We start from the raw sequence: 54,199 nt of genomic DNA, 5'->3' as shown, positions 1-54,199 counted from the left end.
GAGGTGTCCGGCGTGCGCCCGCTGACCGGTGGCGCGCTGATGTCGGCCTGGTACATGAACGAGCTGCTGCTGCGCCTGTTGCCGCGCGAGGATGCCCATCCCGTGCTGTTCGATGCCTATGACACGGCGCTGGCGCAACTGGCCGGCGGTTCGCGCGCGTCGGCGGCGCTGCGCCGTTTCGAATGGGTGCTGCTGCGCGAGACGGGCTATGGCCTGGACGAGGCCGAGCCCGACTTCAGCGATTCCGCCACCGAACCCGAGCTGCGCCGTGCCCTGCGCGAGCGGCTGGAGGCCAACCTGACGGGCAGGCCGCTGGCGACGCGGCGGGTGCTGATGGATCTGCAGCGCTTCTGATCTTTCCGCGCAACCCGGCCGGACGCACCCGGCAAAAGGCCCGCCAGTGAGGCGGGCCCTTTCGTTCTGGCCGGCGCGCCGCATGCCGCGGCGCGCTGCCTGGTCGGCTTACTCGCGGTCGCCGCCGAAGATGCCCAGCAGGGCCAGCAGGTTGGCGAAGACGTTGTAGACGTCCAGGTAGATGGCCAGGGTGGCCGAGACGTAGTTGGTCTCGCCGCCGTTGACCACGCGCTGCAGGTCGACCAGCATGAAGGCCGAGAAAATGACGACGGCCAGCGTGGACACCATCAGCATGATGCCGGTCATCTGCAGGAAGATGTTGGCGACGGCGGCGACCAGGATCACCATGGCGCCGGCGAACAGCCACTTCGACAGACCGGACAGGTCGCGCTTGATGGTGGTGGCCAGCGTGGCCATCGTGCCGAACACCACGGCGGTGCCGCCGAAGGCCGTCATGACCAGTTGCGAGCCGTTCGAGAAGTTCATCACGAAGCCCAGGATGCGGGACAGCATGATGCCCATGAAGAACGTGAAGGCCAGCAGCAGGACCACGCCCAGCGAGCTGTCCTTGTTCTTCTCGATGAGGAACATCATGCCGAACGCGCCGACCAGGAACAGGATGGACGAGACCATGGGGCTGGTGCCCATGACCTGGTTCAGGCCGCTGTACAGGCCGACGGCCGCGCCCAGCACGGTGGGAATCAGGGAGAGAGCGAGCAGCCAGTACGTGTTACGCAGTACACGATTCCGGACGACCTCGCCCGACGCGCCGTAGCCGGAGCGTTCGTAGGGAGTGGGACGGTATTCGTTCATGGCATTTCCTCTATCGATACCGGGTAAGACACCCGACTAACATTGGAGGCGAAGAATACCTGACAGTTCCCTTAATTTCTAGAAAATCCTGACGGTCGCCGTGATTTGCTTTTCGAAGGCAGGCGCTGCCCGCGCAGCGCGAGCCACGGTGGGGCCCGCCCCGGGGGAAGCGCCAGGGAGGCGTCAGCCCGGCCGCACCCGGCCGAGGGTGCGCGCCACGATGGCGGGAAGCTCGGCTTCCAGGCGGGTTCGCAGCAGCACCGAGGCATCCTGGACGGCGGCGTGCACCGCCTGTTCGATCTCGGCCTGCAGGGCGGCGCGCAGCACGGCCTCGGGAATGCTGGCGGAGGGCGATGCCGGGGCCGCGGCCGGCGGGGCGGCCGGCGCCGGAGACAAGTCGGGCTCCAGGCCGGGATGCACGGGCGGCACGTAGCGCGGCGGCGCCTGGGGCGGTGCCGTGCCAACCCGGTCTCGCAATGGGGTGTAGGGCGCGGACGGCCCGAGTTCAAGGTAGGAGTGCGGCGGCAGCGATGCCGCCGTGCCCGGCGCGGGCTCGGGCAGCCCGTCGGCCGGCTGGCTCAGCACGGGCACGTCGTCGTCGGCGCCATGGTCCGGGCCGAGGTAGACGTCGCCCAGCACGGGCGCGCCGTCGTCCTGGGGCAGGGGGGCGTCGGGGGACAGCGTGGGTTCCGCGCGCTGGGTCAGCGTGGGGATGCTGGCGTCGCGGTGGGGCGAGAAGGGGCTAGGCATGGCGTGTGTCTCGGTAAGCGCATACCCGGTCCGGCTCGTGGCGGCCGGCTGGGGGCGCTCAGGCGCCCGCTGCCCGGGTCAGGTCGTGGCTTTGCAGGGGGTGTCCCGCAGCCTGATAGGTGCGCCAGCGCTGCCGCGCAGCCTGGCGGTCGGCAGGATCGTCGGAGACGAATTCCAGCAGCCTGACGAACCCATCATAGTTCGGGGGGCAGGCATCATCCAAATTCAGCAGCCAGATGTCCGGCGCGTCCGGCGCGGCGTTCTGCCGCAGCACCGCGCCGGGATCGGCCGCCGTGAGCACGACGGGGGTGTCGGCCGCCAGCGGATCGTTGGCCAGCACGTGCGGCACGAAGGAGATGTCGTCGAAGGCCCACAGCATGCGGTCGAAGGCCGACAGGCGCCGGCCATCGCTGCAGTAGACCACCACGCGCTGGCCCGCCAGATAGCGCTTGCGCGCGGTCTGGCAGGCGGCGCGCAGGCGGTCTCCGGCGCCGAAGGCGAAGTCGATGCGCGTCATGCGTCGGCTTGCCGCGGGATCAGCCGCGGTCCAGCAGGTACTGCGTCAGCAGCGGCACCGGGCGGCCCGTGGCGCCCTTGTCCTTGCCGCCCTTCCAGGCGGTGCCGGCGATGTCCAGGTGCGCCCACGGATAGGCCTTGGCAAAACGCGACAGGAAGCACGCCGCCGTGACGGCGCCAGCCTGCGGGCCGCCGATGTTGGCGATGTCGGCGAAGTTGGATTTCAGCTGTTCCTGGTAGGCGTCGTCCATCGGCATGCGCCAGGCCGTATCCAGCGACTGGCGGCCGGCGGCCAGCAGCGCGTCGGCCAGGGCGTCGTCCTTGGAGAACAGGCCGGTGTTGACGCCGCCCAGCGCCACGACGCAGGCGCCGGTGAGCGTGGCGATGTCGATCACCGCCGAGGGCTTGAAGCGTTCGGCGTAGGTGAGGGCGTCGCATAGCACCAGGCGGCCCTCGGCGTCGGTGTTCAGGATCTCGATGGTCTGGCCAGACAGGCTGGTCACCACGTCGCCCGGCTTGTTGGCGCGGCCGCTGGGCATGTTCTCGCATGCGGCGATCAGGCCGACCACTTCGAACGGCAGCTCGAGTTCGGCCAGGGCGCGGAAGGTGCCCAGCACGCTGGCGGCGCCGCACATGTCGTACTTCATCTCGTCCATGGTGGCGGCAGGCTTGATCGAGATGCCGCCCGAATCGAAGGTGATGCCCTTGCCGACCAGGACCACGGGGCCGGTGGCGGCCTTGGCCTTCTTGGCCGCCGTGGCGGGGGCGCCGCCATGGCGCAGCACGATGAAGCGCGGCGGCTCGTCGGAACCACGGGCCACCGACAGGAACGAGCCCATGCCCAGGGCCTCGATCTGCTTGCGCTCGAGCACCTCGACCTTCAGGCTCTTGAATTCGCGCGCCAGCTTCCTGGCGGTTTCGCCAAGGTAGGTGGGCGTGCAGATGTTGCCGGGCAGGTTGCCCAGCGTGCGGGTGAGTTCCATGCCGTTGGCGATGGCGGCGCCTTCGCGCAGGCCTTGCTGGGCCTGGGAGGCATCGGCGCGCGCGACGACCTGCGTGATCTTGCGCAGCTTGGGCCGCGCGTCGCGGTCGGGTTTGCCGAACGTGGCGTCGTAGTGATAGGCCGCGCTGCCGGCCGCGATGGCGGCGGTGCGGGCGCGGGCGCGCAGCGGCGTGCCGGGGATGTCCAGCGCGGCCAGGGTGGAGACGCCTTCGGTCAGCAGGGCCGAGACGCATACGGATGCGAACGCCTGCTCGGCGCTGGCGTGGGTGCGGGCGCAGTATTCCTCGCGCTTGCCCAGGCCCACCAGCACGACGCGCTGGGCCGTGACGCCGGGCAGGTTGCGCAGCACCAGCGTGGCGCCGGGGCGGGCCCGGAACTCGGCCTTGACGACGGCGCGCAGGGCGCCGTTGGCGGCGCGATCGATCAATTCGGCGGCGGCGCTGAGTTGGCCGTCCGCGTAGACGCCCACCGCCAGCGCGGCGGTCTTGATCTGATGCGCAGAAGCGGTGGTCTGTGTGCTAAATTCCATGAGGAAGGTTCCCGAGTGGCTCATCGATTCCGCTCGATTATCCCGCATTTTTCTCATGTCCCTCTTCAAACGGTCTGTCGTCAGCGAGATTACCAGTCACGCCGGCGTGGTGTTCTCTACCCTGGTGGTGGTGTGGCTCAGCGTTTTGCTGGTTCGCCTGCTGGGCGAGGCGGCAGGCGGCTCCATCGGCGCCGATGTCGTGGTCGGCCTGGCTGCGTTTTCCACCGTCACCGCGTTGCCCACCATCATGGCGGTGGCGCTGTTCATCGCGGTGCTGACCACCGTCACGCGCAATTACCGCGAATCCGAGATGGTCGTGTGGTTCGCCAGCGGACTGTCGCTGGCCGACTGGCTGAGGCCGGTGCTGCGCGTGGCCGTGCCCACCGCCATCATGGTGGCCGTGCTCACCCTGGTGGCCTCGCCGTGGGCCTACCGCCAGATCGGCGAGTACCGCGAACGCTTCGAACAGCGTTCCGACCTTTCCAAGGTCACGGCCGGCCAGTTCGCCGAATCCGATCGCGGCAAGCGCGTGTTCTTCGCCGATGATCCGGCCAAGCCCTCCGACGAGCTGGGCAATGTGTTCGCGCGCGCCATCGATCCCGAATGGCACAGCCTGTTGACCGCCAGCAGCGCGCATACCGAGACGATGCCCAACGGCGACCGTTTCCTGGTGCTGGGAGAGGGCCATCGCTACGACCTGAAGCCGGGCACCCCCGAGGTGCGGCTGGTCGACTTCGAGCGCTACGGCATTCGCCTGGAGAGCAAGGCGGGGATCGATCCCGCCGCGGACGCGCGGGCCGCCGCCGAACGCTCCAGCAAGGCGCGCACCACCATGCAGCTGGTGGCCGACAACACCGACAACTCGTGGTCGCAAGTGATGTGGCGGATCGCCATGCCGCTGGCCACGCTCAATCTGGCGCTGCTGGCCATTCCGCTGGGCGCCGTCAATCCGCGCCTGGGCCGGTCGGGCGATCTGCTGATGGCGGGCCTCATCGCGCTGCTCTACATGAACCTGATCAACCTGTCGCGGGCCTGGATCAACGACGGCAAGATCAGCTTCGGCATCGGCGTGTGGGTCATCCACGCCATCGTGGCCGGCTTCTTCGCCTGGCTGCTGATGCGTCGCCTGCGCCTGAGGGCGCCGCGCGAAGCCAAGGCTTGATGGGCGGATGCCTCCGTCCGGGCGCGCCTTGTCAGGCGTGGCTTGAGGGCGCTTGGCCTACGGGGCCGGTTCGTCCTCTCTTGCCCGGCCCTCCGGCAGATACTGCATCCGCCCGTGCGTACCCGCCAATAGCGGCGCATTGCGCGACACCGAGCGGCGCAGGAAATCCCACAGCACCGCCACGCGCTTCAGGCGCCGCAGGTCTTCGTGGCAGTACATCCAGAAGCTGCGCGCGATGGCGATCTCCTCGGGCAGCACGGGTTGCAGCCGCGGATCCTGCGCGGCGATGAAGCACGGCAGGATCGCCAGTGAGCGGCCCTGCAGGACCGCGTGGTACTGGGCGATGACGCTGGTGCTGCGCAACACGACGCGGCTGTCGGGCAGCAGGTCTTCCAGGTAGCGCAGCCGCTGGCTGAACACCAGTTCCTCGACATAGCCGATGAAGCTGTGACCCGCCAGGTCGGCGCGTTCGCGGATGGGCGCGTGCCGCGCCAGATATCCTGGCGTGCCGTACAGCATCAGCGTGTAGTCGCACAGCTTGCTGCACACGTAGGGGCCGCGCTGCGGGCGTTCGATGGTGATGGCCAGGTCCGCCTCGCGCTTGGACAGGCTGACGAAGCGCGGCACCGGCAGGATGTCCAGCGTGATGTGCGGATAGCGGCGCTGGAAATCCGCCGCCAGCGGCGTCAGCACATAGCTGCCGAAGCCCTCGGTGGCGCCGATGCGCAGGTGTCCGGACAGGGCCTGGCCGATGCCGGACAGGTTCTCGCGCGCGGCCGCCACCGCGTTCTCCATCTGTTCGGCGTGCACGAACAGCCGCTGTCCTTCGCCCGTCAGGATGAAGCCCGTGCTGCGCGACTTTTCGAACAGCAGGCTGTCCAGTTCCGCTTCCAGCAGGCGGATGCGGCGCGATACCGTGGTGTGTTCCACGCCCAGTTGGCGCGCCGCCGCGCTGACGCGCTGCGTGCGGGCCACCGCCAGGAAGTAGCGCAGGCTGTCCCAATCGAGCATGGCGGGTGTCTCCGTATCGTTGTGCATCGATGCACAACGAATGTGCATCTTTAGTGTTGTTAGGGGATTTTCACACACCTACACTGCACCAGGGGCCGTCCGCGGACCCCATACAACAATACCGAGGAGACACGAATGAAGATGCACGCACGCGGCCTGGCCGCAGGCTTGTTCCTGGGCGCGCTGGCCACGGCCCCGGCGGGCGCGGCGGATCGTCCGCCCGTGAAGATCGGCGTCCTGACTGACATGTCCGGCACCTATGCCGCGATGGGCGGCCCCGGATCGGTGGCCGCGGCGCAATTGGCCATCGACGATTGCCTGGCCGCCGAATGCAAGGGCATGCGTATCGAGCTGGTGTCCGCGGACAACCAGAACAAGGCGGACGTGGGCGCGGCGCGGGCACGCGAGTGGTTCGACCGGGACGGCGTCACCGCCATCGCCGACCTGACCAACTCCGCCGTCGCGCTGGCCGTGCAGGGCATCGCACGGGAGAAGAACAAGGTCGTGATGTTTTCGGGGCCCGCCACCACGGCGTTGACCAACAAGGATTGCTCGCCGGTCGGCTTTCATTGGATGTTCGACACCTATTCGCAGTCGGCGGGCGGCGCCAAGGCCACCGTGCGGGCGGGCGGCAAGTCCTGGTACTTCGTCACGGTGGACTATGCCTTCGGGCATTCGCTGGAGGCCGACACGACCAAGGCGGTGAAGGCGTTGGGCGGATCGGTGACGGGCAGCGTGCGGCATCCCCTGAACGCGCCCGATTTCGCCTCGTATCTGCTGCAGGCGCAGAGTTCCCGGGCGCAGGTGGTGGCGCTGGCCAACGGGGGCCAGGACACGGTGAACGCCGTGAAGCAGGCGCGTGAGTTCGGCATCGTGGCGGGCGGACAGCGGCTGGTGGCGCTGCTGATCTTCCTGTCCGACCTGCGCGCGCTGGGACTGGAGAACGCGCAGGGGCTGTCCTATGTCGACGGTTTCTATTGGGACTACGACGACGCCTCGCGGCAGTGGTCGGCGCGTTTCGAAAAGGCATTCCGCGGCACCAAGCCGACCATGACGCAGGCGGGCGTGTATTCCAGCGTGCTGCATTACCTGAGGGCCGTGGCCGCCTCGGGCAGCACGGACGGCAAGGTGGTGGCGGACCGGATGCGCGAGCTACCGATCCGCGATCCCATCATGCGCAATGCCGCCATCCGGCCCGATGGCCGCGTGATCCACGACATGTATCTGTACGAGGTGAAGACGCCGGGCCAGTCGAAGGGCGGCTGGGACTATTCCAAGCTGGTGGCCACCATTCCCGCCGCCGAGGCCTTCCAGCCGCTGTCCGAGTCGACCTGCCCCCTGGTCACGGCGGGCAAATAGGCCGCGCCGCGCAGGGCGGCTTCACGCATCGAATCCCGCGCGGCGCGTGCCGCGCATGACAAACCAAGCAGTGCAAGGAGCAACGATATGGCCGAAGTCCCGAACCTGCCGCTGTTGATCGGCGGTGAACTGGTGCAGTCCGAGACCACGCAGTGGCGCGACGTGATCAACCCCGCCACGCAGGAAGTGGTGGCGCGGGTGCCCATGGCGACCCGCGAAGAACTGGACCGCGCCGTGGCCAATGCCAAGGAGGCCTACCAGGGCTGGCGCAACAGCGGCCAGGGCACGCGCATGCGCGTGATGCTGAAGCTGCAGCAACTGCTGCGCGAGAACACCGGCAAGCTGGCCGAGATGATCACCCGCGAGCACGGCAAGACCCTGCCCGACGCCGAGGGCGAAGTCGGACGCGGCCTGGAGGTGGTGGAGCATGCGTGCTCGATCGCCAGCCTGCAGTTGGGCGAGTACGCCGAGAACGCGGCCTCGGGCATCGACGTGTACACGCTGATCCAGCCGCTGGGCGTGTGCGCGGGCATCACCGCGTTCAACTTCCCGGTGATGCTGCCATGCTTCATGTTTCCGCTGGCCGTGGCGTGCGGCAACACCTTCGTGCTGAAGCCGTCCGAGCAGGATCCGAGCGCCACGCTCTTCCTGGCCCAACTGGCGCTGGAGGCCGGCTTGCCGGCGGGCGTGCTGAACGTGGTGCATGGCGGTCCGGACATCGCCAACGGCCTGTGCGAACACCCTGACATCAAGGCGGTTTCGTTCATCGGCTCGACCCGCGTGGGCACCGAGATCTACAACCGCGCCTCGGCGGCCGGCAAGCGCTGCCAGTCGATGATGGGCGCCAAGAACCACTGCGTGGTGCTGCCCGACGCCGATCCCGAAGTGGCGCTGAACCAGTTGCTGGGCGCCGCCTTTGGCGCGGCGGGCCAGCGTTGCATGGCGGCGTCGGTGGCGGTGCTGGTGGGCGAGGCGCGCAACTGGCTGCCCGAGTTCGTCGAGCGCGCGAAGAAGCTGAAGGTGAACGCCGGCACGGACCGCCAGGCGGACCTGGGACCGCTGGTGTCGGCCAATGCGCGCAAGCGCGTCGAAGGGCTGATCCAGCAGGGCGTGGACGAAGGCGCGAAGCTGCTGCTGGACGGCCGCGGCGTGAAGGTGCCCGGCTTCGAGGCGGGTAATTTCGTCGGCCCGACGGTGTTCGGCGACGTGACCGAGCGCATGCAGGTCTACACCGAGGAGATCTTCGGCCCCGTGCTGTGCGTGGTGGGGGTGGAGACCCTGGAAGAGGCGGTGGCCTTCATCAACCGCAATCCGAACGGCAACGGCGTGGCGCTGTTCACGCAGGACGGCGGCGCGGCGCGCTACTTCCAGAACCACATCGACGTGGGGCAGGTGGGCATCAACATTCCCATCCCGGTGCCGGTGGCCTGGTTCAGCTTCACCGGGTCGCGGGGATCGAAGCTGGGCGACCTGGGCCCCAACGGCAAGCAGGCCGTGCAGTTCTGGACGCAGACCAAGACCGTGACCGCGCGCTGGTCGGCGCATGGGCGGACGGTGAACACCACCATCTCGATGCGCTGAGCGGCTCGGGGCCTGCCGGGATGCATGTAAGTTTATACAAATAAGTTATTTAGATATCGTTCTATATTACTTATAATCGGTTCCTTCCCAAGAGGGGCCGATTTCATGAACTTGCAGCAATTCCGCTTCGTGCGAGAGACCATCCGGCGCGACTTCAACCTGACCGAAGCCGCCCGGATGCTCTACACCTCTCAGCCAGGGGTGTCCAAGGCCATCATCGAGTTCGAGGACGAACTGGGCGTGAAGATCTTCGAGCGCCACGGCAAGCGCATCAAGGGGCTGACCAAGCCCGGCCTGGCGGTCTCGCAGGTCATCGACCGCATCATGCGCGAGGTCGACAACCTGAAGAAGGTCAGCGACGAGTTCGCCCGCCGCGACGAAGGCGGGCTGGTCATCGCGTGTACCCACACCCAGGCGCGCTACCTGCTGCCGCGCGTCATCCCGGCCTTCCGCAAGCAATTCCCCAAGGTGCACCTGTCGCTGGCCGAAGGCAGCCCGGCGCAACTGGCCGAGATGGTGCTGCACGAGCAAGCCGACCTGGCGCTGGCCACCGAATCGCTGGCGCTGACGCCCGGCCTGGCCACCTTGCCCGTGTACGCCTGGGAACACACGGTGGTGGTGCGGCCCGATCACCCCCTGGCCGAGCTGACCTCCAGCGAGGCGCGCCGGCTGACGCTGGCCCAGCTGGCCGAGTTTCCCATCGTCACCTACGACCGGGCGTTCACCGGCCGTTCGACCATCGACGAGGTGTTCGCCGGCCAGGGCGTCCATCCCGACATCGTGCTGGAAGCCATCGACGCCGACGTGATCAAGACCTACGTGGACGTGGGCCTGGGCATCGGCATCATCGCCGGCGTGGCCTATGACCCGCGCCGGGACGGCAACCTGGTGGGGTTGCCGGTGGGGCATCTGTTCGGCACGCATACCACGCGCGTCGGCCTGAAGTCCGGCGTGTTCCTGCGCGACTACGTCTACACCTTCCTGGAGATGCTGGCGCCCGCGCTGTCGCGCCAGGCGGTGACCGAGGCGGTGCAGGGCGTGCGCGCCGAATAGCAGGCACGCCTGCGCCCAACTGCCTCCCGAGCGAGGCGGATACGACCCCCGCGCCGCGCTTCAAGCGGCTTTTTTTTGTTTGACGATGACTCCAGCCCGGCACTTCGCTGGACTGCGCCTAAGCCCGCTACAGCAGGTTTATCAATAACTTAGGCGCGTCCATCATATGCCGGTGCTTTCCGAAACTTGACCCGGCTTCCGGTCGCGTGGCTCCCATGTGGCTCTTGGAAACCGAGGTTTCCGAGGAGTCATCATGGCAAAAATCAAACTCACCAAGTCCGCCATCGATGCGGCAAAGCCCCAGGCGCAGGCCGTCGAACTCCGGGACACCGTGGTGCCCGGCTTCCTGTGCAAGATCACCCCAGCGGGTCGTAAGGTGTTCATGCTCCAGTACCGCACGAACGCCGGCGAGCGCCGCAAGCCCGCCCTGGGCCAGTACGGGGAACTGACCGTCGAGCAAGCCCGTGTTATGGCGCAGGAGTGGCTGGCCGAGGTGCGCCGGGGCGGCGACCCCAGCGCGGCCAAGAATGCCGCCCGCAAGGCGCCGACCATGAAGGAGTTTTGCCACACCTTCATGGAGGACTACTCCAAGCAGCGCAACAAGCCCAGCACGCAGCGCGGCTATCAGGGGGTCATCGACCGCAACATCATTCCCATCATGGGCCGGATGAAGGTGCAGGACGTGAAGCGCCCGGACGTGGCCGCGCTGATGAAGAAGCTGGCCCACAAGCCGGCCGAGGCGAACCGCACCTTCGGCGTGCTGCGCAAGATGTTCAACCTAGCCGAAGTGTGGGGCCTTCGCCCGGACGGCACCAATCCGTGCCGCCACGTTCCCATGTACCCGCCCGGCAAGGAAACCCGGCTCATCGTGGACGATGAACTGGTGCGGATCTTCCGCCAGTTGGAGACGCTGGAGGCAGAGGGACTGGAGAACTACGTCATTCCGCTGGCGATCCGCCTGCAATTCGAGTTTGCCGCCCGCCGCTCCGAAATCTGCCCGCTCGAATGGGACTGGGTTGATCTGGAGAAGCGCCGGGTGGTCTGGCCCGACAGCAAGACCGGCGGCATCTCCAAGCCCATGAGCGAGGAAGCCTATCGGCTGCTTTCGACGGCGCCGCGCCTGGAAGGTTGCCCCTATGTCCTGCCGTCGCCCAACGACGCGACCAAACACTTGACCCACGGCGAGCACTATGGCGGTTGGAAGCGCGTGCTCAAGGCCGCCGGCGTGCCACATGTTGGCACGCACGGTATCCGCCACCGGGCCACCACCGACATTGCCAATTCGGGCGTGCCAACCAAGGTGGGCATGAAGCTGACGGGCCACAAGACCGTAGCGATGTTCATGCACTACGTCCACACCGAGGACAAGCCGGTGCGGGAAGCGGCCGAACTGGTGGCGAGCCGGCGGCAGGCCATCACGGGCGTGCGGCGCCTTGCGGAGGCGACGGCATGAGCAAGAAGACGCTTTCGGTGGCGGGGGACACCCCCGCCGCCCCGCCAGCCGGTTATGCCGGCATCCACGGCGGTATCGTGGAAGTGCTCGATGCCGCCCGCCATGCGGCGGCACGCAGCGTCAATGCGCTGATGACCGCCAGCTATTGGGAGATTGGCCGCCGGATCGTGGAGGCCGAGCAACGGGGCAAGCGGCGTGCCGGGTACGGCGAACAGTTGATCGAACGGCTGTCGGCTGACTTGACCGCGCAGTTCGGGCGCGGGTTCAGCCGCCCGAACTTGCAGCAAATGCGGTCGTTCTTCCTGACCTGGCCAATTCGCCAGACAGTGTCTAGCGAATCTTCCCCGGCGCCAGTGGCGCGGGCGCGTCCCTGGCGCCTCGATGAACTGGCCCAGGTCTTCACGCTGCCGTGGTCGGCCTACGTCCGGCTGCTGTCGGTCAAGGACGAACACGCCCGCCGCTTCTACGAGGCCGAAGCCCTGCGCGGCGGATGGAGCGTGCGCCAGCTCGACCGGCAGATCAACAGCCAGTTCTACGAGCGCACGGCGCTGTCGAAGAACAAGGCGGCGATGCTGGTCAAGGGCGCCGTGCCCAACCCCGGGGATGCCGTCACTCCCGACGACGCGATCAAAGACCCGTATGTGCTGGAGTTCCTTGACCTCAAGGATGAGTATTCGGAATCCGATCTTGAGCAAGCCCTGATCCGGCGGCTGGAGGATTTCCTGCTCGAACTGGGCGACGGTTTCGCCTTCGTCGGGCGGCAGCGCCGATTGCGCATCGACCAGACCTGGTATCGGGTCGATCTGCTGTTCTTCCATCGTCGCTTGCGTTGCCTGGTCATCATCGACTTGAAGCTCGGCGCGCTGACCCATGCCGACGTGGGCCAGATGCACCTCTATTGCAACTATGCGAAGGAGCACTGGACGTTTGCCGACGAGAACCCGCCCGTGGGTCTGATCCTCTGCGCCGACAAGGGCCATGCCTTGGCGCGGTATGCGCTGGAGGGCTTGCCGTCCAAGGTGATGGCGGCGAACTACAAGATGGTGCTGCCGGATGCCGAAGTGCTGCAAGAGGAACTGGAGAACACGCGGCGGCTGATCGAATCGCGCGGAACGATCGTCCCCAAGAAGCGCAAGCGATAACCGGGCGTCCCGGCGTGCCGCCGTCGGGTTCGCGGGCTGCGCCCCGCGCTTCGTGCCGAATCGCGGCCATCCAGCTTTGACCCCTGACGCCTTCGGCCCTCGCGGGCCTGCGCGCTGCGCTTGCTCAAAGGCGGGTGTGTGCAGTGGGCGGGGTTTAGGCGGTCTTGCTGTTCCCTTCACCGTACCACGGCGTTCTCGCCGTCAAAGGCGGCGCGCGCCATGCGCGCTGGCGTCCTGGCGGCCGTCTTCGACCTTGTGACTGCTTGCGCTGCGCCGTGCTGAACACGGTTCCGGGCAATTCCGCCCGAGCAACCGGAGCACGATCATGTCGCAACTGTCCTTTTCCTCGTTCGATGACGCTTTGCTGGTGCGTGACTCTCACGGGCACTATGCGCTGGCATCGGCCGATCAGATTCTGGAGGCCGCGCGCCTGGTCATCGACCAGAAGATGCAGCGGGGTACGTCTTTCACTTCACCGGCGGCGGTCAAGGAATACCTGCTTGCCAAGCTGGCCGGCTTCGAGCATGAGGTGTTCTCGGTGTTGTTCCTCGACACGCAGCATCGGCTGATCGAATACAGGGAAATGTTCCACGGCACAATCGACTCGGCCGAAGTGCATCCGCGCGAAGTGGTCAAGGAGGCGCTTCGGCTCAACGCGGCGGCTCTGGTCATCTCGCACAACCACCCAAGTGGCAACCCGGAGCCGAGCGCGGCAGACCGGGCGCTGACCCGGCGGCTCAAGGATGCGCTGGGGCTGGTGGACGTGCGCGTGCTCGATCACGTCATCGTCGCTGGCAGCACCACGGCGTCGTTCGCAGAACGCGGCCTGATCTGACCAAGGGGCTTCGGCCCCTTTTTGCTGCGCCCGATTGCGGCTATGCCAAGGCCCGCAGCCATGCCAGCAAATCGGCCTGCGGGCTATCGGGCTGCAAGGGCCGCGGCGACAACAGGCAATAGCGCGAGCCGTCCTCCACGAAACCCAGCGGCGCGGCCAGCACGCCGCTGTCCAGATCGTCGCGTGCCAGATGCCACGGGCCGACCGCCACACCCAGGCCGGCCACGGCCGCCTGCAAGCTGAAATAGAAATGATCGAAGGTTTGTCCCGGCGCATCAGGTGCGGGCTGGTCTGCGGCCGCCGCCCATTCCGGCCACGCGCCCGGCCGCGTGCGCGTGTGCAGGCGCGGTGCGCCGGCCTTGAGCGCGGCGCCGGCCTTCTTCGTGGTGAACCAGGCCGCCACCTTGTCGGGACGGCAGACCGGGCCGACCTTTTCCGCGAACAAGGGTTCGGCGTGGTAGCCCTCGGGCCAGGGGAAGTCGTCGCGGCGGATCGCCAGGTCGATGCCGTTGGCGAAGGAGAACGGCCCGCCCCCGGCGACCAGGTGTACGTCGATCCCCGGATGCCGGGCCTGGAAGTCCGGCCAGCGCGGGATCAGCCAGCGCATCAGCAGCGTCGGCTCGCACGACAGCACCCAGCGCCGCCCCTGGCGGGCGCTGGCGCGCAACTCGCCGACGGCCTGCCGCATCAGATCCAGCCCATTGCCCACGGCCCGCGCCAGCGTGCGGCCGGCATCGGTCAGGAACACGCGCCGGCTGCGGCGCTCGAATAGCGCCACGCCCAGTTCGTCTTCGAGCAGGCGCACGGCGCGGCTGACCGCGCCGTGGGTCAGGTGCAACTCGGCCGCCGCCCGGCTGAAATTCTCCAGCCGGGCCGCCGTCTCGAAGCAGCGCAGGGCCAGCAGCGAAGGCAGGCGCGAATCGCTCGATGGTGATTCCAGCTCACCATTCTTGTCAGAAAACATCGTTATCCACCGGGAGATGTTGTCGGTAGCATCTCGCTAATTCGTTGTTCTTCGACAGGATACGCCATGACCGAATTGATAGCTGTCATCACAATCACCTTGCTGGCCGTCATCAGCCCTGGGCCGGACTTTGCGATGGTCACGCGCAACAGTCTGATGCTGTCGCGCCGTGCCGGCATGCTGACGGCCCTGGGCATCGGCTTGGGCGTGCTCGTCCACGTCACCTATACGCTCGTCGGCGTGGGCCTGTTGATCCAGCAGTCGCTCTGGCTGTTCAACGCCATCAAGTTGGTCGGTGCCGTCTATCTGATCTATCTCGGCGTGAAGATGCTGCGCGCCAAGCCCAGCGGCGCGCTGGCCGACAGTACCGTGGCGCCGCTGTCGGATATGGCGGCTTTGCGTACCGGCTTCCTGACCAATGCGCTGAACCCGAAGACCACGGTGTTCATCGTCAGCCTGTTCATGCAGGTGGTGCGGCCCGACACGCCGCTGGCGGTGCAGATCGGCTACGGCGCATTCATCTCGGTTGCGCACATGGCCTGGTTCGGCCTCGTGGCGCTTTGCTTCTCGGCCGGGGCCGTGCGCGACCGGCTGCTGGCCGTGCGCCACTGGATCGACCGCGCCTTCGGCGGGCTGCTGGTCGGATTCGGTGTCCTGCTGGCGGTGGCGCGCGGGGCGCGCTGACTGCGCGGGGCATCGCGCCGCCCTGCGGCGTCTCGACCCTGGGGGGGAAACGCTGCCTCGGAAATCCGAGACAGCGTTTCGGAAATCCATTCCCTATCGTGTGCTTCTCAACGTGCCAGGAGGACGAGGACAGCCACCGCCAGCAGGATCAGCATGGCACCGGAGATGCGTTCCAGCCACGGCAGCGCCCGCGCGAAGCGGCGCAGCACGGCCTGGTTGCCGATGAGGACTGCGACCAGCACGTCCCACAGCAGCACGATGCTGAACATCCAGACGCCATAGATCGTCTTCCAGCCCGCGCTGGCATGCGCGCCGGTCAGCATCGCGGCCAGGCTCGCGTAGAACAGCGCGTTCTTCGGATTCAGGATGCCGGACAGGAAGCCCATGCCGGTTGCGCGTCGCCACGCGATGAAAGGATGCGCGGGTGCCGTGGAACGCCCGCCATTCGAGACATCCAGGTCGCTGCGGCCCGCGTGGCGGATGAACAGCACGCCAAGATAGAGCAGGTAAGCGCAGCCGGCCAGTTGCAATACGACGAACGGGAGGCTGTCCGGGCGCAGTGCCGCCATGCCGGCGAAGGCGGCAACGATGAAAACGCCATTGGCGACGGCGATCCCCAGGCAGGCGCCGCTGGCGACCCGCCAGCCGGCGGACAGCGAGGTTCGGGCGATCAGGAAAAAGTCGGGGCCGGGAGAAAGCAGCGCCAGGAAATGCGCTGCGGCAATCATCAGGAACGGCTGCATTCAGGACGCACTCGTAGTTTTTCTACGCAGTGTGCCGGCCGCAGCGCCTTCCGTATTGAAGGAAATTGCAGCCGCGCCGCTTGCGGCGTCAGGCCCGGAAACGGCCGGGCGTCACACCGGCATGCGCCTTGAACACCCGCTGGAAATGGGCCTGATCGGCGAAGCCGAGATGCTGGGCCACGTCTGCAAGGCTGTCACCGCTGCGAATCCACTCCCTGGCGAGGTTGACGCGCTGGTTGAGTTGCCAGGCGTGCGGCGTCATGCCGGTGACGGCGCGGAATGCCCGGATCACCTGATAGCGGCTCATGCCTGCCAGGTCTGCCAACTTCTCCAGGGTGGTAGTGGCGGTGGGCGAAGCACACAGACAGTCCAGGGCGGGCCGAATCCGCTCCGCCAGGTTCGACGGCACGGTCGGCCCTTTGATGGAGAGCCCCTGTTCGGTGTCGTAGTCCCCGACGAACTCGATCAGCGCGGCCTCCTTCTCGATCGGGTCGCCTTCCTTGAACAGCAGCACGTTGAGTCGGCAGAAGTGCGCATAGACCGCCGGATCGGTCACGATGCGCACCGGCTCGTCGTCCATCGCGTCGGTTCGGGCGTACTCCCGCCGAACAGCCTGGAGCCACGCGGCGTCCAGGTGCAGCATCTGGTAGCTCCAGGCGGTGTCCGGAGCCGGGTTGCACGCATGGACACGTGATGCGGGCACGAAGACGAGCGTGCCAGGGGACAGGAGAACCGGGCCATCGGCGGCACCGGTGAAAACGCTGGTGCCGCCATCGACGGCACCAATGGAAAAGGTCGGGTGATGGTGGGGCTTGTAGCAGGCCCGGCTCTGGCAGGCGCGGCGGCTCTCGACGAAGGGCAAGGCCGGATCGCGCCAGAATGCCTGGGTATCGCTGCATTGGCCTGCACAGTCCGGACGGCTAGTCATCGTTTCGAGATCGGCGTCCATGCAGTCTTCGCACATTGTTGTTCTGAAAGGTGCGGTGTCTCGGAAACAGACACCCCTGGGTCGCTGGCAATTTTAGCTTCCGGGCCTGGAACAGGCATCCATTCATTAGCGTCCCCGGCCAAGAAGCATGGCCGGGTCGCGCTGTCGTGCGTTGCATCGAGCCTCGCTGCACGAGTCTCGCCCCTGACGGGCTTCCATCCCTGACGCCTACGGCCCGGCTTCCAGCTCCGGGCCTGCGCGCTTCGCTTGCGTGCGGTCTGCACATCAAGGCGGCCGTTGCCTTGTCCAGCCGTCTCCCCTGACTTCATCACCTTGTCCGCGACTGTAGCCCGCGGCCGTGTGCCGTCAAGGCGCGCAGGGCCGTGTCCTCGGCTGCGCCTGCGGGCCGCACCAACCCTGCGCTTGTTTCCTTGACGGCCCCCGTCCGCGCGCTCCTGACCGTCGCGGGCGATGAACTCAGGAAAGACGGTGGCAACAGGGCCAACCGGGTTCCTCGTGCCGACCGCACCGAACAGCCGAAAGGCTGGGCTCCGAATCTAGGAATCCGGTGTGCGGTTTGAACAGCAAACCCTTTTCGTCAGGAGAAATGCCATGCAACTCGCATCCCGATTCGCTTCCCGTTCCCCCTCGCTGCGCAGCGATTACCCGCTGTCCGACGATCAAATCCGCAGGGTCGCGCCGTCCATCTTCGCGGACGCGCCGCACGAAAGCCGTTCCGAGCGGTACGCCTATATCCCGACCGCCGCCGTGCTGGCGGAGCTTCGCAAAGAAGGGTTCCAGCCCTTCATGGCGTGCCAGACCCGCGTGCGCGACGAAGGCAAGCGCGAACACACCAAACACATGCTGCGCCTGCGCCATGCAAGCCAAATCAACGGCGCGGAAGCCAATGAAATCGTGCTGCTCAATTCCCACGACGGCACGAGTTCTTACCAAATGCTCGCGGGCATGTTTCGGTTCGTGTGCAGCAACGGTCTTGTCTGCGGCGACACCGTGGCCGATGTGCGCGTACCCCACAAAGGCGACGTGGCCGGACTGGTCATCGAAGGCGCTTACGAAGTCTTGAGCGGCTTCGACCGCGTGGAGGAATCCCGCGATTCCATGCGCGCCATCACCTTGAACGATGGCGAATCCGAAGTGTTTGCCCGCGCTGCGCTGGCCCTCAAGTACGACGACCCCGACAAGCCCGCGCCCATCACGGAATCGCAAATCCTGATGCCGCGCCGCCACGACGACCGCCGCCCGGACTTGTGGAGTGTGTTCAACCGCACGCAAGAGAACTTGACCCAAGGCGGCCTGCGCGGGCGCAGCGCCAACGGACGCCGCCAGCAAACCCGCCCGGTGCAGGGCATCGACCAAAACATCCGCCTCAACCGTGCGCTCTGGCTGCTGGCCGATGGCATGCGCCAGTTGAAAGCCTGACCCCACGCGGCAGGGGCAGGCAGCAGCCCTTGCCGCTTCTCTCGCTGCTCTCGCTGCTGCATCCCAATCGCTAGGAGTTATCACCATGAAAGCCGTTACTCAAACCGAAACCCGCGCCATCGAAACTGCCGCCGCGCCGCTGGAAGTGGCCGACCCGACCAAGAACCTGATTTTGGTTCCGCTCTCGCAGTTGCTGCCGCGCCGCTCCAAGCGCAACGCACGCAAGACCCCGCGCCTGTCCATTCCCGAACTGGCCGCGAGCATCGCCCGCATTGGCCTGCTGCAAAATCTCGTCGTCATTCTTACCGCCGATGGCGAGCAATACGAAGTGGTGGCCGGCGACCGCCGACTGACCGCGTTGAAGCTGCTGGCGAAAAAGAAGCGCATCGCCGCCGACTTTGAGGTGCCTTGCCTGCTGGTGCCCGACGCTTCGGCCCGTACCGTCAGCCTCGCGGAAAACCTGCTGCGCGAGCAGATGCACCCGGCCGATCAGTTCGAGGCTTTCGCCGCGCTGGTCAAGGAAGGCCGGCCCATCGAGGACATTGCCGCCGACTTCGGCGTGTCCCCGCTGGTGGTGCAGCGCCGCTTGAAGCTGGCCAACGTCTCGCCGCGCCTGCTGACCGACTACCGGGCCGCAGCCGTCACGCTGGAACAGTTGATGGCCCTGAGCATCACCGACGACCACGCCGCGCAGGAAGCCGCGTTCTACGGTGCGCCCGAATGGCAGCGTGGCGCGTCCGCGCTGCGCGAACGCCTGACCGAGCGCGAAATCGACGCCACGCATCCGCTGGTGCGCTTCGCCGGGCTGGACGCCTACACGGCGGCGGGCGGCGGCATCCGCCGCGACCTGTTCGCGGAAGGCGATGCCGGAACCTACCTGACCGACCCCGCGCTGCTGGAAACGCTGGTGCGCGGCAAGCTGGATGCGCTGGCCGGGAACGTGCGCGCCGAGGGTTGGGCGTGGGTGGAAGCCGTGCCGCACATGAGCTACGCCGAGCGGCAGGCATTCCAGAACGCGCCGCGCCAGCGCCGCGAACCGACCGCCCGCGAAGCCCGCCGCATTGCCTCGCTGCAAAGCCGCCTCGACAAGATCGACGCCGAACTGGAAGAAGCCTACGACGCCGAGGACGAGGACAAGACCGAGGCGTTGGAACCGCGCCGCGAACAGGTCGCCGGGGAACTGCAAGCCGTGGAGGAAGCCTTGCAGGGCTACGCCCCGGACGTGCGCGCCGTGGCCGGTGCCATCGTCACGCTCGACCGTGAGGGAGAAGCCGTGATTCATCGCGGGCTGCTGCGCGAAGCCGAAGCCAAGGCGCTGCGCACGCTGGAACGCTTGCGGCAGGGTTTCGGCAGCGCGGAAGGCGAAGCCGGGAACGACGACGAAGGCGAGGACGCCGAGCCGCCCAAGGCCGCGAGCCTGTCCGACCGGCTGGCGCAGCGGTTGAGCGCGCACCGCACCGCCGCGCTGCAAATCGAAGTCGCCCGGCATCCGCAAGTCGCGCTGGCCGCGCTGGTGCATGGCATGGTGCAGACCGTCTTGCAGGACAGCCACTACGGCCACGACCTGCCGCTAGGCGTGAGCATGAAAGTGCAAGACCGGCTGGAAGGCATGGCCCCGGACTGGCCGGAATCGCCCGCCGCCGTGGCGCTGCGTGAACTGCAACAGGTGGCGGGTGAAGCCTTGCCGGAGGACAGCGCCGAACTGTTCGCCGCGCTGCTGGCGAAGCCGCAGGATGAACTGGTGCGCCTGTTGGCCGTGTGCGTGGCGTCCACGGTGGACGTGGTGACGCCCCGCGCTATAGCACAGCAGCCGGGCGCGGAACTGGCGCAGGCCGTGAGGCTGGACATGGCGGCATGGTGGAAGCCGACCGCAGACGGCTACTTCCAGCATGTACCGAAGGCCGCGATTCTGGAAGCCGTTGAGCAGTACGCCCCGGCACACATCACCCGGCTGGCGAAGTTGAAGAAAGGCGACATTGCCAGCGAAGCCGAACGGCTGGCGAACGGTACGAGCTGGATGCCTGCTATCTTCAAGGCTGAAACGTCGGAAACCATGCAGGAGCAAGACAACGCCCCGGCGGATGCCGAAGCAATGGCGGATGAACTCACGCAGGCGCTGGCCGCTTGAACTTTGCGGAAGGTAAGCGCCTCGGCCACAACCGGGGCGCTTCGCTTTGTGCGATTCATCAAGGCGCAGGAATAACGCGGTCAGCAAGCACAGCGCCCAGGCCGTTCCGTCCTGGGCGCTGTGAAAAGCAAATCCGGGCGCGTCGGTGTCCGCGCCCGGATTTAAAACGAGTTATTGCTGAGAATTCGGAGTGTCAGATTGCGCATTCTTTGAAGAATGAGCCTCTTGTTCTCTTTGCCACTGACGACGCATCCGATTCGCTTCTCGACGCTCATGCAGCCTATCAAAACCGCTAAACACATCTACCTTTGTGCGTTTTTTCCCTTTGGCAACCGGACTCCAGTTTTCCTCAATTTTCTTGATGTGTTTGGCGATCTCAACCAATGGCTCATCTCCGAGACGACTGACTCCCTCATGGTCGAGCATACTTAAGGTATATGAATTTTTCTGACGCTGTTGGCTGGACGCATCACGCTTCCAGCTAATGTCAACTTCGTAGGTCTTGCCCTTCAGTTTTCCGAATTCAGACAAATAACTCACCATGCCTTGACCGGGTTTGAGGACACTTATTTTCTGGAATGGGATTTCGACCCGGTCTCCGCGTGCCTCCCCATTTTCTAGTGGAGGATCGAAGGCGATAGAAATGTCATATGCTGTCGCATTTCCGGTGTTGTCGATGTGAATATCAAAATGCCGCATTGACCACCGATTGGGAGTGAGTGTCACGACGACATGTGGTTGAGCTGCGGCTTCAGCCATCCTTGTCGTTTCATGCGCAAGAGTCTTGGTTACGCGCCATAGAAAAAAAGTTGCGACAGCGGTAACTATCGTTCCTAGGACACCGCCAACGGCAATAACAGTATTAACCCAAGAGGGCATGCCTTCCATAAGATCTCCCATAAATTATCCGGTGGCGTATCGCTTCGTGGCAGTTTAGCGTGACCCACTAAAAATTATGAGCGTGTCGGCGCAATGCCCGCCGGGCTTTCGGGCTGCGCCCCGTGCCGTCTTTGCCGTCACGGCCATTCGGCTTCAATCCCTCGCGCCTTCGCGCCTGCGGCGCTGCGCGCTGCGCTTGCGGTGAAGGCAGCGCCCCGCCGCAATGATCGGGGCTTGTGGGCCTACGCCCCGGCTTGCTGCCGCAGGTTGCACGAAAGCGTGCCGTCCTCGACCCTGGCAGTTCGTCGCCTGTACGTCACGAAGGACGGTTCACCGACACGCCACCCGGCCTCGCTATGGAGCATCCACGCCACGCATCAAGCCCGTCGCCGCAATCTGCGGCAAGAGGCGTTCTCGCTTGTCGTTGGGGGGTTGGCCTTGCCCGCGTCAGGGCGCAAGCCGGTGAAGCCGACACGCGGGGATACCGAGTCGGCCATATCTCCATTCGGGAGCGGGCGGCCCGTGCGTCCTTGGCTTGTCGTGAATCCTGGCGAGGGAATGGCTACGCCTTGGGCTTCATGGCCGCAACCTTCCAGCGAAAACAATTTCCCCGCCGCTGCGCGGCTTCCTCGCGGGACAAATTCTTTTCGCTTCCAGGTTCTCCACGGTGTTGCGACCGCTGCGCGGTGCGGCCAGCCCATCCCCCGCCGGCCGGATCACAACAAGGACGCACTGGCGCGACCTTGTTCAACCCGAAAGGAGAAACATCATGGCTAACATCGGCACCTTCACCGCAGAGAAAGACGGCTTCACCGGCCAGCTCCGCACCCTGGCCCTCAACGTCAAGGTCAAGCTGATTCCCAACGACAAGGGCGACACCGAGAACGCCCCCGACTTCCGCCTTCAGGCGGCCGGCCACGACATCGGCGCGGCGTGGAAGAAGACCAGCGAAGCCGGGCGGCCCTACGTGTCCGTATCCCTCGACGATCCTTCGTTCCCGGCGACGGTCTATGCCCGCCTGATCGAGAACGAGGACAGCACGCACGACCTGATCTGGTCGCGCAGCAAGCCCAAGGCGGCCTGACGGCCGCCCACCGCGCCCCGCCCATTGCGGCGGGGCACAACTCTATGCACGCATGACCTTATTCCAGTCGATGCTATGACCGGCAGCTTCAAGCTCACGCGCAAGTGCCTGTTTCCAGCCCCCGCTGCTATCCATCGTCTCCCAAACGACACCGGCGAAATCGCTTGGAATTTCCACCGCCCCGCGTTTGAGAGCACATACCTTGTCTCTGCCCAGGCGACCAATAAAGTACCCCAACTCCAAAAGCACATTCTGACGGGCTCTGGGCTCAGGCGTTCCTCCTTTTACGCAGCCCTCATCATCTGGCGTAAGCAGAACTACTGCGAAACCAACATCACTGTGTGCGACCACTTTTTCGATAATCGTTCGTCCTTGGTTAGCCTGTTCGTGCAAGATGATGGCTTCAAGTCCGATTCGCTCAAGAAATCGTGCCACTGTTTCACGAGCACCATCATCGTGACCGTGAACAATAAAGACCTTGCGCGAAAATTGAGCTTTTAACATGACATCCGTGCTCCCCTTGGCCTGGATATAACTCTTGTAATCTCGCACAAAGGGAATGATTAGCTGGCCAGTAAGTGCGTGGATTCCAGCAATGATCTTTTTTCCGGAATAGAAAAAATGGTGTCCGAAGTTGGTAGCGTAGCCGGGGTCTGCCGCCAGCTTCTCGATTAAAAGCAACGTCAACCCCAGCACCTGATTGGGCTCATCTGGCCAAGCAAGCTGGGCGCTTCCAACCATGCTGCCCCCGGTCTTTTCACTTTCAGCGATGAACGCCTCAACGTCGAGACCTTCCGTGAGCTCGGCGTTGTATGGCTCAAGGTCGGGATGCCGTAGCAGTTGAGCCAATTTTTTGAGCGGTCTTTCGTAGGTTTGAAGCTGTGAGGACTGCAAGTCTAGAACTGCATTGTTTATTTCCGAGAATAAGTCTTTAGCCATCACTCATCCTCATCCGACTTTAATCTAGCTTCTGCCGATTTTTCAAGAATACTCTCCCGATACTTTTCCTTCATTTGTTCTGCGAGAGGGCCAACGATAGGGTTCGAAGAATATTCCCCTAAGCGCTCGTCGATCATTCGATTGACCGATTGAATTGCGCCCTCAATGCTGGCGGGATCATGTGGATCAAAGTTTACGACCCCCAGTTCGCCGTCTAACTCACTCAAGGCGCGCTGCGCATCTTTCAGGTTTTTCTGAAGCTTATCCAGTCCGGTAATTTTGAACACGACTCACCTCCTGTTATTTATTCGGAGGCTCGGAAAATAATGAAACTTCCCGAGCAATGTGATCCATCAGTTCGTGGACGCTTTTTGGATCACTACCTGCATACGCAAGGACCAGCAGCGTGAGTGGGTGAACATCCAGCACGGCACAAACATCTTCAATCTTATTCAATGTTGGGCTTTTCAGCCCTCGCTCCAGAGAGCTGAGGTAAGTTCGGCTGGACACATCCGAGAACGCCTCCTGGCTCAGACCACGCGCCTTTCTGATCCGCCGCAGTGCATCGGGCAACGATGGCTTAAACGCTGTCATTCTGAACTTTCCCCAAAATCCAGAATGACAACCTGTTGCATCCTATAGGGCTACAATCTATAGTGTTCATTTCGTGTTTTTGTGTCTTTACTGAAATCCGCATCGGCGGCTTTCTTCAAAAGCGGGGAACCGCCTCCGTGTCTTTCCTGGCCTGCGCAATTCCGCTTCGTCGTTTCTGTGCATGTACGGATTCGATGGCTTGCGCCTTCGTGCTTTTCCGCCAAAGCACGCATCCGCTTCAGCGGTTCCGCGCTTCGGTGGAAAATCGTATCCGTGCATGCTCGGGTGCGTGGGGATTCGAGCCATGACCCAGCCGCTCGTCACCGCTGAACAGCGGGCGCAACTGCTCGCCGTCGGCGAGGCACGCGCCGCTGGTCGGAGCATCGACCCGATGCCGACGGTACGGCTGTTCACTCCTGACGCGCACGCCACTTGGCTGCTGGCCGCGCTCGACCCGGCCGATGGCGATACGGCATGGGGTCTGTTCGACCTGGGAATAGGCATGCCCGGCCTGGGCCATGTGAAGCTGTCCGATCTGGCGTCCATCGTCGGGCCGCGCAAGCAGCCGGTGATGCGCGATCGCCACTTCCAGCCGGTGCGGCTGCTGTCGGAGTACCTGCGGCTGGCCGAGGAAAACGGCTCGATCACTGACTGACCAACCCCAGTCAACAACAGCGCATTCTGACTATTTCAGTCTTACTCAAGACCCGGAAGGTCTGAATCCACACTCTTGCACCGAAGCGGTGCGCTTCTGCTGGAAACAGTCATGATCTTTGGCGCGGGCTGCTGCACGGTGCTCCATGCTGCGCACCATTTTTGCGGAGGTGCAGCCGTCGCATTCAGACGATTTCCGCAATGCCCTGGAGCGAATCAGTCTTGACACCAGCAGTTACAGCTTACCCCGATCTTGATGACGACTTGATGGCGACTCGATAGCTCTTGCACGCCGGAATCCGTGGCGACGTTCCTGCTAAACGACAGGAGGTTGCGTCATGGCTGACCCGAGCGCCGAATACTGGTATCCGACCGCCGCGTATCTCTACACGCTGCACCTCGACGGCCCCGCGCTGGCGTGGGAATACCTGCGCCGCCACCCCGACTACCGCAGCGACTGGCTGCGCCGTCGCCGTCGGCCAGAGGCCGCCGCGCGCTGGGGATTGCGCCTGCTGGAAGATCCCGCCCTGGATGCGCGCGACGCGCATCCGATCTGGTTCCCCGATGCCGACACAGTGGTTCAGCTCTACCCGGATGCCGACCCGCCACCCGATGCGTTGGCCTTCGAGTTCTGGCGCATTCCCGGCCAGAAGCATCTGATCCACGATGGCAAGCGCCTGGTGGTGCTGGCACGCTGGCCGGGCTGCTGCCTGCGCTTCGCGCTGGCACCCGACCTGAGCGATGGCATAGCCTACGCCTATGCCATCCGCGCCTGCGCCACACCGTGCGTCCGCTATCAGGCACTGGCGGCCGAGCTGGACAAGCTGGCCATCGCTAGCGACACCTTACCCGCGGGAACGGCACGGTCGCGGCCGGCACCCGCTGCGCTGCTGGAGTTGAACACGCTCCAGGCGCTCGACGGCATCCTCGCGGGCGCGTCCCTGCGCGACGTGGCCGAAGGGCTGTTCGGCGTCGATGCTGTCGCCGCCGACTGGTACGCCGACAGCGCCTTGCGCGCCCGCGTTCGCCGGCTGGTACGGCGGGGCGATGCGCTGATGCGCGGCGGCTACCGCCGCCTTGCACAGCTTCCACCCGTTGCACAGGGACGCGCTGCATCCCTTGCAAAACGTCCCTGAGCAGGAAGCCTTGCTTTCTTGAAAGTGCCTCTATCCGGCCGCGTGGTGTGGCCGGGCTTGATGGAGGTACATCCCATGCGACCCGCTCCCTTGCGGCCTGCCGCCGCTGCTATCGCTGCGCCCGTGCAGCCCCAACGCTACCTGACCAACGACGAAGCCGCCGAATACTTGCGGCTGTCGCCGCGCACGCTGGAGAAACAGCGCGTGATCGGCGGCGGCCCGAAGTTCCGCAAGTTCGGCCGCCGCGTCATGTACGCGGTGGCCGACCTCGATGCCTGGGCCGACCAGCGCAGCTACGAGGCCACGTCCGACCCGGAATATGCCGAGCGTCACGCGGGCGACTACCGTGATGGCCGCTGATCGTCGGCTCGCCGGTGGCCATCGTCATGTCCAGCCCATCGCTGCCGTCGAGGCAGCGATCGCAGCAGCGGGAACAGCTCGACCTGTTCCGGGCGCTGCCGGGCGACATGGCGCCGCGCGACAGCCAGGACTTGATGGCCTTTCCGTTCTTCTCGCTGGCGAAGTCGCGGCGCACGGCGCCGATCGACTTTCGCAGCGGGAACATCACCATCCGCGTGGAAGGCACGGCCGAGCACGGCATCGCCACGATATGGGATGCCGACGTGTTGATATGGGCGGCCTCGCAGATCGTGGAGGCACGCGACGCGGGTATTCGCCCGTCGCGCTGGATACGCGCCACGCCCTACGAGATCCTGCGCTTCATCGGACGCGGCACGTCGCTCAACGATTACCTGCGCCTGAAAGCCGCGCTCGACCGGCTGCAATCGACCAGCGTGGCGACTTCCATCCGCGAAACCACGGGAAGGCGGCTGCATCGCTTTTCATGGGTGAACGAATGGCGCGAGCTGTCCGACGCCAGTGGCACGCCATTGGGCATCGAACTGATCCTGCCCGACTGGTTCTATGCCGGCGTGCTCGATGCCGCTCTGGTGCTGACCATCGACCCGGCCTATTTCCGGTTGAAAGGCGGCATCGAACGCTGGCTGTATCGCCTGGTGCGCAAGCACGGCGGGCGGCAGGAACACGGCTGGCAATTCGACTTCCGGCATCTGCACCGCAAGTCCGGCAGCGCGGCGCGCTTCTCGGACTTCGCCTACGACCTGCGCGTGCTGGTCGCACGTCAGTCGCTTCCCGGCTACGTCCTGGGCATCGAGCCGATGCCGGGCGAAAGGCTGGAACTGCTGACCTTCCGGCCCGTGCCGTTCACGGCACGGGGATAACTGCGGGAAAAGGTGTGGACGGCCTCGTGCTATCAGGAGTACCGGGTATCGTGCTATCGGGAGTACGCCTATCGTGCTATCAGGAGTACGAAAACGCCGCAAAGCCAGTAACGGCGCGGGTTTGCGTCTCCTCTAACTTACCTAACTATAAATCTCTAACTTTTAGTAGAAGCGCGCCGTTTCGGTGGACAACCGCAAAACGGCACGGCCAGGCCGGCTTTCCAGCAGGGAGGGCCGCGCCATGATCTTCGCGTTTCTCAATCAAAAAGGCGGCGTCGGCAAGACCACACTCGCCACCCACATCGCCGGCGAGCTGGCGATGCGCGGTCTGCACGTCATCCTGCTGGACGCCGACCCGCAGGGTTCGTCGCTGGACTGGACGCAGCGCAGAAGCCAGCAGGGCTTGCCACGGCTGTTCAGCGCCGTGGGCCTCGCCCGCGAAACGCTGCATCAGGAAGCGCCGGAGCTGGCCCGCCGCGCCGATCACATCATCATCGACGGCCCGCCGCGCATCGCCGCCCTGGCGCGATCCGCGCTGCTGGCGGCCGAGCGCGTGCTGATTCCCGTGCAGCCCAGCCCGTATGACCTTTGGGCCAGCGCCGAGATGGTGGCGCTGATCCGCGAGGCACAGGTGTTCCGGCCTGCGCTGCGCGCGGCCTTCGTCATCAACCGGCGCGTCAGTACCACCATCATCGGCAGGGAAGCACGGCAATCGCTGGCCGAACAGCCACTGCCAGCGCTGCACAGCGAAGTGCGCCAGCGCATCGTCTTCGCCGACAGCGTGGCCGCTGGCCGGCTCGCCCGCGAAACCGCGCCCGACAGCGCCGCCGCACGCGAGATCGCCGTGCTCACCGATGAACTGCTGCGGTGGCCGACATGAGCAGCCCGCGCAGCAAGCGCGTCGGCATCGGCGCACGCCCGCCCGCGAATCCGCACGCCGAGGCGTGGATTCGCCAGGGCGATGCCGATGCACTCAACAAAGGCGACCTCTACACCGCACGCCTGACCCTCGACATCACACCCGCGATGCGTGCTCGCATCAAGGTGTCGGCCTTCACGCGAGGCGTGACCGTGGCCGAGTTGCTGCGCGGCTTGCTGGAACGAGAGTTCCCCGACAACCGCACGGAGAACCTGCCATGAACGCATCCGCCTTGCCTGCCGCTCACGCGGCGACGGCTGCACCGGCTGCTGCGCCGCCGCCTTCGCTTTCGACGCTCGCCGGCCAGGCTGGCAGCGTGCCGCTGACTCGCGTATCGCTCGCCTACATCGAACCGCGATTCAAGCTCTACCTGCGCTTCGGCGAGCCGGCGCGCACGCTGCGGCTCGACCGCTGGCGGCGCTGCGCAGTGTTCCTGCCGCGTGCAATGTTCTGCCGCGTGCGCTGGGAAGCAAACGACTACGGCACGATCCGCTGGCAATTCATGGTGATGCAAGCCGCCACGCCGCTGGACGACATGCAGCGCATCCCCGGCGTGCGGCCGGGCGCACGCCTGCTGCTGCACGCCGAAGGCGAAAACGCGGTGCGTGCCGTGCTGGAACGCATCGACGCCATCGAGACGCTGGGCATCGCCGCCATCGACGTGTCGCCCGCGTACTGGCGCACGCTGGGCAACCGTCTGGCGGCCCGCCTGGCGCTGCCCGAATACACCGCCGAACGGCACGTCGCCTGGCTGGCCGGGAGGGCGCTGCCATGACCGCTGATTCCACCACCGCATGCACGCCCGAAGCCGCGCCGCATCCTCGCTCGCGCCTGCGCGCTCGCATCGTGCTGGCAGGCTTCGCCGCCGTCGGCCTCGCTGCGCTGGCCTGGGCGGCATTCGTGCAACCGCTGCCGCGCCTGATCTACAACCCATCCGACAGCGTGGCGGTCGGCTGGTATCGCGTGCAGCCGCTCGACCATCGAGCCGCCTCGCTGCCACGTCCCTTGTCCGTGGGCAGCATCGTCCTGACCCGATTGCCTGCCGAAGCTGGCGTGCTCGCTGCGCAGCGCGGCTACCTGCCGGCACACGTTCCGCTGCTCAAACGTGTGGGCGCGGTCGCGCCGCAACACGTCTGCATCGTCGCCGGGCAGGTTCGCATCGACGGCGTGCCGGTAGCCGCCGCGCTGCCTGCCGATCGGCTGGGTCGGCCGCTGCCATCCTGGCCGCAATGCCGCCGTCTTGCGCCTGGCGAACTGTTCCTGTTGAGCGTGACCAATCCGGCGTCTTTCGATAGCCGCTACTTCGGGCCGGTCAGCGCATCCGCTGTGATCGGCGTCGCGCATCCGGTCTGGCTGGAGACACGCCCATGATGGCCGCCGATTCGCTGCACGCTGCCGTGCATCTCATCGTGCCATCGGGCATGTCGTTCCGGCTGCTGCCGCCGTGTCGTCGCGCGTACAGTGCGTGTGCATTCGCACCGCACTTCGCGCTGTCTCCGGCGCAGCCGTCCAACGTGCAGGCGTCTTGCCTAGAACGCGCCCGGCCTGCGGCCATTGGCGCGTTCGCCGGCGGGCTCACAGCACCGCCGGGCCGCCGACGCCCGGAGCGACAGCGAAGGGCAAAGGCGGAAGGCAAGACAAAAGGGTGCGGCACCTGTCGGCCCGTAAAGCCAGTCTGCACATGGGGGGAACGCGGCACGGAGCGGCTTTGCCGCCGTGCCGCGTTCGGCGCGCGGGGCGCGCCGGCATATGTGGCCAAGTATGGACGACCGGCAACGCCCGATGATCTGGCCAAGCATGTCTGTCTGCGGCAAAAGCTTTCCTCTGGTCGTATCCTGCCTTGGGTGCTCCGATCTGCGCCGGGGTTTGAAGCACCGGTCGGCCTGACGGCGAGCGTGATCGATCCCTTGCTCGACCTCACGCACGCTGGCGCCGGGATCGCATTGCTTCCCGATTTTCTGCTGCGCGATGCGCTTGCCGACGGTTCACTCGTGCCCATCCTGGAAGGCGAGATGGAGCAGACCGGCGTTTTGACGATGCTGTGGCCGGCCAGCCGCTTTCGCGTGCCCAAGGTGCGTGCGTTCGTGGACTGGATCACCCAGTATGTACAGCCGCGTGCGGGCGACTCGGGTTGATCGGATGCACACGCGCACCTCTTCATTCGAGCGATAGTGGAGGGCACCTTAGCTTGGGTTGCATCTGTGCTTCGAAAGCCTTGCCGATGCGCAGTGCCCGTGCTTCCTCTCCCCCCTTGCAGACGATCTGGAGAGAAATAGGCAGGCCCTTTTCGTCGTAGCCACACGGTACGGCCAATGCGCACAGCTCCAATTGGTTGACGAAGCGCGTCAGCACGGAGGCGGTAGTCGCGTCGTCGATGTTCTCTACAGCAGGCGCCGTCGTTGGTGTGGTTGGAATAACGAGCGCGTCGAATCCGGCCATCGCCTGTGCGAACGCGCTGATGTTCGCACGCATGTGGATCCCGTGCTGAATGTATTGTGCGGCGCAAACGTCTCCATCCTTTATGCGTTGACGCACGCCGGTGTCCATTGCGACACCGGGATCATCAGCGAGATGGCCGTACAACGCGTACGACTCGGCGTGCATGTGAAGTGAATTCTCGGCATAGGCGGTCAGTGGCTTGGGCAACGGTGGCGTATCAAGCTCTGCACCTAGCGTCGCGAATGTCTGCATTGCCTGATCGTAGCTTTCCAATACTTCGCGCTCGATCAGCGAGCGGTCGACTGTAGGCAGCAGACCCAGTTTCATGCCGGCAACGCCATCATCTATCGTTGCAAAAACATCGATGCGGGCGAGTGCAGCGGTGCGCCAATCGTGGCCATCGTCGCCTTGCAACACGTCCAGCACGAGAGCGGTATCGCTAATTGATCGCGCCAAAATGCCCGGGGTGTCCAGCGACGGACTGAGCGGCACGACGCCGTGAGTGCTAATGCGGCCAATGGTTGTTTTAAGACCGAAGACGCCGTTGAAGCCGGCAGGAACCCTCACCGATCCACCGGTGTCGGTTCCGATGGAGACGGGCGCCATGCGTGCCGCTACGGCGACACCCGACCCACTGCTTGAGCCGCCGGGGGCATGGTGACCACTGATTACCCAAGGGTTCTTGGGGGTGCCCAGATGCTCGTTGGTCCCCCAACTACCAAAGGCGTATTCCACGGTGTGGGCCTTACCCAGAATGACCGCTCCTGCGGCTTCCAGGCGTGTATAGACGGTGGAAGACTGCGTCGAGATCAGGCCGTCACGGCTTGGCGAACCTGCCATCGACACCGTGCCTGCGATCTCGAAGAGATCCTTCAGAAGGATGGGAACCCCTTCGAGTGGCCGGGCGCTATTCTGTTGCCAAAGGAGGTAGGCATGCTCTGCCTCATCGCGGGATTGTGTCTCGAAAAATCTGCATACAGCGTGCAGTATCGGGTTGCTCGCATGTATACGGCGCCAGTAGGCGTCGATCACTTGCGGTGGCGTGAAGGAGGCCGCACGGTAACCTGCCAGCAATTGGGTGGCCGTCAGTTCGGTCAAGTCGATGTTCATGCGGGAGCGCGCTCCAGGTAGCCGTGAAAGACCGAGACGTGGACTTGCGCGTTTTCGGCCGCCTCGGGCCAGAGCTCCTGGCTTTCGAAGCGCACGTCAAAAGTGCACTGGCGCGGCGAAGATAGTCCGTGCGCTGCAGCATCGGGAAAGGGATAGAGTGGCGACATCCCGACAATACGACCGATTTTGCCTCGTATGTATGCAGGCATTCGGACATGGCCCCCTACATAATCTTCGCGCACTCGAACCCGGTCGCCTATTTCGAGCGTGGGTAGTTCAGGTTCCGCGATGCGGCCGGATTTCGAGGGGCGAGCCAGCGGGATCTGTTCCCCGGCCAATGCGTTGAGCTCGGACGCCTCTATCACGCCTTTTTCAACCAGCAATGTGGCGACCGCGGTGAATACGCGCTCGTAGTAGGAGGCGTTGATGTAGTGGCGCGGATCCATACGCTCGATGGCGTGGCGGTACTCATCCATGTTGTAGATATGGGATCCCACCATACGGCCGTTAATGGCGTTGATCTTCTTTTCCCAAAATGCGTGAAACGCTTCAGTATTGCCTGCGTGAACCGAGTCGAAGCCTTGGCGACCGCCAAGATCGTGAATGCCGTCCATGGATATCTCTCCTATTCCTGGGCGCCAGTAATCGTGTTGAAGGGCGCTTCCAGACGGGCGACCCCGATCAGTGCATCCTGCGTGACGCTGGCCGCCAGGGCCTGTTGCGTCCAATCTTCGCTATGGTCGGGTCGTAATGGCAATACCATGTAGCGCGTGTCTGCAGTGGTGTCCCAGATCCGGATGTCGATGCTGTCTGGCAGCGCCAGGCCAAGCTCTCCAAGCACGGTTCTGGCCTCGCGTACGATTCGTGCACGGTAGTCCAGATCTTTGTACCAGCCCGGCGCCATGCCTATGATCGTGAAGGCGGTGCAGGAACAGAGTGTGCAGCAAATGACATTGTGCAGCGTGGGCGTATTCTCGAGAACGACCAGACTGCCATGATGCTCGGGCATGGCAAAGCCAAGCTCTGCCGCAGCGGCCTTGCCGTCGGTAAGCAGCCGCTGTTTGAATGCGGGATCGGTCCAGGCTTTGGCGCAAAGTTGGCCGCCATTTTGTGGAAGCCACTCTTCGTCGACAAAGTGTTCGTAGTCTGTGATCGTGGTGGGGGTCAGCAGGCCTTTGGAGTCTACAAGTTGAGCCAGGGCATCCACCCGTTTGGACATGTGTGCAGTCATTGTTTTTCCTTGAGTCGTTACGCAACTGGCACTCGCCATGATGTGCACCTGTCAGGTGGACGGTACGGTGAGTGCCAGCGTAGCGGGCAGCCGCTATGCGGTTTTGATCTTTACGGACGAGAGATCGAAAGCGGCCGTTTTGGTCTCCTGATCCGCCTGTCCTGAAATGGCGGTGTTAACCAGTGCCTTGACATCCGGTACGCGTGGCAACAGCTTCTCGCCCACCCCCCAATGCGCCATCCTTTGCATGCTGTCGATCGCTTTCGGGCTGATGGTCGCCGTAATATCGGCAAGCGTCTTGGCTGACCACTGCGGGTCGAACGTCGATGCGTGCTCGATGACAGTTTCCGGAATGCTCTTGGCTGGCTCGAGCGATCGGAACCAGGCGTTGGCCTGGGCATGATTCTGGCTTGCATAGAACAGCGCCTCGGAATGCGCTTTCAACAGGCGACGCAACACGTCAGGCTTTTCTTTGATGAAACGTGTGTGTGCTTGCAGGACCATGGCCGGCGATGTGTTCTCGGCCAACGCGGTCGCCAGGCCGGCATCTTCGAAGAGAGCCAGCCAAGGGTCCCACATGAAGAACGCGTCGATGCGCTGCGCACGAATCGCATCAGTCAGCTCGGGCGTGTTGATATTGATGAAGTTCACATCTCGGCCAACGGTCAGGCCGGCGCTGCGAACCGCTTCCTGGGCATTGAGATAGGCGGTAATGCCAAACGTGCCATAAACCTGCTTGCCCTTGAGATCCGCCATGCTTTTGATGCCGGATTTCTTGGTCACCATGACGGCTGAGCGAAAACTCGACTGGTGGGCAACGGGAACAATTGGTGCACCCGCCGCCATCATAGTCACCGCACTGAAATCGGAGACGGTCCCAATATCGGTGGAGCCCGACGCAATGGCCTCGCTGACCGCCGGGCTGTTCATCAATAGTGGCTGTTCGAGCTTGATGCCGTTGCGTTCAGCGATGTCCGTGTTCTTCAACGCGTGCATGGTCTGTGCAGATACGATGACCGTATTGCTCCAGCCAAAGCGTACGACATCCAATGATTGGGCGGCACGCACGAATGCCGGTGCCACACCGCTGGCCAGGATACTGGCCATACTCAAAAAATTGAAATCTCGACGACTAACCATGGTTCAAATTTCCTCGGCCTTTTGCCATTCTGGCTTCAGGGTTTCCCAAAGCGAATTAACGGTAGAAACAAACCAGTCTCCTCCTCGTATGTCTGCCGTTCTGGGACGACCTAGATCCACAATGACCTCTTCGCGGACTCTTCCCGGTCGAGGGCTCATCACAATGACCCGATCGGCAAGAAACACGGCTTCATCGATGCCGTGCGTGACGAAGATCACCGTTTTTCCCGTGTCCGTTGACAGCCGGGCAATTTCTTCTTGAAGTAGCACTCTAGTCTGTGCATCGAGCGCGCCGAACGGCTCGTCCATCAGCAAAATTTCGGGATCGGGGGCCAGGGCTCGTGCGATGGCCGCACGCTGCTTCATGCCACCGGATACTTCGTGCGGATATCTGTTTTCGAACCCGCTCAGTTGCACTTGCGCCAACAGATGCCTGGCTTTTTCCGCGCGCTCGGCTTTGCCGATTCCCTTGGCTTTCATGCCGAACTCGACGTTTTTTTGCAGGCTCATCCAGCCAAAGAGCGCGTAGTCCTGAAACACGACGGTGCGTGAAGGATCCGGCCCCACGATCTCACGGCCGTTTTGCAATAGCACGCCGCTGGTCGGCGCCTGAAAACCGGCCAGAATATTCAACAGCGTGGACTTGCCACAGCCTGATGGGCCAAGCAGGGATATGAACTCACCCTTCTTGATTTTCAGGGAAACGCTGCTCAGGGCGTGCACAACCGAGTTGTCGCGCGGCGAATAGAACGTCTTGCTGACGTCGGATAATTCCAGATGAACTTGGGTCATGATGTGCTCGAATGGATGGTTCAGGGACGCTCGGACGGTGCCCAGGCGATGAGCCGTCGTTCGACACGCTCCAATACTGCTGACATGAGAAATCCGATGAACCCGATCGCGGCCATGCCGGCCACGACGTTCTGAATCTGGAAGACCATGCGAGATTGCTGGATGAGATAGCCCAGGCCGGTCTGTGCAGCGATAAGTTCTGCCGTGACCACGCACATCCATCCAATACCCAGCGCCAGTCGCAAACTAGGCATCAGGATCGGAAGCGACGCTGGAACGAGGACGTCACGCAGAATCATCCACTGGCTGGCGCCCAGGCAGTGCGCGGCATTCAACTGATTCTTGTCCATGCCGCGCACGGCCGTGAACGCCCCGAAGAAAATCGGGAAGACGCATCCAAGGAAGACCAGAAAGTATGCCGATGCGTCGCCCAGTCCGAACCAGAGAATGGCAATCGGTACCCAGGCAAGCGGGGGAATCGGGCGTAATGCCTCGACGACAGGTCGGATGAAGTCCGACGCCTTGCGTACCCAGCCACAGAGAAATCCCAGTGCCAGACCGATCACAAGCGCGACCATGTAGCCCACCCCCACGCGCATCAGGCTGGCGCCAAGGTTGGTCATCAGGGTGCCATCCAGCAACATGATCCAAAGCGCCTCGATGACGTGCAGAGGTGAGGGGAGCATGACAGGATTGATGACTTCCAATTCGCATAGCACTTGCCAGATAACCAGGAACAGCATCAGACCCGTCGCATTGCGCTGCATCACTACATTGATTTTCATGGACCTTCCTCAGTCGATGTAAGGGGAAAACTCGCTTTGCATCCATATCCCCTCGTACATGGCGCGCATCATTTGCGAATACTCTTCGCTCTCGATGATCAGGCCGTAGCTTTCTTTTTTTGACGACATCAGCGCCACGCGTGAGCCATAGATGATGAAAGTCATCGAGAGCACAATCGGATCGGGCGTGAACCGGAGCTCGCGCATCTCGGCGCGACTGGATTGCCATATGTCGGCGCAGTCATGGCTGCGCGAACGTAATACCCGCATGAATACGTTTTGACTGATTCGCTTTTCCATATATTCGTCAATGCTCTCCAACCCGAGCACCCCCAGCGTTTCTTCCATCGAAAATGCAGCCTGCACTTCGCGGCAATCGGAGGACAAGGAGTCCCAGAGAGCAGTCTTAACCCCGTCGACACCTTCATAGAAACGGATGTTGGGTTTGCCGCTCGCCCGGTAATAGAGCGCGCGTAGCTGAGGCATGGCTTCTGCCAGCATTTGCTTGCGCGCTTCGGCTTGTTCAAGCAGCACGCTGGGTTCATTGGCGATGATCCGGCGCAGTCCTTCCCCTTTCCATTCGGCGATTAGTCCTTCGCTCTCCAGGCGGTCCAGTGCGTCGTAGACAGTTGCCTTGGGCAGGCCGGTACGCTCGATGATCCGGGATACGGTGACATCGCCCAACTCGATTGCCGCTCGATAGACCTTGAAGAGATTGCCAACGATGCCCATCCGGGCGAGTGCATTTTCCACAGCGAATTCTTTATAGGGGCCAAGGCGTAACTTCCGCCAGACTGATTTCCAAAAAGTCGGTAGTTTCCGACTGCGAATCTTATTGTCCAATGATGCATTGCACCAATTAGTGATAACCACTAGGAAAGTGTCGTTTTTTCGTTTGCTAGTAGTAGTCGGTATATGCCGACTACTATGACGCCAGCTCGCTGCGTGGGACGTCGAACGGCGAACCGTGATCGGCGGGACCATGAGCGTCATGGGGAATGTGGTCGTGTGGATGTGGGTGTTCGCGTGGCAAACTTGCGCGATGGACCGGGCCAGGTTGGCACCGGTGAAGCGTTTCGGCGAGTGATCGGCCGGCGGGCGCAGGCCGGCTGGCCGCGCCAGGATCGTGGCGCATCGTATGCAAGGGTGTTGGGTTTTTGGGGATCCACCAGCCGACGTCCTGCGCACCGAGGAGTCGATACACCTAGACAACGATGCACCAAGAATCGACATACGAAAGGTCGATACAACCGGTCGTCGCCGAGCAAACAGGTATTAACCCTAATTCTGCATAGAGAGGGGCATTACCCAAGACCCGACGATCGCCCGAATTGGTCCCTGAATCGCTAGAGTCGTTCCTGTTTTCCTTATCCCATAAGCAGCAGGGGCCGCCATGCCTTTTGACATCAGACTCTTTATCAATCGCCATGCATGGATCACGCTCGTCTGCATCGTCGCGCAACAGTCCATCGTCGCGTCCGCCACCTATTTCCTGACGCGGCTGATGCAAGATTTCCAGTCCGGACTGCCCATCCAATCCTGGCTGTATGTGTATTGCGCGGCCATGTTGGTGCCCTATATTCCAGGCTGTTTCGGGCATATCGCTTTGCGGCACTGGATCAACCGGGCGCATGCCGACTATGTCGATCGTACGATCGAGGCGATGCGAAGTTGGCGTGGCAAGCAGGTTACGCAAAGCCAACGCGCATTTACGCAGACGCTGGTTGGCAAGCAGTCGTTAAGCCTTATTGAAGAGCTGCTGCAGTTCACTCACAGCTTTGCCGATTTTTTTGCCAGTAGCCTCTTCAATGTAGCGGTGCTGGCGTGGCTCCTGCCCGGTGATCTGGCTGTGGGATACGCTGTTCGTCGCGCCTTGCTTCTTTGGGGTCGATGCCTTCAGCACGCTTTTGCAACTGGGCTTGTGCCTTCTGGCGCGCTGCCGCAAGCGATATCGCGGGATACGGGCCGAGCCCCAGTTTCGTTGTCTTGCCTTCGAGCTTGTAGCGGTAGACCCAGGACTTGCCCGTAGCGCGTACGCGCAGGTACAGCCCATCGCCATCCGCGAGCATGTATTCCTTGTCGCGAAGGAGAGTGGCTTTGATTTTTACGTCGGAGAGAAAGCCCAAGGTGTACCCCCAGGAAGAACGACTCGGAAAAATCATTCTGGGGTACACCCCGGGGTACACGCAAGCGTGGGATTCTCTGAGATCAGAAGGAATCTTCTGAATCAGGTTTTTGCATTAACTCATTGTTTTGCAACGAGTTTTGGTATTTTCCGGAACCTTCTGAGAAGGTCGAATGGTGCCCGGGGCCGGAATCGAACCGGCACGCCTTGCGGCGGGGGATTTTCTTCCCACTTCGACTTTCGCCGCCGACGTTCCGAAGAACGGCGTTCGTGGTCTGGAGCACGCCTTCACCATAGCATCGCGTGTTACCGCTATACCTTAGGTGCCCGCCGTCTGCTCTCTACACCTTCCGAGGGGCCTTTCGGCTCCAGGGCTTGGCTCGGCATTAGCTCGGACTTAATGTCCAGGGCCTTCACCGAGTTTGACGGGCTTCACCTCTGGAGTTTCCTCCGGAGGGCTCAAATTTGGTCTGAGTCCCCTGCGTCTACCAATTTCACCACCCGGGCAAAATTGTGAAGCAGTCCTACTTCACTACTACTTACTACCACTACGTAGGATCCAGTACGAAACACTCTGGCTCCTATTTGGCTCCTAGAACAAAAACCAGTGTTTCTGTTCCGACGCCCGCATTTCCCTCAAACCCTTATACCATGCGGCTTGGCGAGCATTTGACTCATGCTGCAAATAGGTAGAAGTCCCTATTTTTGTTTCACGATGACTCCAGCCCGGTAGTTCGCTGGACTGCGCCGTAGCTCGATACAGCAGGTTTATCAATAGCTTACGCGCGTCCATCATATGCCGGTGCTTTCTGAAACTTGACCCGGTTTTCCCTCGTGCCGCTCCTATCTGGCTCTTGGAATCCGGGTCGTTCCAAGGAGTCATCATGGCAAAGATCAAGCTCACCAAGACCGCCGTGGAGGCGGCCCAGCCCCAGGCCAAGGATGTTGAACTGCGGGATACCGTGGTGCCCGGCTTCCTGTGCAAGATTACCCCGACGGGCCGCCGGGTGTTCATGCTCCAGTACCGCACGAACTCCGGCCAGCCCCGCAAGCCCTCGCTGGGGCTATACGGGGAGCTGACCGTCGAACAGGCACGAGTCAAGGCACAGGACTGGCTGGCCGAGGTTCGCCGGGGCGGCGACCCCGGCGGCGCCAAGGCCGAGGCGCGCAAGGCGCCCACGATGGCCGAGTTGTGCAAGAAGTTCATGGAGGACTACTCCAAGAAGCGCAACAAGCCCAGCACGCAGGACGGCTATCAGGGCGTCATCGACCGCAACATCATCCCGCTGCTGGGCCGCAAGAAGGTGCATGACGTGAAGCGGCCCGACATTGCCGGGCTGATGGAGAAGCTGGCCTACAAGCCGACCGAGGCGAACAAGACCTTCGGCGTGCTGCGCAAGATGTTCAACCTGGCCGAAGTGTGGGGCTACCGCCCGGACGGCACGAATCCGTGCCGCCACGTCCCGATGTACCCGCCGGGCAAGGAAACCCGGCTCATCGTGGACGAGGAAATGGTGCGGATCTTCCGTCATCTGGAGAAGCTGGAGGCGGAAGGGCTGGAGAACTACGTCATCCCGCTGGCGATCCGGCTGCAATTCGAGTTTGCCGCCCGGCGCTCCGAAATCTGCCCGCTCGAATGGAGCTGGCTGGACTTCGAGAACCGGCGCGTGGTGTGGCCCGACAGCAAGGTCGGCGGCATTTCCAAGCCCATGAGCGAGGAAGCCTATCGGCTGCTTTCGACGGCGCCGCGCCGGGAGGGCTGCCCCTATGTCCTGCCATCGCCCAACGACTCGACCAAGCACCTGACCTTTGGCGAGCACTATGGCGGCTGGTGCCGGGTGCTCAAGGCCGCCGGCGTCCCGCACGTCGGCACGCACGGCATCCGCCATCGCTCGACCACCGACATAGCCAATTCCGGCGTGCCGACCAAAGTGGGCATGAAGTTAACGGGCCACAAGACTGTGGCGATGTTCATGCACTACGTCCACACCGAGGACAAGCCGGTGCGCGATGCGGCCGAGCTGGTGGCCAGCCGGCGCCAGGCCATCACGGGCGCGCGCCAGCTTGCGGAGGCGGCAGCATGAACACGCGCCGGTCATCCGCAGCGTCGTCCGCAGCGTCGTCCGCAGCGCCTTCGGCGCTGCTGGGCGACATTCGGGCACTGATCGAGGCGGCGCGCAAGCGCGCCGCCTCGACGGTGAATAGCGAGCTGACGATGCTCTACTGGCGCATCGGCCAGCGCATCCGCACGCAGGTCTTGGACGGGCGCCGGGGCGCTTATGGCAAGGAAGTCCTGCCTACCCTGGCGGCGCAGTTGGTGAAGGAGTACGGCAACAGCTTTGCCGAGCAGAACCTGCGCCGCATGGTGCAGTTCGCAGCCACCTTTCCCGACGAGCAGATTCTCGTATCACTGATACGAGAATTGAGCTGGACGCACTTCATCGCCCTGATCCCGCTGAAAGACCCGCTCCAGCGGGACTATTACGCGCAGATGGCGAGCGCCGAACGCTGGAGCGTGCGGACGCTGCGTGAGCGCATCGACTCGATGCTGTACGAACGCACGGCGCTGTCCCAAAAGCCGGGCGAGACGATCGCACAGGAGTTGGCGAAGATGCGCGATGCGCAGCGCATGTCGCCCGCCCTAGTCATGCGCGACCCGTACATCCTCGACTTCCTGGGGCTGCGGGACACTTGGCAGGAAGGCGACTTGGAGGCGGCGATCATCCGCGAAATGGAGTCGTTCTTGTTGGAGCTGGGCGCGGGTTTCAGCTTCGTGGCCCGGCAGAAGCGCATCCAAATTGACGGCGAGGATTTTCACCTCGACCTGCTGTTTTACAACCGCAAGCTGCGGCGGCTGGTGGCAGTGGAGTTGAAGGTCGACGAGTTCAAGGCGGCTTTCAAGGGACAGATGGAGCTTTACCTTCGCTGGCTGGACAAGCACGAACGGGAGCCGGAGGAGGCCTCGCCGCTGGGGATCATCCTTTGCACCGGCAAAAAGCGCGAGCAGATCGAATTGCTGGAGCTGGACAAGTCGGGCATCCACGTCGCCGAGTATCTGACTGCCTTGCCGCCGAGGGGTGTGCTGGTGGAGCGGCTGCAACAGGCAACGCAACGGGCGCAGTTGCAGATCGAGCAGCGCAAGACCGACAACCAGTAGTCCTGTCCGAAGAAGTCGGGCGTCCCGGCGTGCCGCCGTCGCGCTGTCGTGCTGCGCATCGAGCCTCGCTGCGCGAGTCTCTCCCCATGCGGGCTTCCATCACTGACGCCTCCGGCCCGGCTCGCTGATCCGGGCCTGCGCGCTCCGCTTGCCAAAAGCCGACTGTGTGCAGTGGGCGGGTGTGGGCGGTCTTGCTGTTCCCTTCACCGTATCACGGCGTTCTCGCCGTCAAGGGCGGCGCGCGCCATGCGCGCTTGCGACCTGGCGGCCGTCTGCGACCCCTGACTGCTTGCGCTGCGCCGTGCTGGCGCCGGTTCCGGGCAATTCCGCCCGAGCAACCGGAGCACGATCATGTCGCAACTTTCCCTCTCTCTCGATACTCCGCTGATGGTGCGCGATGGCCGTGGGCGCTATCGGCCGGCGGACGCCGACCAGATTCTGGAGGCCGCGCGCCAGGTCATCGAACAGAAGATGCAGCGCGGCGAGGCGTTCACTTCGCCGGAGGCGGTGAAGGACTACCTGCGCGCCAAGCTGGCCGGCTTCGAGCACGAAGTCTTCGCGGTGTTGTTCCTCGACACGCGCCATCGGTTGATCGACTACGTGGAGATGTTCCACGGCACGATCGACGCCGCCGAGGTGCATCCGCGCGAGGTGGTGAAGCAGGCGCTGCGGCTCAATGCAGCGGCGGTCATCGTTTCGCACAACCATCCGAGCGGAAGCCCCGAGCCGAGCGCGGCCGACAAGGCGATGACCTCGCAGCTTCGGCAGGCGCTGGCGCTGGTGGACGTTCGCACGCTGGATCACATCATTATCGCTGGAAGCCGTACCACGTCATTCGCCGAACGCGGCCTGCTTTGACCTTTGGGGGCTTCGGCCCCCTTTTTGCTGCGCCCGGCGGCGCAACTCCGGCCCTCGCGGGCCTGCGCGTGCTACGCACTTGCCAAAAACAGGTGTGGTGGTGTCGGGTTGGGGGCGGTCTTGCTGTGTCCCTTCACCGTATCACGGCGTGCTCGCCGTCAAGGGCGGCGCGTGCCAGCACGCTTGCGGCCCGTGGCCGTCTTCGACCCCTGACTGCTGCGCTGCGCCGTGCTGGCGACGGTTCCGGGCAATTCCGCCCGTGCAACCGGAGAACAGTCATGCACGACAAATCACACGTTTCCCTCGAACAGCACGTTTGCTTGGTCTGCGGCACAGCGTTCGATACCGGCGCCATCCTGTTGGACAAGCGCCTGCGCGCGAGCATGGAGCGCCATACGGCAACCGGCTGGGGCCTGTGCCCCGAGCATCAGAAGCTGTCCGACGATGGCTTTGTCGCACTGGTCGAATGCGATCCGCAGCGCAGCGGCTCGCAGGCCGGCGGGCGCATGAAGCCCGAGCAGGCGTACCGGACGGGCCGGCTGGCTCATCTGCGGCGCACGTTGTTCGCTCAGGTGTTCAACGTGCCGATCGCGGCCGAGCAGGCTTGCGTGTTCGTTGAGCCCGGCGTGATCGACCAGTTGCAGTCGATGACGGCGCCGGCGGCGAACTGATCGCGCCGTACAGCCTTCGGTGCGTCGTCCCTGCGGGGGCGGCGCACCTTTTTTTCTGCTGCGCCCGTTGCCGATACCTTCGCGCCTGGTGCGCTGCGCGCTTCGCTTGCCTCCAGGGGAAAGCCCTGCGGGCTATCCCCGCCGCGCGATGCTTGGCGCCCCTCAAAGACCGCCGAACCGGCTGCGCCGGATCGGCCAGACCACGGCAATCGCTGTCGAACCTGTTTCCCAATGACTGGCGCATGAGCTTGTGCATCGAGCCGCCTGCGGCGTCTCGCCCCTGCGGGCTTCCATCGTTCCCTCGCTCCGCTCGGCTGACGCCTCCGGCCCGGATTCCTAGATCCGGGCCTGCGCGCTTCGCTTGCCGTGCGGTCGGCGTGTTGAGGGGCCGTTGCCATGTCCAGCCGTCTCCCCTGACTTCATCACCTTCACCGCGACTGTAGCCCGCGGCCGGGGGCCGTCAAGGCGCGCAGGGCCGTGTCCTCGGCTGCGCCTGCGGGCCGCACCAACCCTGCGCTTGACTCCTTGACGGCCCCCGTCCGCGCGCTCCTGACCGTCGCGGGCGATGAACTCAGGAAAGACGGTGGCAACAGGGCCAACCGGGTTCCTCGTGCCGACCGCACCGAACAGCCAAAAGGCTGGGCTTCCGAATCTAGGAATCCGGTGTGCGGTGTGAACAGCAAACCTCTTTTTGTCAGGAGAAAGACCATGCAACTCGCATCCCGTTTCGCTTCCCGCTCCCCGGCACTGCGCAGCGATTACCCACTGTCCGATGACCAAATCCGCAGGGTGGCCCCGTCCATCTTCGCCGACGCCCCGCACGAAAGCCGTTCCGAGCGATACAGCTACATCCCCACCGCGACCGTCCTGCAAGAACTGCGCGGAGAAGGTTTCGAGCCTTTCATGGTGACGCAAACCCGCGTGCGCCACGACGACCGCCGCGACTACACCAAGCACATGATCCGGCTGCGCCACGCCAGCCAGATCAACGGCCGCGAGGCCAACGAAATCATCCTGCTGAACTCCCATGACGGCACCAGCAGCTATCAGATGCTGGCCGGGATGTTCCGCTTCGTTTGCAGCAATGGCCTTGTCTGCGGCGACACCGTGGCCGACGTGCGCGTGCCGCACAAGGGCGACGTAGCCGGGCACGTCATCGAAGGCGCTTACGAAGTCCTGCACGGCTTCGACCGGGTGCAGGAATCGCGCGATGCCATGCGCGCCATCACGCTCGACGCCGGGGAATCGGAAGTGTTCGCCCGCGCTGCGCTGGCGTTGAAGTACGACGAGGACAAGCCAGCGCCCATCACGGAATCGCAAATCCTGATGCCGCGCCGCCATGACGACGACCGCCGCGACCTGTGGAGCGTGTTCAACCGCACGCAGGAGAACTTGACCAAAGGCGGCCTGTCCGCCCGCGCCGCGAATGGCCGCCGCCAGACCACCCGGCCCGTGCAGGGCATCGACCAAAGCGTGCGCCTGAATCGCGCCCTGTGGCTGCTGGCCGATGGCCTGCGCCAGTTGAAAGCCTGAATCCCCACGCGGCAGGGGCAGGCAGCAGCCCTTGCCGCTTATCTCGCTGCTGCATCCCAACCGCTAGGAGAAATCACCATGAACGCCGTACTCAAAACCGAAGCCGTCGCCATCGAAGCCGCCGCACCGCTGGAAGTGGCCGACCCGACCAAGAACCTGATCTTGGTTCCCCTCTCGCAGTTGCTGCCGCGCCGCTCCAAGCGCAACGTCCGCACGACCCCGCGCCAGTCCATCCCCGAACTGGCCGCGAGCATTGCCCGCATCGGCCTGCTGCAAAACCTGATCGTCATCCTGTCCGCCGATGGGGAGCAATACGAAGTCGTCGCAGGCGACCGCCGCCTGACCGCCTTGAAGCTGCTGGCGAAGAAGAAGCGCATCCCCGCCGACTACGAAGTGCCGTGCCTGCTGGTGGCCGATGCTTCGGCCCGCACCGTCAGCCTCGCGGAGAACGTGCAGCGCGAGAACATGCACCCCGCCGACCAGTTCGCGGCCTTCGCCGCGCTGGTCAAGGAAGGACGCCCCATCGAGGACATTGCCGCCGACTTCGGCGTGTCCCCGCTGGTGGTGCAGCGCCGCTTGAAGCTGGCGAACGTCTCGCCGCGCCTCATGGCCGACTATCGCGCCGGTGGCGTGACGCTGGAACAGTTGATGGCCTTGACCATCACCGACGACCATGCCGCGCAGGAGGCCGCGTTCTACGGTGCGCCGGAATGGCAGCGCAGCCCGTCCGCGCTGCGCGAGCGCCTGACCGAGCGTGAAATCGACGCCACGCACGCGCTGGTGCGCTTCGTCGGGCTGGACACCTATCGGCAGGCAGGCGGCGGCATCCGCCGCGACCTGTTCGCAGAAGGCGATGCCGGAACCTACCTCACCGATACCGCAGTGCTGGAAACGCTGGTGCGCGACAAGCTGGAAACGCTGGCCGAGGACGTGCGCGCCGAGGGCTGGGCATGGGTGGAGGCCGTGCCGCATCTGGCCTACGAGGAACGGCAGGCTTTCCAGAACGCCCCGCGCCATCGCCGCGAGCCGACCACCCGCGAGGCCCGCCGCATGGCCTCGCTGGAAACCCGCCTCGAAAAGATCGACGCCGAACTGGAGGACGCTTGCGACGCCGAGGACGAGGCCAAGGCCGAGAAACTGGAACAGCGGCGCGATCAGGTGATCGGGGAACTGCAAGACGCGGAGGACGCCTTACAAGGCTATGCCCCCGAGGTGCGCGAGGTGGCCGGTGCCATCGTCACCATCGACCGCAACGGCGAGCCCGTCATTCATCGCGGCCTGCTGCGCGAAGCCGAGGCGAAGGCGCTGCGCACGCTGGAAAAGCTGCGGCGCGGTTTCGGCAGTACCGAAGGCGAAGCCGCTAACGACGAGCACGAGGACGCCGACGACGCGCCCAAGGCCGCGAGCCTGTCCGACCGGCTGGCGCAGCGGTTGAGCGCCCACCGCACGGCGGCGCTGCAAATCGAAGTCGCCCGGCATCCGCACGTCGCGCTGGCCGCGCTGGTGCATGGCATGGTGCAGACCGTCTTGCAGGAAAACCACTACGGGCACGATTTGCCGCTGGGCGTGAGCCTGAAACTGCAAGACCGGCTGGAAGGCATGGCCCCGGACTGGCCAGAATCGCCCGCCGCCGTGGCGCTGCGCGAACTGCAACAGGTAGCCGGGGAAGCCTTGCCGGAGGACAGCGCCGAACTGTTTGCCGCGCTGCTGGCGAAGTCGCAAGACGAACTGGTGCGGCTGCTGGCCGTGTGCGTGGCTTCCACGGTGGACGTGGTGACGCCCCGTGCCACGCCGCACCAGCCCGGCAAGGAACTGGCGCAGGCCGTGGGCCTCGACATGGCCGCATGGTGGAAGCCGACCGCAGAAGGCTACTTCAAGCACGTTCCCAAGGCTGTGCTTCTGGATGCCGTGAGCGCGTTTGCACCGGAATCCATCACCCGGCTGGCGAAGCTCAAGAAGGCCGACATTGCCAGCGAGGCCGAGCGGCTGGCCGATGGCACCGGCTGGATGCCCGCCATCTTCAAGGCCGAAGGCCCGCAGGAGACCGCGCAGGAAGAAGGCCCGGAGCAGGACGCCTCGGAGGATACCGAGGCAATGGCGGATGAACCCACCGAGGCACTGGCCGCTTGACCCGCGCCGAAGGCAAGCGCCCCGGCCTCGACCGGGGCGCTTCGCTTTGTGTGGTGGCGCATCGAGACGAAGGAATAACCGCGATCAGCACCGCGCCCAGGCCGTTCCGCCCTGGGCGCGGTGGACGCGAAATCCGGGTGCGACAGTGGCCGCGCCCGGTGTTCAAGGCCAATAGCCGAATCAGAACGCCGCCGCCTTCGCGCTGGCTCAGGCGGCGGCGTTGAAGGCATCGCTGTAGTGCGCGATGCCTTCCGGCACTGTCCCATGCAGGGCCAGCGCCATGAAATAGCCGGGCGGCACGCCCGGCAGTTGCAAGCCCGCATGGGCCTGGAAGCCAAAGCGCGTGTAGTACGTTGGATCGCCCAGCAGCACGCAGCCTGCGGCCTGCATAGCCCGCAGTTCAGACAGCGCCTGTTCCATCAGGCGCGAACCGATGCCTTGCCCCTGCCTTGGCGGCAGGACGGAGATCGGCCCCAACCTATACCAGCCCTCGGTCTTTCGCCCGTGCTCATGGGTGATTGTTACTGGCGACAGCGCGACGTGACCGACGACGCGCCCATGTTCTTCGGCCACGATGGAAAGCGTCAGTTCGTTGGCGGCACGCAAGGCGCGCACGATGAATTGCTCGGTGTGGCTGGTGTGTGGTGCATCAGCGAACGCGGCGATGGTCACGGCCTCGATGGCGGCAATGTCGTCCGGGGTTTCGTGTCGGAGCTGGAGGGTCATGGGCTTGTCTTCGATTGCTTCCTGAAAATATAGAACGGCCTGGGCGTGTCGGCGCACTGCGCCGCCGGGCTTTCGGGCTGCGCCCCGTGCCGCCTTTGCCGTCACGGCCATTCGGCTTCAATCCCTCACGCCTTCGCGCCTGCGGCGCTGCGTGCTTCGCTTGCCTCCAGGGGAAAGTCCTGCGGGCTATCCCCGCCGCGCGATGCTTGGCGCCCCTCGATGACGCCGAACCGGCTGCGCCGGATCGGCCCGGCCAGCGCCCCGCCGCGATGGGCGGGGCGCTGGCGAACACGCTGGCGCTCGCTGCGGCAGGTTGTGCAGGTGCGTGCCGTCCTCAACGCTGGCGGTTCCTGCCCATCACGTCACGAAGGACGGTTCACGGACAACCCGCCCGGCATCGCTATGGAGCTTCCACGCCACGCCTCAAGAGCGGCGCCGCAAGGTGCGGCGGGGGCGTTCTCGCCTGTCGTCGGGTGGTTGACCTGGCCCGCGTCAGTGGGCGAGCCGGAGAAGCCTTCGTGCGGGGATGCCGAGCCGGCCCCATCTCCTTTCGGAGCGGTCCGGCCCAAGGCGTCCTTGTCTCGTTGTGAATCCTGGCGGTGGCGCGGCTGCGCCTCGGGCTTCATGGCTGCAACCGTCCGGCGAAAACAATTTCCCCGCCTTCGTCACTGCGTTCGGCGGCTTCCTCGCGCAGCAAATTCTTTTCGCCTCCCGGCTCTCCACTGCGTTTCGACCGCAAGCGGTGCAGCCAGCCCGTCCCCCGCCGGCCGGATCACAACAAGGACGCGATGGGCGCGAACCTTGTTCAACCGAAAGGAGCAAACATCATGGCCAACATCGGCACCTTCACCGCAGACAAAGACGGCTTCACCGGCACGCTTCGCACCCTGACGCTCAACGTCAAGGTCAAGCTGCTTCCCAACGACAAGGGCAGCAGCGAGAACGCCCCCGACTTCCGTCTCCAGGCCGCAGGCCACGACATCGGCGCGGCGTGGAACAAGACCAGCGAGGCCGGGCGGGAATACAAGTCCGTGACCCTCGACGATCCTTCGTTCCCGGCTCCGATCTATGCCCGCCTGATCGAAGGCGAGGACGGCACGCACGACCTGATCTGGTCGCGCACCAAGCCCCAGGCGGCGTGACCGCCGCAGCGCCCCGCCCATCGCGGCGGGGCGCTGTGCTGCTTGTTCGCAGCACATCACCACGTCACGCGCGCGGCTTCGCCGCGTCGCGTTCCTTCAACACCGCCTCCAGCTCCCGGCGCACCTGCACCAGCAGCTCGTCGGCCTTGTGCGGGCTGTCGCCCGCATAGGCCAGCGTCAGCAGCGTGAGCGGGTGGATGTCCATCACCTCGCACAGCTCGGCCAGCTTATGCAGGGTCGGGCTTTTGAGGTCGCGTTCGAGGGTGCTCATATAGGTGCGACTGGACACGTCAGAGAAGGCTTCCTGACTCAAGCCACGCGCCTTTCTAACTGTCTTCAACGCCTTCGCCAATGAGTTCCCAGCCGCCACCTATGGTTTCCCTTGAAAAACCAAGATGACATCCCATTGCGCCCTATAGGACTACAATCTATAGTGTTCATTTGGCGTTGTTATCAGTGTTTGTGTCTTTACGGAAATCTGCATCGGCGGATTCCGGCAAAGCCACGCAAGCGCATCGGTGCTTGCGCACCAAGGCGCAAATCCGGTTTCGCGGCTCTGCGCTTTGGCGTGCAACCGCATTCGTGCATCATTGGATTTGTGGGATTGCCGACCATGCCCCTGCCACTCGCCACCGCCCCGGAGCGCGCGCAACTGCTCGCCAACGGCGAGGCCCGTGCCGCTGGCCGAGCCATCGACCCGGTGCCCGTGGTGCGGCTGTTCACGCCGGACGCGCACGTGACCTGGCTGCTGGCTGCGCTCGACCCAGCCGATGGCGACACCGCCTGGGGCCTCATCGACTTGGGGATCGGGATGCCGGCCCAGGGCACCGTCAAGCTGTCCGATCTGGCCGGCATCGTCGGGCCGCACCAGCAGCCCGTGATGCGCGACCTCTACTTCCGTCCCACACGCACGTTGTCGGAATACACCCGGCTGGCCGAGCGCGACGGAGCGATCCCGGACTGAATACGTCCTACTGTGACTTTTTCAGTCTGGTGTCATACCGGGTAAGTCTCAATCCACATTCTTGCGGCGTAGCCCCACCAGTCTGACCCAAATAGACAGGATGCCTGGCGCGGGCTGCGGCAGGCTGACTTGTGCAGTGCCCCCTTTCGGGCGCTGCCGCCGCAGCATTGAGACGAATACCGCAACGCATCGGAGCCAATCAGTCTTGACAGCCCCATCCACCTTTCTAACCCATGACGTTCCGACGAGGGCGATGTAGCGCGTAGTTCTTCCGTGGCGGCGAGTCCTGTTCGCAGGAGGAGGCGTCATGGTCAATCTTCATCACTTCGCGCATTGGTATCCAACTGCGGCATACCTCTATGTTTTGTGGCTGGATGCGCTCTCGCTCGCTTGGGAATATCTGCGCAGGCATCCCGACTACCGGCTCGACTGGCTGCGCCGTCATCGCCGGCCTGAAGCAGCGCATCGCTGGGGCTTGCGCCTGCTGGAAGACCCGGCCTTGGATGCGCGTGACGCGCATCCCGCTTGGCTGCCTGGTCATGCGGCCGTGGTGCAGCTCTACCCCGACGCCGATCCGCCGGAGGACGCCACCGCCTTCGCGTTCTGGCGTATCCCTGGCCACAAGCACCTGCTCCACGACGGCAAAGGGCTGGCGCTGATCGCACGCAGCCCAGGCCATTGCCTGCGCTTCGCGCTCGCGCCCGGCCTGGAAGACGGCATGGCTGTCGCCTATGCCCACCGCGGCAGCGCTGTCGCGGCTGCGCGCAACCAGCCGTCCAGCGTGGGCCTCGCTGTCGTCAAACCCCGGCCCACATCCGCCGCGCTGCTGGAGCTGCACACCTTGCAGGCGCTCGACGCGATTCTTGCGGGCGCGTCCTTGCGCGATGTGGGCGAAGGGTTGTTCGGTGCCGACGCCGTGGCCGATTGGTACAGCGACGGCGGCCTGCGCTCCAAGGTGCGCCGCCTGGTACGGCGCGGCGACGCGCTGATGCGCGGCGGCTATCGCCGCCTAGCACAGCTTCCGCCGCTTGAGAAGGGTCGTTTTGAGGACGACGCAAAACGGCCCTGAGCAGGACAGCTTGGTTTTCTGAGACTGCCTCCATCCGGTCGCGCTGTGTGGCCGGGCGTTTTCAACCGATGGAGGTTCACATCATGCGTCCCGCTCCCTTGCGGCCTGCCGCCACTGTCTCGACTGCTGCCGCGCAGCCGCAGCGTTATCTCACCAACGACGAAGCCGCCGAGTACCTGCGCCTGTCGCCGCGCACGCTGGAAAAGCAGCGTGTGATCGGCGGTGGCCCGCGCTTTCGCAAGTTCGGCCGGCGTGTCATGTACGCCGTGGCCGACCTCGATGCCTGGGCCGCCGACCGCAGCTTCGAGACGACTTCCGATCCCGAATATGCCGAGCACCACTCGGCCGACAGCCGTGCGCGCTGATCGGCGGCGCGCGGCAGGCCATCGCCATGTCCAGCACCGCGCTGCCCATGCGGCAGCGGCCGTTGCAGGAGCGCGAACAGCTCGACCTGTTCCGCGCCTTGCCCGGCGACATGGCACCGCGCGACAGCCAGGATTTGATGGCCTATCCGTTCTTCTCGCTCGCCAAGTCCAAGCGGGTCAAGCCCATCGACTTCCGCGCGGGCAACGTGACTATCCGCGTGGAGGGCACGCAGGAGCACGGCATCGCCACGATTTGGGATGCGGACGTGCTGATATGGGCAGCTTCGCAGATCGTGGAGGCGAAGGACGCGGGCCTGCGCCCGTCGCGGCTGATGCGCGCCACGCCCTACGAGATCCTGCGCTTCATTGGACGCGGCAAGTCGCTGCGCGACTACCAGCGCCTCAAGGCCGCGCTCGACCGGCTGCAATCGACCACGGTGGCCACGTCCATCCGAGAAACCACTGGAAGGCGCTTGCATCGCTTCTCGTGGATCAACGAATGGAAGGAACTGGCCGATGCCAGCGGCACGCCGCTGTGCATCGAGCTGATCCTGCCGGACTGGTTCTATGCGGGCGTGCTCGACGCCGCCCTGGTGCTGACCATCGACCCGGCGTACTTCCGGCTCACTGGAGGAATCGAGCGGTGGCTGTACCGCCTGGTGCGCAAGCACGGCGGCAAGCAGGCATACGGCTGGCAGTTCGACTTTCGCTACCTGCACCAGAAATCCGGCAGCACCGCCAAGCCCTACGACTTCGCCTGCGACCTGCGCGCGCTGGTCGCGCGGCAATCGCTGCCCGGCTACGTCCTGGGCATCGAGCGGATGCCGGACAACGGCATGGAGCTGCTGACCTTCCGGCCCGTGCCGCAGACGGCACGGGGATAACTCCGGGAAAGCCTGTGGATGGTGTCGTGCTATCAGGCGTGCGGGGTATCGTGCTATCAGGCGTGGGACTATCGTGCTATCAGGCGTGCCGATCGGCCGCAAACCCGCGCCAGCATTGGGTTTGTTCGCCCTCTAACTTCCCTAACTTAATTTCTCTAACTTTTAGTAGAGAAACGCCGTTGCGGTGGACAACCACCACGCGGCCACAAGCGCAGCAGCCAAAGCCCGGCTTTCCAACACGGAGGGCCGCGCCATGATCGTCGCTCTGCTCAACCAGAAAGGCGGCGTGGGCAAGACCACGCTCGCCACGCACATCGCCGGCGAGCTGGCGATGCGCGGCCAGCACGTCGTCCTGCTGGACGCCGACCCGCAGGGTTCATCGCTGGACTGGACACAGCGCAGAAGCCAACAAGGCTTGCCGCGGCTGTTCAGCGCCGTGGGCCTCGCACGCGAAACGCTGCACCAAGAGGCGCCAGAACTCGCCAAGCGGGCCGATCACGTCGTCATCGACGGCCCGCCGCGCATCGCGGCGCTGGCGCGCTCCGCGCTTCTGGCGGCCGAGCGCGTGCTGATCCCGGTGCAGCCCAGTCCCTACGACCTGTGGGCCAGCGCCGAGATGGTGGCGCTGATCCGCGAAGCGCAGGTGTTTCGGCCCGCGCTGCGCGCGGCCTTCGTCATCAACCGGCGCGTCAGTACCACCGTGATCGGGCGCGAAGCGCGCCAGGCGCTGGCCGACCAGCCGCTTCCTGCGCTGCGCGCGGAAGTGCATCAGCGCATCGTGTTCGCCGACAGCGTGGCCGCTGGCCGGCTTGCACGCGAGACGGCGCCGGACAGCGCCGCCGCGCGCGAAATCACTGCGCTGGTGGACGAACTGCTGCGGTGGCCGACATGACAGCGAAGCCGCCACCTCGCGCAAAGCGCGTCGGCATCGGCGCGCGTCCACCGGCTAATCCGCACGCCGAGGCGTGGATTCGCCAGGGCGATGCCGATGCGCTTAACAAGGGCGACCTCTACACCGCCCGTCTGACCCTCGACATCACGCCCGCGATGCGGGCGCGCATCAAGGTATCGGCCTTCACGCAGGGCGTGACCGTGGCCGACCTGCTGCGCGGCCTGCTGGAACGGGAGTTTCCAGAGCACCGCAGGGAGAACACCCCATGACCGCATCCGCTTCGCCTGCCTCTGGCGCGGCCACGGCTGCGCTCGCAGCACCTTCCGGCCAGCTTGCCAGCGCGCCGCTGACGCGCGTGGCGCTGGCCTACATCGAACCGCGCTTCAAGCTCTACCTGCGCTTCGGCGAACCTGCGCGCACGCACCAGCTCGACCGCTGGCGGCGCTGCGCCGTGTTCCTGCCGGGCGCCATGTTGTGCCGCATCCGGTGGCAGGCCAACGACTACGGCACTGTTCGCTGGCAGCTCATGGTGATGCAGGCTTGCACGCCACTAGATGCGGCACAGCGCATCCCCGGCGTGCAGCCGGGCGCGCGCCTGCTGCTGCACGCCGAGGGCGAGAACCAAGTGCGCGCCGTGCTGGAGCGCATCGACGCCATCGAAGCGCTGGGTATCGCACCCGCCGCTGTCTCGCCCGCGTACTGGCGCACGCTCGCCAACCGTCTCGCTGCGCGCTTACCGCTGCCCGAATACACCGCCGAGCGGCACGCCGCCTGGCTCATCGGGAGGGAACTACCATGACCGCCGTTTCGACTGCCAGCACCGCGCCGCGTCCTCGCTCGCGCTTGCGCGCTCGCCTCGTGCTGGCGGGCCTGTCCGCCTGCGGCCTCGCTGCGCTGGCCTGGGCGTCCTTCGTGCATCCGCTGCCGCGCCTGATCTACAACCCATCCGACAGCGTGGCGGTCGGCTGGTATCGCGTCGATCCGCTGCACCACGGCACCGCCTCGCTGCCACGTCCTTTGTCCGTGGGCAGCATCGTCCTGACCACGCTGCCGCCAGACGCCGCCGTGCTGGCCGCGCAGCGCGGCTACCTGCCGACGCGCGTGCCGCTGCTCAAGCGCGTGGGCGCCGTCGCGCCGCAGGAGGTGTGCATCACTGGCCGCGTTGTCCGCATTGACGGCGTGCTTTCGGCCGCCGTGCTGCCTGCTGACCGCTGGGGCCGGCCGCTGCCATCCTGGCAGCAATGCCGTCGCCTCGAACCCGGCGAACTGTTCCTCTTGAGTGTGACCAACCAGGCGTCGTTCGACAGCCGGTATTTCGGGCCGGTCAGCACATCCGCCGTGATCGGCGTCGCGCATCCGGTCTGGCTGGAGTCACGCCCATGATGGCGGCTGATTCGCTGCACGTTGCCGTGCATCTCATCGTGCCATCGGGCGTGCCGCTCCAGTGGCTCTCCGCGTGTCGTCGCGCGTGCAGTGCCAGCGCATCCGCGCTGCACTTCGCGCAGCCTTCCCATGTGCAGGCGTCTTGCCTCGAACGCGCCCGGCCTGTGGCCGTCGCCGCGTTCGCCGGCGCGCTGGCTGCTCACGCAGCAGCGCCGCCGGGCCGCCGCTGCCCGGAGCGCCAGCGAGGGGCAAAGGCGGAAGGCAAGACAAAAGGACGCGGCACCGGGCCGCGTCGAAAGCCAGTCTGCACGTGGGGGTGGCGCAGCACGCAGCGGCTTCGCCGCCGTGCCGCTTGTGGCGCGAGGCCCGCGCCAATGCAGGCATGTCCGCGTGCTTTGCACGACCGGACACGCCAGAGGTTGCAGAGGGCATAACCATGACCGACCGCCGCGATGATGATTTCCGCATCCGCCCCAGCGCCCCGAAGAACCGAGGCCAGGGCTTCGTCTCCAAGGTGCTCAAGCAGGCGGGCAAGGCCAGCGGCGGCAAGTCCTCGGTGCGCCGTCCTGGGACGACTGGCGGCACCGGGAGGGGCACCGTCCAGCGGCCCGGCTCGCGCCTGGGTCGCGGCCACACGGCGGCGCGCTTCGCGGGGGCGAAGCTCACGCCCATGTCGCGGCGCGTGACCATCAAGACGCTGCTGGTCAACCAGCGCCAGGCCAGTCCGCAGTCGCTCGCCAAGCACCTGCGCTACATCGAGCGCGATGGCGTGGGCCGCGATGGCGAGCCGGGCCAAGCCTACGGGCCGCAGACCGATGCTGCCGACCTCGACGGCTTCAAGGAACGCTGCGCGGATGACCGGCACCACTTCCGCTTCATCCTCTCGCCCGAGGATGGCGCGGAACTCGA

General features: G+C 64.7%; 59 protein-coding genes (2 of these 59 only partly in view). 37 read left to right on the top strand and 22 right to left on the bottom strand.

The features are described 5' to 3' along the window. On the top strand, window positions 1–354 hold the 3' portion of the coding sequence (gene recO / locus A6745_RS23240) for a DNA repair protein RecO (protein WP_066132492.1). Its footprint begins 234 nt before the window's first position; only the last 354 of its 588 coding nucleotides appear in the window; its start codon lies off the left edge, out of view; its stop codon occupies window positions 352–354. A 108-nt stretch (window positions 355–462) separates the two neighbouring features. On the opposite strand, the gene A6745_RS23235 is transcribed toward recO, so the two are convergent. From A6745_RS23235 to A6745_RS23220, 4 genes are all read right to left on the bottom strand, one after another. After that, window positions 463–1,167, bottom strand: a complete 705-nt coding sequence (locus A6745_RS23235) for a Bax inhibitor-1/YccA family protein (protein ID WP_066132491.1) — start codon at window positions 1,165–1,167, stop codon at window positions 463–465. 183 nt (window positions 1,168–1,350) lie between these two features. Further along, window positions 1,351–1,917, bottom strand: a complete 567-nt coding sequence (locus A6745_RS23230) for a hypothetical protein (protein ID WP_066132488.1) — start codon at window positions 1,915–1,917, stop codon at window positions 1,351–1,353. 58 nt (window positions 1,918–1,975) lie between these two features. Continuing rightward, window positions 1,976–2,434 (bottom strand): DNA polymerase III subunit chi, encoded by a 459-nt coding sequence (locus A6745_RS23225; RefSeq protein ID WP_066132485.1) that lies wholly within the window; start codon window positions 2,432–2,434, stop codon window positions 1,976–1,978. A gap of 19 nt (window positions 2,435–2,453) precedes the next feature. Further along, entirely contained in the window at window positions 2,454–3,965 is a 1,512-nt protein-coding gene (locus A6745_RS23220) for a leucyl aminopeptidase (protein WP_066132482.1), read from the bottom strand. Window positions 3,966–4,020: 55 nt separating this feature from the next. On the opposite strand from A6745_RS23220, the gene lptF reads away from it, so the two are divergent. Next, window positions 4,021–5,127: an LPS export ABC transporter permease LptF gene (gene lptF / locus A6745_RS23215; RefSeq protein WP_066132480.1), complete on the top strand. Its 1,107-nt coding sequence runs from the start codon at window positions 4,021–4,023 to the stop codon at window positions 5,125–5,127. A gap of 57 nt (window positions 5,128–5,184) precedes the next feature. Here the strand turns inward: lptF and A6745_RS23210 are convergent, their stop codons facing one another. After that, entirely contained in the window at window positions 5,185–6,138 is a 954-nt protein-coding gene (locus A6745_RS23210) for a LysR family transcriptional regulator (RefSeq protein ID WP_066132477.1), read from the bottom strand. 135 nt (window positions 6,139–6,273) lie between these two features. On the opposite strand from A6745_RS23210, the gene A6745_RS23205 reads away from it, so the two are divergent. From A6745_RS23205 to radC (A6745_RS23180), 6 genes are all read left to right on the top strand, one after another. Continuing rightward, window positions 6,274–7,497 (top strand): ABC transporter substrate-binding protein, encoded by a 1,224-nt coding sequence (locus A6745_RS23205; RefSeq protein WP_066132474.1) that lies wholly within the window; start codon window positions 6,274–6,276, stop codon window positions 7,495–7,497. Between the two features lie 87 nt (window positions 7,498–7,584). Continuing rightward, complete coding sequence (locus tag A6745_RS23200) at window positions 7,585–9,078, top strand: CoA-acylating methylmalonate-semialdehyde dehydrogenase (RefSeq protein ID WP_066132469.1); 1,494 nt, start codon at window positions 7,585–7,587, stop codon at window positions 9,076–9,078. Between the two features lie 105 nt (window positions 9,079–9,183). After that, the gene (locus A6745_RS23195) at window positions 9,184–10,131 is read left to right on the top strand and encodes a CysB family HTH-type transcriptional regulator (RefSeq protein WP_066132466.1); all 948 of its coding nucleotides are present in this window, start codon (window positions 9,184–9,186) and stop codon (window positions 10,129–10,131) included. A gap of 253 nt (window positions 10,132–10,384) precedes the next feature. Then, window positions 10,385–11,584: a tyrosine-type recombinase/integrase gene (locus tag A6745_RS23190; protein ID WP_042933706.1), complete on the top strand. Its 1,200-nt coding sequence runs from the start codon at window positions 10,385–10,387 to the stop codon at window positions 11,582–11,584. Then, window positions 11,581–12,726 (top strand): PDDEXK nuclease domain-containing protein, encoded by a 1,146-nt coding sequence (locus A6745_RS23185; RefSeq protein ID WP_042933705.1) that lies wholly within the window; start codon window positions 11,581–11,583, stop codon window positions 12,724–12,726. Before A6745_RS23190 ends, A6745_RS23185 begins: the two co-directional genes overlap by 4 nt. A 325-nt stretch (window positions 12,727–13,051) precedes the next feature. Beyond that, window positions 13,052–13,561, top strand: coding sequence for a RadC family protein (gene radC / locus A6745_RS23180; protein ID WP_033939127.1), 510 nt, complete (start codon window positions 13,052–13,054; stop codon window positions 13,559–13,561). A gap of 40 nt (window positions 13,562–13,601) precedes the next feature. Here radC (A6745_RS23180) and A6745_RS23175 read toward each other — a convergent pair whose 3' ends face one another. Continuing rightward, window positions 13,602–14,525, bottom strand: a complete 924-nt coding sequence (locus A6745_RS23175) for a LysR family transcriptional regulator (RefSeq protein ID WP_042933704.1) — start codon at window positions 14,523–14,525, stop codon at window positions 13,602–13,604. 66 nt (window positions 14,526–14,591) lie between these two features. Here A6745_RS23175 and A6745_RS23170 point away from each other — a divergent pair, with 66 nt between their 5' ends. Next, window positions 14,592–15,209 carry a LysE family translocator gene (locus tag A6745_RS23170; RefSeq protein ID WP_033939129.1) on the top strand — a complete coding sequence of 206 codons (618 nt, stop codon included), beginning with the start codon at window positions 14,592–14,594 and terminating at the stop codon, window positions 15,207–15,209. 107 nt (window positions 15,210–15,316) lie between these two features. On the opposite strand, the gene A6745_RS23165 is transcribed toward A6745_RS23170, so the two are convergent. Continuing rightward, on the bottom strand, window positions 15,317–15,952 hold the full coding sequence (locus A6745_RS23165) for a LysE family translocator (RefSeq protein ID WP_042933703.1): 636 nt from the start codon (window positions 15,950–15,952) through the stop codon (window positions 15,317–15,319). A gap of 88 nt (window positions 15,953–16,040) precedes the next feature. Then, a complete protein-coding gene (locus tag A6745_RS23160; RefSeq protein WP_033939142.1) occupies window positions 16,041–16,880 on the bottom strand; it encodes an AraC family transcriptional regulator in 840 nt (279 codons plus the stop codon). 612 nt (window positions 16,881–17,492) lie between these two features. Here A6745_RS23160 and A6745_RS23155 point away from each other — a divergent pair. Beyond that, window positions 17,493–18,320, top strand: a complete 828-nt coding sequence (locus A6745_RS23155; RefSeq protein ID WP_042933702.1) for a DUF932 domain-containing protein — start codon at window positions 17,493–17,495, stop codon at window positions 18,318–18,320. A gap of 85 nt (window positions 18,321–18,405) precedes the next feature. Next, the gene (locus A6745_RS23150) at window positions 18,406–20,448 is read left to right on the top strand and encodes a ParB/RepB/Spo0J family partition protein (protein WP_042933701.1); all 2,043 of its coding nucleotides are present in this window, start codon (window positions 18,406–18,408) and stop codon (window positions 20,446–20,448) included. Window positions 20,449–20,619: 171 nt separating this feature from the next. On the opposite strand, the gene A6745_RS28405 is transcribed toward A6745_RS23150, so the two are convergent. After that, window positions 20,620–21,336: a hypothetical protein gene (locus tag A6745_RS28405; protein WP_079388463.1), complete on the bottom strand. Its 717-nt coding sequence runs from the start codon at window positions 21,334–21,336 to the stop codon at window positions 20,620–20,622. Window positions 21,337–22,096: 760 nt separating this feature from the next. Here A6745_RS28405 and A6745_RS23140 point away from each other — a divergent pair. Further along, complete coding sequence (locus A6745_RS23140; protein WP_033938364.1) at window positions 22,097–22,411, top strand: DUF736 domain-containing protein; 315 nt, start codon at window positions 22,097–22,099, stop codon at window positions 22,409–22,411. Window positions 22,412–22,453: 42 nt separating this feature from the next. Here the strand turns inward: A6745_RS23140 and A6745_RS28390 are convergent, their stop codons facing one another. The 3 genes from A6745_RS28390 to A6745_RS28380 are packed head-to-tail and all read right to left on the bottom strand — an operon-like array spanning window position 22,454 to window position 23,944. Continuing rightward, the gene (locus tag A6745_RS28390; protein WP_033938363.1) at window positions 22,454–23,350 is read right to left on the bottom strand and encodes a TIR domain-containing protein; all 897 of its coding nucleotides are present in this window, start codon (window positions 23,348–23,350) and stop codon (window positions 22,454–22,456) included. Further along, complete coding sequence (locus A6745_RS28385) at window positions 23,350–23,637, bottom strand: hypothetical protein (RefSeq protein ID WP_033938362.1); 288 nt, start codon at window positions 23,635–23,637, stop codon at window positions 23,350–23,352. Before A6745_RS28385 ends, A6745_RS28390 begins: the two co-directional genes overlap by 1 nt. Before the next feature lie 13 nt (window positions 23,638–23,650). Further along, the gene (locus A6745_RS28380) at window positions 23,651–23,944 is read right to left on the bottom strand and encodes a helix-turn-helix domain-containing protein (protein ID WP_071556405.1); all 294 of its coding nucleotides are present in this window, start codon (window positions 23,942–23,944) and stop codon (window positions 23,651–23,653) included. 304 nt (window positions 23,945–24,248) lie between these two features. Here A6745_RS28380 and A6745_RS23130 point away from each other — a divergent pair, with 304 nt between their 5' ends. From A6745_RS23130 to A6745_RS28365, 9 genes are all read left to right on the top strand, one after another. Beyond that, window positions 24,249–24,599 carry a DUF2958 domain-containing protein gene (locus tag A6745_RS23130; protein WP_033938361.1) on the top strand — a complete coding sequence of 117 codons (351 nt, stop codon included), beginning with the start codon at window positions 24,249–24,251 and terminating at the stop codon, window positions 24,597–24,599. A 337-nt stretch (window positions 24,600–24,936) separates the two neighbouring features. After that, window positions 24,937–25,734, top strand: a complete 798-nt coding sequence (locus tag A6745_RS23125; RefSeq protein ID WP_066132460.1) for a DUF2285 domain-containing protein — start codon at window positions 24,937–24,939, stop codon at window positions 25,732–25,734. 75 nt (window positions 25,735–25,809) lie between these two features. Continuing rightward, window positions 25,810–26,094, top strand: a complete 285-nt coding sequence (locus A6745_RS23120) for a helix-turn-helix transcriptional regulator (RefSeq protein WP_066132456.1) — start codon at window positions 25,810–25,812, stop codon at window positions 26,092–26,094. A gap of 26 nt (window positions 26,095–26,120) precedes the next feature. Further along, window positions 26,121–26,975 (top strand): replication initiator protein A, encoded by an 855-nt coding sequence (locus A6745_RS23115; RefSeq protein ID WP_156513511.1) that lies wholly within the window; start codon window positions 26,121–26,123, stop codon window positions 26,973–26,975. 241 nt (window positions 26,976–27,216) lie between these two features. Beyond that, window positions 27,217–27,855: a ParA family partition ATPase gene (gene parA / locus A6745_RS23110; protein WP_015476698.1), complete on the top strand. Its 639-nt coding sequence runs from the start codon at window positions 27,217–27,219 to the stop codon at window positions 27,853–27,855. Continuing rightward, window positions 27,852–28,115 carry a hypothetical protein gene (locus tag A6745_RS23105; RefSeq protein ID WP_043213138.1) on the top strand — a complete coding sequence of 88 codons (264 nt, stop codon included), beginning with the start codon at window positions 27,852–27,854 and terminating at the stop codon, window positions 28,113–28,115. Before parA (A6745_RS23110) ends, A6745_RS23105 begins: the two co-directional genes overlap by 4 nt. Further along, window positions 28,112–28,669 (top strand): DUF2840 domain-containing protein, encoded by a 558-nt coding sequence (locus tag A6745_RS23100; RefSeq protein WP_066132453.1) that lies wholly within the window; start codon window positions 28,112–28,114, stop codon window positions 28,667–28,669. The genes A6745_RS23105 and A6745_RS23100 overlap by 4 nt, the downstream gene beginning before the upstream one ends. Next, window positions 28,666–29,265, top strand: coding sequence for a S26 family signal peptidase (locus A6745_RS23095; RefSeq protein ID WP_066132450.1), 600 nt, complete (start codon window positions 28,666–28,668; stop codon window positions 29,263–29,265). The genes A6745_RS23100 and A6745_RS23095 overlap by 4 nt, the downstream gene beginning before the upstream one ends. Beyond that, window positions 29,262–30,029 (top strand): LysR substrate-binding domain-containing protein, encoded by a 768-nt coding sequence (locus A6745_RS28365; RefSeq protein WP_082853249.1) that lies wholly within the window; start codon window positions 29,262–29,264, stop codon window positions 30,027–30,029. The genes A6745_RS23095 and A6745_RS28365 overlap by 4 nt, the downstream gene beginning before the upstream one ends. A 22-nt stretch (window positions 30,030–30,051) precedes the next feature. Here A6745_RS28365 and A6745_RS23085 read toward each other — a convergent pair whose 3' ends face one another. The 8 genes from A6745_RS23085 to A6745_RS28355 form a co-directional block, all read right to left on the bottom strand. Next, window positions 30,052–31,443 (bottom strand): amidase, encoded by a 1,392-nt coding sequence (locus A6745_RS23085; protein ID WP_066132444.1) that lies wholly within the window; start codon window positions 31,441–31,443, stop codon window positions 30,052–30,054. After that, entirely contained in the window at window positions 31,440–32,057 is a 618-nt protein-coding gene (nthB, locus tag A6745_RS23080; RefSeq protein ID WP_066132441.1) for a nitrile hydratase subunit beta, read from the bottom strand. The genes A6745_RS23085 and nthB overlap by 4 nt, the downstream gene beginning before the upstream one ends. Window positions 32,058–32,068: 11 nt before the next feature. Beyond that, a complete protein-coding gene (locus A6745_RS23075) occupies window positions 32,069–32,674 on the bottom strand; it encodes a nitrile hydratase subunit alpha (protein WP_082853248.1) in 606 nt (201 codons plus the stop codon). 93 nt (window positions 32,675–32,767) lie between these two features. Then, complete coding sequence (locus A6745_RS23070) at window positions 32,768–33,814, bottom strand: ABC transporter substrate-binding protein (RefSeq protein WP_066132437.1); 1,047 nt, start codon at window positions 33,812–33,814, stop codon at window positions 32,768–32,770. A gap of 3 nt (window positions 33,815–33,817) precedes the next feature. Further along, complete coding sequence (locus A6745_RS23065; protein WP_066132434.1) at window positions 33,818–34,606, bottom strand: ABC transporter ATP-binding protein; 789 nt, start codon at window positions 34,604–34,606, stop codon at window positions 33,818–33,820. A 20-nt stretch (window positions 34,607–34,626) separates the two neighbouring features. Continuing rightward, window positions 34,627–35,391, bottom strand: coding sequence for an ABC transporter permease (locus A6745_RS23060; protein ID WP_066132431.1), 765 nt, complete (start codon window positions 35,389–35,391; stop codon window positions 34,627–34,629). Window positions 35,392–35,400: 9 nt separating this feature from the next. Next, a complete protein-coding gene (locus tag A6745_RS29115) occupies window positions 35,401–36,144 on the bottom strand; it encodes a TrmB family transcriptional regulator (protein WP_197488220.1) in 744 nt (247 codons plus the stop codon). 1,052 nt (window positions 36,145–37,196) lie between these two features. Continuing rightward, entirely contained in the window at window positions 37,197–37,460 is a 264-nt protein-coding gene (locus A6745_RS28355) for an Arm DNA-binding domain-containing protein (protein WP_231886085.1), read from the bottom strand. Window positions 37,461–38,400: 940 nt separating this feature from the next. On the opposite strand from A6745_RS28355, the gene A6745_RS23045 reads away from it, so the two are divergent. The 6 genes from A6745_RS23045 (at window position 38,401) to A6745_RS23020 (ending at window position 45,865) form a co-directional block, all read left to right on the top strand. Beyond that, window positions 38,401–39,600: a tyrosine-type recombinase/integrase gene (locus A6745_RS23045; protein WP_011516010.1), complete on the top strand. Its 1,200-nt coding sequence runs from the start codon at window positions 38,401–38,403 to the stop codon at window positions 39,598–39,600. Next, a complete protein-coding gene (locus tag A6745_RS23040) occupies window positions 39,597–40,673 on the top strand; it encodes a PDDEXK nuclease domain-containing protein (protein WP_011516011.1) in 1,077 nt (358 codons plus the stop codon). Before A6745_RS23045 ends, A6745_RS23040 begins: the two co-directional genes overlap by 4 nt. Before the next feature lie 351 nt (window positions 40,674–41,024). Further along, entirely contained in the window at window positions 41,025–41,531 is a 507-nt protein-coding gene (radC, locus tag A6745_RS23035; RefSeq protein ID WP_021161703.1) for a RadC family protein, read from the top strand. A gap of 278 nt (window positions 41,532–41,809) precedes the next feature. Then, a complete protein-coding gene (locus tag A6745_RS23030; RefSeq protein WP_011516015.1) occupies window positions 41,810–42,202 on the top strand; it encodes a hypothetical protein in 393 nt (130 codons plus the stop codon). Window positions 42,203–42,910: 708 nt separating this feature from the next. Further along, window positions 42,911–43,735: a DUF932 domain-containing protein gene (locus tag A6745_RS23025; protein WP_041240053.1), complete on the top strand. Its 825-nt coding sequence runs from the start codon at window positions 42,911–42,913 to the stop codon at window positions 43,733–43,735. Window positions 43,736–43,813: 78 nt separating this feature from the next. Then, entirely contained in the window at window positions 43,814–45,865 is a 2,052-nt protein-coding gene (locus tag A6745_RS23020) for a ParB/RepB/Spo0J family partition protein (RefSeq protein ID WP_066132419.1), read from the top strand. A 207-nt stretch (window positions 45,866–46,072) separates the two neighbouring features. On the opposite strand, the gene A6745_RS23015 is transcribed toward A6745_RS23020, so the two are convergent. Further along, a complete protein-coding gene (locus A6745_RS23015; RefSeq protein WP_011516018.1) occupies window positions 46,073–46,591 on the bottom strand; it encodes a GNAT family N-acetyltransferase in 519 nt (172 codons plus the stop codon). 827 nt (window positions 46,592–47,418) lie between these two features. On the opposite strand from A6745_RS23015, the gene A6745_RS23010 reads away from it, so the two are divergent. Then, window positions 47,419–47,733: a DUF736 domain-containing protein gene (locus A6745_RS23010; RefSeq protein ID WP_041240055.1), complete on the top strand. Its 315-nt coding sequence runs from the start codon at window positions 47,419–47,421 to the stop codon at window positions 47,731–47,733. A 64-nt stretch (window positions 47,734–47,797) separates the two neighbouring features. On the opposite strand, the gene A6745_RS23005 is transcribed toward A6745_RS23010, so the two are convergent. Beyond that, window positions 47,798–48,103 (bottom strand): helix-turn-helix domain-containing protein, encoded by a 306-nt coding sequence (locus A6745_RS23005; protein ID WP_011516021.1) that lies wholly within the window; start codon window positions 48,101–48,103, stop codon window positions 47,798–47,800. 243 nt (window positions 48,104–48,346) lie between these two features. Here A6745_RS23005 and A6745_RS23000 point away from each other — a divergent pair, with 243 nt between their 5' ends. The 9 genes from A6745_RS23000 to A6745_RS22960 all read left to right on the top strand — a co-directional run. After that, window positions 48,347–48,697, top strand: a complete 351-nt coding sequence (locus A6745_RS23000) for a DUF2958 domain-containing protein (protein ID WP_021161698.1) — start codon at window positions 48,347–48,349, stop codon at window positions 48,695–48,697. A gap of 307 nt (window positions 48,698–49,004) precedes the next feature. Beyond that, the gene (locus A6745_RS22995; RefSeq protein WP_021161697.1) at window positions 49,005–49,766 is read left to right on the top strand and encodes a DUF2285 domain-containing protein; all 762 of its coding nucleotides are present in this window, start codon (window positions 49,005–49,007) and stop codon (window positions 49,764–49,766) included. Window positions 49,767–49,849: 83 nt separating this feature from the next. After that, the gene (locus A6745_RS22990; RefSeq protein WP_003107109.1) at window positions 49,850–50,131 is read left to right on the top strand and encodes a helix-turn-helix transcriptional regulator; all 282 of its coding nucleotides are present in this window, start codon (window positions 49,850–49,852) and stop codon (window positions 50,129–50,131) included. Between the two features lie 26 nt (window positions 50,132–50,157). Beyond that, on the top strand, window positions 50,158–51,015 hold the full coding sequence (locus A6745_RS22985) for a replication initiator protein A (protein WP_066132416.1): 858 nt from the start codon (window positions 50,158–50,160) through the stop codon (window positions 51,013–51,015). Window positions 51,016–51,268: 253 nt separating this feature from the next. Beyond that, window positions 51,269–51,907: a ParA family partition ATPase gene (gene parA / locus A6745_RS22980; RefSeq protein WP_011516027.1), complete on the top strand. Its 639-nt coding sequence runs from the start codon at window positions 51,269–51,271 to the stop codon at window positions 51,905–51,907. Next, window positions 51,904–52,176, top strand: a complete 273-nt coding sequence (locus tag A6745_RS22975; protein WP_011516028.1) for a hypothetical protein — start codon at window positions 51,904–51,906, stop codon at window positions 52,174–52,176. The genes parA (A6745_RS22980) and A6745_RS22975 overlap by 4 nt, the downstream gene beginning before the upstream one ends. Continuing rightward, entirely contained in the window at window positions 52,173–52,706 is a 534-nt protein-coding gene (locus tag A6745_RS22970) for a DUF2840 domain-containing protein (RefSeq protein ID WP_011516029.1), read from the top strand. The genes A6745_RS22975 and A6745_RS22970 overlap by 4 nt, the downstream gene beginning before the upstream one ends. Then, window positions 52,703–53,290 (top strand): S26 family signal peptidase, encoded by a 588-nt coding sequence (locus tag A6745_RS22965; RefSeq protein WP_011516030.1) that lies wholly within the window; start codon window positions 52,703–52,705, stop codon window positions 53,288–53,290. Before A6745_RS22970 ends, A6745_RS22965 begins: the two co-directional genes overlap by 4 nt. 436 nt (window positions 53,291–53,726) lie before the next feature. Then, window positions 53,727–54,199 carry the 5' end (the start) of a relaxase/mobilization nuclease domain-containing protein gene (locus A6745_RS22960; RefSeq protein WP_041240063.1) on the top strand. Its footprint extends 1,513 nt past the window's final position, so only the first 473 of its 1,986 coding nucleotides appear in the window; the start codon lies at window positions 53,727–53,729; the stop codon falls past the right edge of the window.

This window comes from Bordetella ansorpii (genome assembly GCF_900078705.1).
Lineage (GTDB): Bacteria > Pseudomonadota > Gammaproteobacteria > Burkholderiales > Burkholderiaceae_B > Bordetella > Bordetella ansorpii_A.
This window is presented reverse-complemented; position numbering and strand designations above follow the sequence as displayed.

What these genes read in the sequence shown, in the direction of transcription:
- A6745_RS23190 (WP_042933706.1), top strand. Translation starts at nt 10,385, where the DNA reads ATGGCAAAAATCAAACTCACCAAGTCCGCCATCGATGCGGCAAAGCCC.
- A6745_RS23040 (WP_011516011.1), top strand. Translation starts at nt 39,597, where the DNA reads ATGAACACGCGCCGGTCATCCGCAGCGTCGTCCGCAGCGTCGTCCGCA.
- A6745_RS23025 (WP_041240053.1), top strand. Translation starts at nt 42,911, where the DNA reads ATGCAACTCGCATCCCGTTTCGCTTCCCGCTCCCCGGCACTGCGCAGC.
- A6745_RS23200 (WP_066132469.1), top strand. Translation starts at nt 7,585, where the DNA reads ATGGCCGAAGTCCCGAACCTGCCGCTGTTGATCGGCGGTGAACTGGTG.
- A6745_RS23065 (WP_066132434.1), bottom strand. Translation starts at nt 34,606, where the DNA reads ATGACCCAAGTTCATCTGGAATTATCCGACGTCAGCAAGACGTTCTAT.
- A6745_RS28355 (WP_231886085.1), bottom strand. Translation starts at nt 37,460, where the DNA reads ATGCTCGCGGATGGCGATGGGCTGTACCTGCGCGTACGCGCTACGGGC.
- A6745_RS23060 (WP_066132431.1), bottom strand. Translation starts at nt 35,391, where the DNA reads ATGAAAATCAATGTAGTGATGCAGCGCAATGCGACGGGTCTGATGCTG.
- A6745_RS23120 (WP_066132456.1), top strand. Translation starts at nt 25,810, where the DNA reads ATGCGACCCGCTCCCTTGCGGCCTGCCGCCGCTGCTATCGCTGCGCCC.
- A6745_RS23115 (WP_156513511.1), top strand. Translation starts at nt 26,121, where the DNA reads ATGTCCAGCCCATCGCTGCCGTCGAGGCAGCGATCGCAGCAGCGGGAA.
- A6745_RS22970 (WP_011516029.1), top strand. Translation starts at nt 52,173, where the DNA reads ATGACCGCATCCGCTTCGCCTGCCTCTGGCGCGGCCACGGCTGCGCTC.
- A6745_RS23165 (WP_042933703.1), bottom strand. Translation starts at nt 15,952, where the DNA reads ATGCAGCCGTTCCTGATGATTGCCGCAGCGCATTTCCTGGCGCTGCTT.
- nthB (WP_066132441.1), bottom strand. Translation starts at nt 32,057, where the DNA reads ATGGACGGCATTCACGATCTTGGCGGTCGCCAAGGCTTCGACTCGGTT.
- A6745_RS22975 (WP_011516028.1), top strand. Translation starts at nt 51,904, where the DNA reads ATGACAGCGAAGCCGCCACCTCGCGCAAAGCGCGTCGGCATCGGCGCG.
- A6745_RS23015 (WP_011516018.1), bottom strand. Translation starts at nt 46,591, where the DNA reads ATGACCCTCCAGCTCCGACACGAAACCCCGGACGACATTGCCGCCATC.
- parA (WP_011516027.1), top strand. Translation starts at nt 51,269, where the DNA reads ATGATCGTCGCTCTGCTCAACCAGAAAGGCGGCGTGGGCAAGACCACG.
- A6745_RS23175 (WP_042933704.1), bottom strand. Translation starts at nt 14,525, where the DNA reads ATGTTTTCTGACAAGAATGGTGAGCTGGAATCACCATCGAGCGATTCG.
- A6745_RS23225 (WP_066132485.1), bottom strand. Translation starts at nt 2,434, where the DNA reads ATGACGCGCATCGACTTCGCCTTCGGCGCCGGAGACCGCCTGCGCGCC.
- A6745_RS23010 (WP_041240055.1), top strand. Translation starts at nt 47,419, where the DNA reads ATGGCCAACATCGGCACCTTCACCGCAGACAAAGACGGCTTCACCGGC.
- A6745_RS23140 (WP_033938364.1), top strand. Translation starts at nt 22,097, where the DNA reads ATGGCTAACATCGGCACCTTCACCGCAGAGAAAGACGGCTTCACCGGC.
- A6745_RS23185 (WP_042933705.1), top strand. Translation starts at nt 11,581, where the DNA reads ATGAGCAAGAAGACGCTTTCGGTGGCGGGGGACACCCCCGCCGCCCCG.
- A6745_RS23155 (WP_042933702.1), top strand. Translation starts at nt 17,493, where the DNA reads ATGCAACTCGCATCCCGATTCGCTTCCCGTTCCCCCTCGCTGCGCAGC.
- A6745_RS23105 (WP_043213138.1), top strand. Translation starts at nt 27,852, where the DNA reads ATGAGCAGCCCGCGCAGCAAGCGCGTCGGCATCGGCGCACGCCCGCCC.
- A6745_RS28390 (WP_033938363.1), bottom strand. Translation starts at nt 23,350, where the DNA reads ATGGCTAAAGACTTATTCTCGGAAATAAACAATGCAGTTCTAGACTTG.
- lptF (WP_066132480.1), top strand. Translation starts at nt 4,021, where the DNA reads ATGTCCCTCTTCAAACGGTCTGTCGTCAGCGAGATTACCAGTCACGCC.
- A6745_RS23075 (WP_082853248.1), bottom strand. Translation starts at nt 32,674, where the DNA reads ATGACTGCACACATGTCCAAACGGGTGGATGCCCTGGCTCAACTTGTA.
- A6745_RS23000 (WP_021161698.1), top strand. Translation starts at nt 48,347, where the DNA reads ATGCCCCTGCCACTCGCCACCGCCCCGGAGCGCGCGCAACTGCTCGCC.
- A6745_RS22985 (WP_066132416.1), top strand. Translation starts at nt 50,158, where the DNA reads ATGTCCAGCACCGCGCTGCCCATGCGGCAGCGGCCGTTGCAGGAGCGC.
- A6745_RS23085 (WP_066132444.1), bottom strand. Translation starts at nt 31,443, where the DNA reads ATGAACATCGACTTGACCGAACTGACGGCCACCCAATTGCTGGCAGGT.
- A6745_RS23195 (WP_066132466.1), top strand. Translation starts at nt 9,184, where the DNA reads ATGAACTTGCAGCAATTCCGCTTCGTGCGAGAGACCATCCGGCGCGAC.
- A6745_RS22995 (WP_021161697.1), top strand. Translation starts at nt 49,005, where the DNA reads ATGGTCAATCTTCATCACTTCGCGCATTGGTATCCAACTGCGGCATAC.
- A6745_RS23030 (WP_011516015.1), top strand. Translation starts at nt 41,810, where the DNA reads ATGCACGACAAATCACACGTTTCCCTCGAACAGCACGTTTGCTTGGTC.
- A6745_RS23020 (WP_066132419.1), top strand. Translation starts at nt 43,814, where the DNA reads ATGAACGCCGTACTCAAAACCGAAGCCGTCGCCATCGAAGCCGCCGCA.
- parA (WP_015476698.1), top strand. Translation starts at nt 27,217, where the DNA reads ATGATCTTCGCGTTTCTCAATCAAAAAGGCGGCGTCGGCAAGACCACA.
- A6745_RS28380 (WP_071556405.1), bottom strand. Translation starts at nt 23,944, where the DNA reads ATGACAGCGTTTAAGCCATCGTTGCCCGATGCACTGCGGCGGATCAGA.
- A6745_RS23210 (WP_066132477.1), bottom strand. Translation starts at nt 6,138, where the DNA reads ATGCTCGATTGGGACAGCCTGCGCTACTTCCTGGCGGTGGCCCGCACG.
- A6745_RS23130 (WP_033938361.1), top strand. Translation starts at nt 24,249, where the DNA reads ATGACCCAGCCGCTCGTCACCGCTGAACAGCGGGCGCAACTGCTCGCC.
- radC (WP_021161703.1), top strand. Translation starts at nt 41,025, where the DNA reads ATGTCGCAACTTTCCCTCTCTCTCGATACTCCGCTGATGGTGCGCGAT.
- A6745_RS23170 (WP_033939129.1), top strand. Translation starts at nt 14,592, where the DNA reads ATGACCGAATTGATAGCTGTCATCACAATCACCTTGCTGGCCGTCATC.
- A6745_RS28405 (WP_079388463.1), bottom strand. Translation starts at nt 21,336, where the DNA reads ATGGAAGGCATGCCCTCTTGGGTTAATACTGTTATTGCCGTTGGCGGT.
- A6745_RS23230 (WP_066132488.1), bottom strand. Translation starts at nt 1,917, where the DNA reads ATGCCTAGCCCCTTCTCGCCCCACCGCGACGCCAGCATCCCCACGCTG.
- A6745_RS23160 (WP_033939142.1), bottom strand. Translation starts at nt 16,880, where the DNA reads ATGACTAGCCGTCCGGACTGTGCAGGCCAATGCAGCGATACCCAGGCA.
- A6745_RS23205 (WP_066132474.1), top strand. Translation starts at nt 6,274, where the DNA reads ATGAAGATGCACGCACGCGGCCTGGCCGCAGGCTTGTTCCTGGGCGCG.
- A6745_RS23095 (WP_066132450.1), top strand. Translation starts at nt 28,666, where the DNA reads ATGACCGCTGATTCCACCACCGCATGCACGCCCGAAGCCGCGCCGCAT.
- A6745_RS23100 (WP_066132453.1), top strand. Translation starts at nt 28,112, where the DNA reads ATGAACGCATCCGCCTTGCCTGCCGCTCACGCGGCGACGGCTGCACCG.
- radC (WP_033939127.1), top strand. Translation starts at nt 13,052, where the DNA reads ATGTCGCAACTGTCCTTTTCCTCGTTCGATGACGCTTTGCTGGTGCGT.
- A6745_RS28365 (WP_082853249.1), top strand. Translation starts at nt 29,262, where the DNA reads ATGATGGCCGCCGATTCGCTGCACGCTGCCGTGCATCTCATCGTGCCA.
- A6745_RS23235 (WP_066132491.1), bottom strand. Translation starts at nt 1,167, where the DNA reads ATGAACGAATACCGTCCCACTCCCTACGAACGCTCCGGCTACGGCGCG.
- A6745_RS22965 (WP_011516030.1), top strand. Translation starts at nt 52,703, where the DNA reads ATGACCGCCGTTTCGACTGCCAGCACCGCGCCGCGTCCTCGCTCGCGC.
- A6745_RS23220 (WP_066132482.1), bottom strand. Translation starts at nt 3,965, where the DNA reads ATGGAATTTAGCACACAGACCACCGCTTCTGCGCATCAGATCAAGACC.
- A6745_RS23045 (WP_011516010.1), top strand. Translation starts at nt 38,401, where the DNA reads ATGGCAAAGATCAAGCTCACCAAGACCGCCGTGGAGGCGGCCCAGCCC.
- A6745_RS23150 (WP_042933701.1), top strand. Translation starts at nt 18,406, where the DNA reads ATGAAAGCCGTTACTCAAACCGAAACCCGCGCCATCGAAACTGCCGCC.
- A6745_RS22990 (WP_003107109.1), top strand. Translation starts at nt 49,850, where the DNA reads ATGCGTCCCGCTCCCTTGCGGCCTGCCGCCACTGTCTCGACTGCTGCC.
- A6745_RS23070 (WP_066132437.1), bottom strand. Translation starts at nt 33,814, where the DNA reads ATGGTTAGTCGTCGAGATTTCAATTTTTTGAGTATGGCCAGTATCCTG.
- A6745_RS23125 (WP_066132460.1), top strand. Translation starts at nt 24,937, where the DNA reads ATGGCTGACCCGAGCGCCGAATACTGGTATCCGACCGCCGCGTATCTC.